The sequence below is a fragment of the Egibacteraceae bacterium genome, from assembly GCA_040905805.1.
Taxonomy (GTDB): Bacteria; Actinomycetota; Nitriliruptoria; order Euzebyales; family Egibacteraceae; genus DATLGH01.
The window spans coordinates 1-51,023 of the sequence record JBBDQS010000031.1; the positions used below are offsets into that span (position 1 = coordinate 1).

General features: G+C 72.0%; 44 protein-coding genes and 1 pseudogene. 32 read left to right on the forward strand and 13 right to left on the reverse strand.

What is annotated here, in order from left to right; all coding sequences use genetic code 11:
* The 4 genes from WD250_04195 to WD250_04210 all read right to left on the reverse strand — a co-directional run.
* A partial coding sequence (locus tag WD250_04195) for a DUF222 domain-containing protein (protein ID MEX2619400.1) occupies window positions 1-1,483 on the reverse strand: 1,483 nt, incomplete at its 3' end.
* A 202-nt stretch (window positions 1,484-1,685) separates the two neighbouring features.
* On the reverse strand, window positions 1,686-2,570 hold the full coding sequence (locus tag WD250_04200; GenBank protein MEX2619401.1) for a Druantia anti-phage system protein DruA: 885 nt from the start codon (window positions 2,568-2,570) through the stop codon (window positions 1,686-1,688).
* Complete coding sequence (locus WD250_04205) at window positions 2,567-4,180, reverse strand: IS66 family transposase (GenBank protein ID MEX2619402.1); 1,614 nt, start codon at window positions 4,178-4,180, stop codon at window positions 2,567-2,569. The genes WD250_04200 and WD250_04205 overlap by 4 nt, the downstream gene beginning before the upstream one ends.
* Before the next feature lie 273 nt (window positions 4,181-4,453).
* Complete coding sequence (locus WD250_04210) at window positions 4,454-5,587, reverse strand: CaiB/BaiF CoA-transferase family protein (protein ID MEX2619403.1); 1,134 nt, start codon at window positions 5,585-5,587, stop codon at window positions 4,454-4,456.
* 243 nt (window positions 5,588-5,830) lie between these two features.
* On the opposite strand from WD250_04210, the gene WD250_04215 reads away from it, so the two are divergent.
* From WD250_04215 to WD250_04290, 16 genes are read left to right on the forward strand one after another with little or no spacing between them, the layout of a single operon-like run.
* Window positions 5,831-6,598, forward strand: coding sequence for an ABC transporter permease (locus WD250_04215; protein ID MEX2619404.1), 768 nt, complete (start codon window positions 5,831-5,833; stop codon window positions 6,596-6,598).
* Between the two features lie 5 nt (window positions 6,599-6,603).
* Window positions 6,604-7,434 (forward strand): ABC transporter permease, encoded by an 831-nt coding sequence (locus WD250_04220; protein MEX2619405.1) that lies wholly within the window; start codon window positions 6,604-6,606, stop codon window positions 7,432-7,434.
* 5 nt (window positions 7,435-7,439) lie between these two features.
* Window positions 7,440-8,657 carry an MCE family protein gene (locus WD250_04225; protein MEX2619406.1) on the forward strand — a complete coding sequence of 406 codons (1,218 nt, stop codon included), beginning with the start codon at window positions 7,440-7,442 and terminating at the stop codon, window positions 8,655-8,657.
* On the forward strand, window positions 8,654-9,793 hold the full coding sequence (locus WD250_04230) for an MCE family protein (protein MEX2619407.1): 1,140 nt from the start codon (window positions 8,654-8,656) through the stop codon (window positions 9,791-9,793). Before WD250_04225 ends, WD250_04230 begins: the two co-directional genes overlap by 4 nt.
* Window positions 9,790-10,995 (forward strand): MCE family protein, encoded by a 1,206-nt coding sequence (locus tag WD250_04235; GenBank protein MEX2619408.1) that lies wholly within the window; start codon window positions 9,790-9,792, stop codon window positions 10,993-10,995. Before WD250_04230 ends, WD250_04235 begins: the two co-directional genes overlap by 4 nt.
* Window positions 10,992-12,344: an MCE family protein gene (locus WD250_04240; protein ID MEX2619409.1), complete on the forward strand. Its 1,353-nt coding sequence runs from the start codon at window positions 10,992-10,994 to the stop codon at window positions 12,342-12,344. The genes WD250_04235 and WD250_04240 overlap by 4 nt, the downstream gene beginning before the upstream one ends.
* Window positions 12,341-13,354: an MlaD family protein gene (locus WD250_04245; protein ID MEX2619410.1), complete on the forward strand. Its 1,014-nt coding sequence runs from the start codon at window positions 12,341-12,343 to the stop codon at window positions 13,352-13,354. The genes WD250_04240 and WD250_04245 overlap by 4 nt, the downstream gene beginning before the upstream one ends.
* Window positions 13,351-14,556 carry an MlaD family protein gene (locus WD250_04250; protein MEX2619411.1) on the forward strand — a complete coding sequence of 402 codons (1,206 nt, stop codon included), beginning with the start codon at window positions 13,351-13,353 and terminating at the stop codon, window positions 14,554-14,556. The genes WD250_04245 and WD250_04250 overlap by 4 nt, the downstream gene beginning before the upstream one ends.
* A complete protein-coding gene (locus tag WD250_04255; GenBank protein ID MEX2619412.1) occupies window positions 14,556-15,116 on the forward strand; it encodes a hypothetical protein in 561 nt (186 codons plus the stop codon). Before WD250_04250 ends, WD250_04255 begins: the two co-directional genes overlap by 1 nt.
* A complete protein-coding gene (locus tag WD250_04260; protein MEX2619413.1) occupies window positions 15,113-15,982 on the forward strand; it encodes an ABC transporter ATP-binding protein in 870 nt (289 codons plus the stop codon). Before WD250_04255 ends, WD250_04260 begins: the two co-directional genes overlap by 4 nt.
* Window positions 15,983-16,028: 46 nt before the next feature.
* Complete coding sequence (locus WD250_04265) at window positions 16,029-16,835, forward strand: maleylpyruvate isomerase N-terminal domain-containing protein (protein MEX2619414.1); 807 nt, start codon at window positions 16,029-16,031, stop codon at window positions 16,833-16,835.
* 29 nt (window positions 16,836-16,864) lie between these two features.
* Window positions 16,865-17,650, forward strand: a complete 786-nt coding sequence (locus WD250_04270) for a RodZ domain-containing protein (GenBank protein ID MEX2619415.1) — start codon at window positions 16,865-16,867, stop codon at window positions 17,648-17,650.
* Between the two features lie 37 nt (window positions 17,651-17,687).
* Complete coding sequence (gene pgsA / locus WD250_04275) at window positions 17,688-18,335, forward strand: CDP-diacylglycerol--glycerol-3-phosphate 3-phosphatidyltransferase (GenBank protein ID MEX2619416.1); 648 nt, start codon at window positions 17,688-17,690, stop codon at window positions 18,333-18,335.
* Window positions 18,325-19,623: a competence/damage-inducible protein A gene (locus tag WD250_04280; GenBank protein MEX2619417.1), complete on the forward strand. Its 1,299-nt coding sequence runs from the start codon at window positions 18,325-18,327 to the stop codon at window positions 19,621-19,623. The genes pgsA and WD250_04280 overlap by 11 nt, the downstream gene beginning before the upstream one ends.
* Window positions 19,613-20,173, forward strand: a complete 561-nt coding sequence (gene thpR / locus WD250_04285; GenBank protein ID MEX2619418.1) for an RNA 2',3'-cyclic phosphodiesterase — start codon at window positions 19,613-19,615, stop codon at window positions 20,171-20,173. Before WD250_04280 ends, thpR begins: the two co-directional genes overlap by 11 nt.
* Before the next feature lie 12 nt (window positions 20,174-20,185).
* Entirely contained in the window at window positions 20,186-21,946 is a 1,761-nt protein-coding gene (locus WD250_04290) for a PQQ-dependent sugar dehydrogenase (protein MEX2619419.1), read from the forward strand.
* Between the two features lie 55 nt (window positions 21,947-22,001).
* Here WD250_04290 and WD250_04295 read toward each other — a convergent pair whose 3' ends face one another.
* Complete coding sequence (locus WD250_04295; GenBank protein MEX2619420.1) at window positions 22,002-23,210, reverse strand: S-layer homology domain-containing protein; 1,209 nt, start codon at window positions 23,208-23,210, stop codon at window positions 22,002-22,004.
* A 286-nt stretch (window positions 23,211-23,496) separates the two neighbouring features.
* On the opposite strand from WD250_04295, the gene WD250_04300 reads away from it, so the two are divergent.
* Window positions 23,497-26,916, forward strand: coding sequence for an LAGLIDADG family homing endonuclease (locus tag WD250_04300; protein ID MEX2619421.1), 3,420 nt, complete (start codon window positions 23,497-23,499; stop codon window positions 26,914-26,916).
* Window positions 26,913-27,476 (forward strand): RecX family transcriptional regulator, encoded by a 564-nt coding sequence (locus WD250_04305; GenBank protein MEX2619422.1) that lies wholly within the window; start codon window positions 26,913-26,915, stop codon window positions 27,474-27,476. The genes WD250_04300 and WD250_04305 overlap by 4 nt, the downstream gene beginning before the upstream one ends.
* A gap of 238 nt (window positions 27,477-27,714) precedes the next feature.
* Here WD250_04305 and WD250_04310 read toward each other — a convergent pair whose 3' ends face one another.
* On the reverse strand, window positions 27,715-28,494 hold the full coding sequence (locus WD250_04310; GenBank protein MEX2619423.1) for a hypothetical protein: 780 nt from the start codon (window positions 28,492-28,494) through the stop codon (window positions 27,715-27,717).
* 267 nt (window positions 28,495-28,761) lie between these two features.
* Between WD250_04310 and WD250_04315 the strand changes: the two genes are divergently transcribed.
* Entirely contained in the window at window positions 28,762-29,058 is a 297-nt protein-coding gene (locus tag WD250_04315) for a hypothetical protein (protein MEX2619424.1), read from the forward strand.
* A 58-nt stretch (window positions 29,059-29,116) separates the two neighbouring features.
* On the opposite strand, the gene WD250_04320 is transcribed toward WD250_04315, so the two are convergent.
* Window positions 29,117-29,365, reverse strand: a complete 249-nt coding sequence (locus WD250_04320) for a hypothetical protein (GenBank protein MEX2619425.1) — start codon at window positions 29,363-29,365, stop codon at window positions 29,117-29,119.
* 141 nt (window positions 29,366-29,506) lie between these two features.
* Between WD250_04320 and miaB the strand changes: the two genes are divergently transcribed.
* From miaB to hflX, 6 genes and pseudogenes are all read left to right on the forward strand, one after another.
* The gene (miaB, locus tag WD250_04325) at window positions 29,507-30,949 is read left to right on the forward strand and encodes a tRNA (N6-isopentenyl adenosine(37)-C2)-methylthiotransferase MiaB (GenBank protein MEX2619426.1); all 1,443 of its coding nucleotides are present in this window, start codon (window positions 29,507-29,509) and stop codon (window positions 30,947-30,949) included.
* 4 nt (window positions 30,950-30,953) lie between these two features.
* Window positions 30,954-31,730 (forward strand): hypothetical protein, encoded by a 777-nt coding sequence (locus tag WD250_04330; protein ID MEX2619427.1) that lies wholly within the window; start codon window positions 30,954-30,956, stop codon window positions 31,728-31,730.
* Window positions 31,727-32,620 (forward strand): tRNA (adenosine(37)-N6)-dimethylallyltransferase MiaA, encoded by an 894-nt coding sequence (gene miaA, locus WD250_04335; GenBank protein ID MEX2619428.1) that lies wholly within the window; start codon window positions 31,727-31,729, stop codon window positions 32,618-32,620. The genes WD250_04330 and miaA overlap by 4 nt, the downstream gene beginning before the upstream one ends.
* The gene (gene dapF, locus WD250_04340; GenBank protein MEX2619429.1) at window positions 32,620-33,513 is read left to right on the forward strand and encodes a diaminopimelate epimerase; all 894 of its coding nucleotides are present in this window, start codon (window positions 32,620-32,622) and stop codon (window positions 33,511-33,513) included. Before miaA ends, dapF begins: the two co-directional genes overlap by 1 nt.
* Window positions 33,510-34,022 (forward strand): annotated as a pseudogene (locus tag WD250_04345) (hypothetical protein). The gene dapF and the pseudogene WD250_04345 overlap by 4 nt, the downstream one beginning before the upstream one ends.
* A 94-nt stretch (window positions 34,023-34,116) precedes the next feature.
* A complete protein-coding gene (gene hflX, locus WD250_04350; protein MEX2619430.1) occupies window positions 34,117-34,914 on the forward strand; it encodes a GTPase HflX in 798 nt (265 codons plus the stop codon).
* Here the strand turns inward: hflX and WD250_04355 are convergent.
* The gene (locus WD250_04355; GenBank protein MEX2619431.1) at window positions 34,908-35,144 is read right to left on the reverse strand and encodes a DUF6458 family protein; all 237 of its coding nucleotides are present in this window, start codon (window positions 35,142-35,144) and stop codon (window positions 34,908-34,910) included. The genes hflX and WD250_04355 overlap by 7 nt on opposite strands.
* Before the next feature lie 61 nt (window positions 35,145-35,205).
* Window positions 35,206-35,400, reverse strand: a complete 195-nt coding sequence (locus WD250_04360) for a hypothetical protein (protein MEX2619432.1) — start codon at window positions 35,398-35,400, stop codon at window positions 35,206-35,208.
* A 122-nt stretch (window positions 35,401-35,522) separates the two neighbouring features.
* Between WD250_04360 and WD250_04365 the strand changes: the two genes are divergently transcribed.
* Window positions 35,523-39,200 (forward strand): BTAD domain-containing putative transcriptional regulator, encoded by a 3,678-nt coding sequence (locus tag WD250_04365; GenBank protein ID MEX2619433.1) that lies wholly within the window; start codon window positions 35,523-35,525, stop codon window positions 39,198-39,200.
* Window positions 39,188-39,430 (forward strand): hypothetical protein, encoded by a 243-nt coding sequence (locus WD250_04370; GenBank protein MEX2619434.1) that lies wholly within the window; start codon window positions 39,188-39,190, stop codon window positions 39,428-39,430. The genes WD250_04365 and WD250_04370 overlap by 13 nt, the downstream gene beginning before the upstream one ends.
* 180 nt (window positions 39,431-39,610) lie before the next feature.
* Here the strand turns inward: WD250_04370 and lexA are convergent, their stop codons facing one another.
* Window positions 39,611-40,246, reverse strand: coding sequence for a transcriptional repressor LexA (gene lexA, locus WD250_04375; GenBank protein MEX2619435.1), 636 nt, complete (start codon window positions 40,244-40,246; stop codon window positions 39,611-39,613).
* 189 nt (window positions 40,247-40,435) lie between these two features.
* Here lexA and WD250_04380 point away from each other — a divergent pair, with 189 nt between their 5' ends.
* Window positions 40,436-40,879 (forward strand): hypothetical protein, encoded by a 444-nt coding sequence (locus WD250_04380; protein ID MEX2619436.1) that lies wholly within the window; start codon window positions 40,436-40,438, stop codon window positions 40,877-40,879.
* A gap of 13 nt (window positions 40,880-40,892) precedes the next feature.
* Here the strand turns inward: WD250_04380 and WD250_04385 are convergent, their stop codons facing one another.
* A complete protein-coding gene (locus tag WD250_04385) occupies window positions 40,893-41,486 on the reverse strand; it encodes a DJ-1/PfpI family protein (protein MEX2619437.1) in 594 nt (197 codons plus the stop codon).
* A 66-nt stretch (window positions 41,487-41,552) separates the two neighbouring features.
* Entirely contained in the window at window positions 41,553-42,020 is a 468-nt protein-coding gene (nrdR, locus tag WD250_04390; GenBank protein ID MEX2619438.1) for a transcriptional regulator NrdR, read from the reverse strand.
* A 408-nt stretch (window positions 42,021-42,428) separates the two neighbouring features.
* Between nrdR and WD250_04395 the strand changes: the two genes are divergently transcribed.
* From WD250_04395 to WD250_04405, 3 genes are all read left to right on the forward strand, one after another.
* On the forward strand, window positions 42,429-46,958 hold the full coding sequence (locus WD250_04395) for an LAGLIDADG family homing endonuclease (protein MEX2619439.1): 4,530 nt from the start codon (window positions 42,429-42,431) through the stop codon (window positions 46,956-46,958).
* Between the two features lie 84 nt (window positions 46,959-47,042).
* Window positions 47,043-47,888, forward strand: a complete 846-nt coding sequence (locus WD250_04400; protein MEX2619440.1) for an IS5 family transposase — start codon at window positions 47,043-47,045, stop codon at window positions 47,886-47,888.
* Window positions 47,889-48,080: 192 nt separating this feature from the next.
* Window positions 48,081-49,904, forward strand: coding sequence for a hypothetical protein (locus tag WD250_04405; protein MEX2619441.1), 1,824 nt, complete (start codon window positions 48,081-48,083; stop codon window positions 49,902-49,904).
* Here the strand turns inward: WD250_04405 and WD250_04410 are convergent.
* Window positions 49,870-50,208: a DUF6788 family protein gene (locus WD250_04410; GenBank protein MEX2619442.1), complete on the reverse strand. Its 339-nt coding sequence runs from the start codon at window positions 50,206-50,208 to the stop codon at window positions 49,870-49,872. The genes WD250_04405 and WD250_04410 overlap by 35 nt on opposite strands.
* Before the next feature lie 97 nt (window positions 50,209-50,305).
* On the opposite strand from WD250_04410, the gene WD250_04415 reads away from it, so the two are divergent.
* The coding region (locus tag WD250_04415; GenBank protein ID MEX2619443.1) for a DUF4277 domain-containing protein at window positions 50,306-51,023 on the forward strand (718 nt) is incomplete at its 3' end.

A 51,023-nucleotide genomic window follows, 5' to 3' on the forward strand; every position in this document is an offset into this window, starting at 1 on the left:
CGGCGGGATCGGCGGGATCGGCGGGATCGGCGGGATCGGCGGGATCGGCGGGATCGGCGGGATCAGCGGGATCAGCCAAGTCTTCGCTGGCAGCCGGGTCGGCGGGGTCAGCGGCGGTGGTGTCGGGCGCGCTGGTGCCAGCGGCGACGCCAGGATCATCAGCCTCGCCGGTGCCCACGGCCTTGCCGGTGCCCACAGCCTTGCCGGTGCCCACGGCCTCGCCGGCGCCAGCGCCGCTGGGGTGGTCCTTGCCGGTGTCAACGTCGCCGGCGTCAGCGTCGCTGGAGGGGCCCTGATCGGGGTCGGTGGGTGTGTGGGGGTGGGCTGGGTCGGTGTCGGTGATGCCGGGCAGGTCGATGCCGAGCAGGTCGGCGAGTTCGATCAGGGTGAGGTGGGCGGCGGGGTGGTCGGGGGGAAGACCGAGCAGGGCGGCCAGGTCCAGGGTGATGAGGATCTGGGGGCGGGCGCCTTGGACGGTGGGCAGCCCGGGCTGGGCGATCAAGGTGTGCAGCATGGCAGCGAACGCGTCGTGGCGGCGTTGGGCGAAGGTGCGCCGCTGCTCAGGTGGCGTGTCGGCGGGGTCGGGGGTGTCGAAGGCGTCAAGCAGCACGGTCAGCGCTTCGCGGGTGAGGGGGTCAAGGGTGCCCAGCAGTTCCCCACGGCTTTGGAACCCTTGGCGCAGCGTCAGCGCGCGGAGGGGATCCCCGCCGGGAGCGTCGGGGTCGTTGGCGGCGTCGGGGTCGTCGAGCTCGACGAGGTGGCGCACGGCGTGGCGGACGTCGCGGGGCGGGTTGGTCATGGCGAGGTCGGCCAGGGTGTCCGCGACGGCGGCGAACGCTTGGGTGCGCGCGGGCACGCAGCGGTCGGTGACCGCGGTGACGTGGGCCAGGGTGAGGTCCCCGGCGGCCAGGTGCGCGGCCATGCGCGGCAGGGTGTGCAGCCGGCGGGCGGTGGAGGCCTGGCGGGCGGCGGCGGAATGGTCGGTGCCGGTGCGGCGAGCCAGCCACGACGCTGCGGTCATTGCCCCGTCGGCTTGGTGGCCGTTTCGCCGGTCGAACGCGCTGAGCAGCCCCAGCTGGCAGGCGTCCAGCCGGGCCCGCAGGTGGGCCACAGCGACCAGCGCGTCACCGACCACGTCGATGTGCTCGTCGCCCAATCCGTCACCGAGACCGTCACGCTCGCCGCTGGTGGCGGTGTCCGCGACGGCGGGGCTGGCGGCAGCGCTTCGGGTGGGGGCGGTGGGGGCACCGACGGTGGTGGTGAGCGCGTCGATCGTCTCGGCCAGCGCGCCCATGATCGCGCCCAGCGGGGAGCCCGGGGTGGTCGCGCAGCGGGTGAGCCGGCTGCGCGCCTGCACGGTGCGTGGTGCGCTGCCCACCGCCCAGGCGTTCGTGCCGCCACCGTCGCCGCCGTGGTCGTCGTTGACACTCTCGGTGGCCTGGTCGCGGCCGGTGTGGTAGCCGACTGGCTGCTCGCTGGCCATCAGCCCTGCTGGTGTGCGTGCGTGGTGCACGCGCCGACGGCATCTGCGGGCGGTGACGACAGCTGACTGGGTGTCTTGTACGAACATGTGTTCGAGTCTACCGTGTTCAGCGCGTCTGCGCAACACCTCTTCACAGAATTCTTGGACGTAAACATTCGGGCAACCCGTGGGGTCCGCGCGCTGGGTTGGGGGGCCGTGGTGGTCAGGCGGGGGTGGTGAGGATGGACCGCCAGTTGCGGTGCAGGGGGTAGAGGTAGACGTCTTTCACCGCGAGGGCGTGGTGGTGGTGGCGGTCGAGTTTGCCGCGGCCTTGGGTTTGTCCGACGCGGGTCCAGTTCGCGGCTTTGTAGCTGGCGCCGGTGAACCGGCCGGCCTCCACGAACGTCTCCAGGAGCACGGGTTGGTAGCCGTAGGCTGCCTGCCAGTCGGCGGGCAGGCGGCGGGCGACGGCGCCGAGCAGGTGGCTGGCGAGGTTGGGCACTTGGACGTGGGGTGGGATGAGGAAGCGGGCGTTGCCCACGATCAGGTGCAGGCGGGCTTGGCGGGTGGGGGGGTCCCAGCCGATGTGGGTGTCGCGGGGCGCGCATTTCCACGCGGAGGCGGCGAACCCGAGCGCGGCGACGGTGCCGTGGTCGGTGTCGGCGAGGTAGCGCAGCTGCGCGCCGGCGAAGGGGGTGTAGCCCAGGTAGTGGTGGGTGGCGATGAGGGTGCGCCAGCGGGCGGCTGCGGCGGGGGTGTCGACCACGGCCAGGCGGATGGGTCCGAGCGCGTCGAGGGTGGCGGGCACCGGCTCGGCGAGCAGCTCGAGGGCCAGTTGGGGGTCGGGTTGCAGGTGGCGGGTGTGGCGCCCGTTGCCGTTGCGTTTGCGGGGTGGGGGCAGGGTGATGAGCCCGTCGTCGGCCATGCGCAGCAGCGCCACCCGCGCGGACATGTCCTTGGGTCGCCCGTCGATGCGGTGCCATTCCAGCGCCTGGCAGACCGCCGCGGCGATCGCTTGGCGGGTGGGCAGGGTCGCTGTGATGCCTCGGATGACGGCCAGGTCATCGGGGGTGAAGTCGCGTCCGCTGTAGCGCACGGTGTCGGTCACGGCGCGGGCCCGCCCGGCGCCCGCCAGGCGCCCAGGTCGGCGGGGCTGGCCGCCCAGGGCAGGAAGCGGGCCAGGTCCTCGCCGGTGGGCGCGCGCCCACCGGCGGCGGCGCAGGCGTCGAGGTAGGCGCCCAGGTAGACCAACGGGTCGCAGCCGGCCAGCTGGGCGGTCGCGGTGGCCGTCCACACCCGCCCGGCCAGCGCCGCGGCCCACACCGCCCCGCAGCCGTAGTAGTTCTTGCGGCCCACCACGGGGTTGCGCAACGCCCGCTCGGCGGTGTTGTTGTCCAGCGCGAGGTCGGGGAAGTCTTTGTGGCGGGCCAGCCCGTCCCACTCGTGGTCCAACGTGGCCAGCACCTCGACCGCCGCGGGATGCAAGGTCGCCTCGGCGGCCTGATCGGTGCGGGCGACATCGATCGCGGTGAGCGCGACAGCGAAGTCGGCGTCGGCGCGACGCTGCTCCATGCTGCCCGCCGCGCAGCTCGAGCGTGCCTGGTGGGCACGGTACAGCGCAGCGATGCGCTCCACCCATGCGTCGCGCCAGTCGGCCAACTGCTCGGGGTGGGCGTCACCCGCACGGATGAAGTAGCGGCGGATGTGCGCCCAACACCACAACGCATCCACACCCGTGATGCGGTCCAGTGACTGGTAGACGGTGAAGAAATCCGACGAGATCAGCAGCCGCCGGCCGTCTTCCAACGTCTTGGCATCCACATCGATGCCCAGATGGTCGCGCAACACCTTGGTCGAGCGGGACGGCTCGATAGTGAACACGGTCGTGTCGGCGGCAGCGAACACCCACAGCCACCAGCGATGGTTGGCTTTGCCCTCGACGTCTTCGAACACCTTCCAGGAGGTCTCGTCGATGTGGAGATGCCCCGCGGCGCCGTTGCGGGCACGGATCGCTTCGTCCAACGGGGCCAGCAGTGTCGAGGTCGCTTTCAACGCGCCGACCAGCGTGCCCTGAGCGACGGCCAAGCCCTCGCTTGCCAACGCCGCGGCGATGCGGCACAACGGCCGGCCCCACACGTACTTGTCGACCAGCAGCCGGGCGAGGAAGCCCGCGGTGAACATGCCCTTGGCGATCGGCTTGGCCGGCACCGGCGCGGTGACGATCCCCGGCACGCCACAGGCGCACACCCGCCGGTAGGACCGGCGGCGGTGCACGATCCGCACGACGCGCACCTGCCAGTCGATCTGCTCGCTGGTCTCCTCACCGAAGGCAGCATAGGCCGCCCCGCACTCGGCGCAGCAGCGCTGTGACTCGTCGAGCTCGTGGACGATCTCCTCGGTGTCCAGATGGGAGTTGTCGCGTCGACCGTGGCCCCGCGAGCCGGGCTGCTGACCACGCCGCCGCCGCGGGCCACCGTCCCCCTCGCCGGCGCCCCCAGCCTTCTGCCCGCTCGGCGTCCCCGTGTTCTGCTTCTGCTTCTGCTTCTCCGAGGAGTCGCCGTACAACAACCTGGTCAACGTCACGAGCTTCTCGCTCAACGCCGTGACCTGCCCCTCCAGGTCGGCCACCCGCGCCCGCAACACCGCGTTCTCGCCAGCCAGTCGCTGCGCCTCGCTACGCCAGTACTCAGCGTCCTCTGCACCCCGGGTCGCATCCATCACCCCAAGGAAAGCGGATACTCGTTTCCGTGTCCAGCATCCCCGACGGCCCCCCGACCGGCAGATCTGGCAACTCTCGCGACAGGCCTGACTACGGGTTCACCGAATGTTTACTCTTGGACTTTGCACGGGCTCGCCGGCGCGCAAGGCCCGTACGCGCCGCGGGTGCACCGCCGCGGGTGCACCGCCGCGGGTGCGCCGCCGCGGGTGCTCGCGCCGGCAGTCCTCCTGGTTTGCGGCAACGCGGGCCAAGCCTGCTGGCGCCCCACCCGGTCAGCCCACCACGCCGGCGGCCCGCAGCGCGGCGACCTCGGCGGGCGTGTAGCCGGCGTCGGCGAGGATCTCGTCGCTGTGGCTGCCCGGCGTGGCGGGCGGACGACGCAGGGCACCCGGTGTGCGCGAGAACCGGGGGGCGGGGGCGGGCTGGGTGAGCCCCTCGTGGGTGGTGAACGTGCCGCGGGCGGCGAGGTGCTCGTGGGCCGGCGCCTCGCCCAACGACAGGACCGGGACCACGCAGGCGTCGGACCCGTCGAAGATCGCGGCCCACGCGTCGCGGGTGCGGGCGGCGAAGACCGCCGCCAGGGCCGTCCGCTGCTCGGGCCAGAGCCCGCGGTCGTGCTGGGGCCAGGTCGCGGGGTCGAGCCCGAGGAGGTCGAGCAGCTCGGCGTAGAAGCGGGGCTCCAGCGCGGCCACCGCGACGAACCTGCCGTCGGCGCAGGCATAGGACCGGTAGAAGGGTGCGGCCCCGTCCAGCAGGTTGGCTTCGCGCCGGTCCTCCCACAGGCCCGCGGCGAGCAGGCCGTGCACCATGCCGCTCATGGCCGCGACGCCGTCGACCATCGCCGCGTCCACCACCTGGCCGCGGCCGGAGCGCTCGCGCTCGAGCAGGGCGCACACGGCCCCGAACGCGACCAGCATCCCGCCGCCGCCGAAGTCGGCGACCAGGTTCAGCGGGACCGGCGGGGGGTCGGCCGCCGGGCCCATCGGGTGCAGCGCGCCGGCGAGCGCGAGGTAGTCCAGGTCGTGACCGGCGCGCCCCGCCCACGGACCGTCCTGGCCCCACCCGGTGGCGCGGGTGTACACCAGACGCGGGTTGCGTGCGAGGCAGACGTCGGGCCCCATACCCAGCCGCTCCGCCACGCCGGGGCGGAACCCCTCGAGCAGCACGTCGGCGTCGTCGAGCAGGCGCAGGGCGACGGCGAGCCCCCGCGCGTCCTTGAGGTCCAGCAGCAGCGACCGGCGCCCACGGCCGAGCACATCGGTGGCGCCGCCCAGCCCCAGCGCACCGTCCGGGGACCGGTCGATGCGCACCACGTCGGCACCCAGATCGGCCAGCAGCATCCCCGCGAACGGCGCGGGGCCGATGCCCGCCAGCTCCAGCACCCGGACGTTGTCCAGCGGGCCCATGGTGGCTCCTTCCTCTGCCGTCGCCCGGGGCGGCGCGGGGACCGGCGGCCGCGGACGCAACCTTACGTTCCGTCATCTCGTTGTAAGGGGGGGTACCTGCGTCCACCGCCGCTGCGCAGGGTCGGCAGGGAGTTTCCGGCGAGGCTACAAAGGAGGGTGCCCTGCCACTGGCATGGCGTGACCGTTCGGTCGCGCGCGGGCCGACAAGCGCTAGGGTCGCCACCGTCGATCGGGGAATTCCGGGTGAACAAGGCGCGCAGGGCCCTGGGGGAGCTCGGGGGCATCACCGCCATGGCCCTCGACGGGACCCTGTCGCTGCCGAAGCGGCCCTGGCAGACCAGCGAGTTCGTCCGCCAGTGCTGGTTCATCACCAAGGTCTGCGCGATCCCGCTGGTGCTCATCTCGATCCCGTTCGGGATGATCATCGCGCTGCACGTGGGCTCGTTCTTCCGCCAGCTCGGCGCGGAGTCCCAGATCGGGTCGGCGCTGCTGCTGGCCACCGTCCGGGAGCAGGCGCCGATCGCCACGACGCTGCTGATCGCCGGGGCCGGCGGCAGCGCGATGTGCGCCGACATCGGCAGCCGGCGCATCCGTGAGGAGATCGACGCGATGCAGGTCATGGGCGTCGACCCAATCCAGCGCCTGATCGGGCCGCGGCTCGCGGCCGCGACGGTGTGCGCGGTCTTCTTCGTCTCCATCGTGGCGGTGGCCGGGATCATGGGCGGCTGGTACTTCGCGGTCCGGGTGCAGGGCGGGACGACCGGGTCCTACTTCGCCAGCCTGTCCGCCCTGGCGCAGATCCAGGACTACTACCTCATGATGGTCAAGGCGGTGGTGTTCGGGTTCACCGCGGGGGCGGTCGCGTGCTTCAAGGGCTACACCGTGGCCGGTGGCCCCAAGGGCGTGGGCGACGCGGTGCAGTCCAGCGTCGTCATCACCTTCGTGCTGCTGTTCTTCCAGAACTTCGTCATCACGGCCATGTACTTCAACCTCGTCCCCCAACAGGTGTAGGCCCCATGTCCGCTCCGCCGCAGCTGCTCCGTGCCGGCCGCAGGGCCGGGGAGCCGTTCGCCGCGCTCTGGGACCAGTTCCGCTTCTACGCCGAGGCGCTCGGCGGGCTGGTGCGCGCCTTCCGGTACGGCGGGGTGATCCTGCGCCTGACCACCGACGTCGCGGTGGGCGCCGGGGCCCTGATCATCGGCGGGGGCATGTTCTTCGTGATCGGGTCGTTGTCGTTCTTCACCGGCACGGCCGTGGGCCTCGAGGGTTACGTCGCCCTGGACCAGATCGGCGCCCAGGCCTACGCGGGCCTCATCGGCGCGTTCGCCAACGCCCGCGAGATCACCCCGCTGATCGCCGGTGTCGCGTTGTCGGCCCAGATCGGCGCGGGCTTCACCGCCGAGCTCGGCGCCATGCGCATCTCCGAGGAGATCGACGCCCTGGACGTCATGAGCGTGCCCTCCATGGTGTACCTGGTGTCCACGCGCATCTGGGCGGCGCTGATCCTGGCCATCCCGCTGTACCTGCTGGCGCTGTTCGCGAGCTTCGAGGCGTCGCGGCTGATGGTCACCCGGTACTACGACGTGTCGGTCGGCGCCTACGACCAGTACTTCAACCTCTTCCTGCCGCCGATCGACATCCTGTACTCGCTGACCAAGGCGGTGGTGTTCGTCGTCGTGGTCGTGCTCATCCACTGCTACTACGGGTTCTACGCATCCGGCGGACCGGTCGGCGTGGGCGTGGCGGTGGGACGGGCGATCCGGGCCTCGCTCGTCGTGGTGGTCCTGCTCAACCTGGTCATGTCGGTGATGTTCTACGGGGCGGGCGACACCGTGCGCATCTCATGAGGTCCATGTCGACCTTCGCCCAGGCCGTCGCCGGCGCGCTGTGCACGGTGCTGTTCCTGGCCGTGGTCTACCTCGGCACCCAGTATGCGCTGGGCGCGTACGACGACCACTACGAGGTGGACGTGGTCCTCGGTCAGCTCGGCCAGGGGATCATCACGGGCAGCGACGTGCGCATCCGTGACGTGCTCGTCGGTGAGGTCGGCGAGATCCGGCTCGACGAGCAGCACCGTGCGGTCGTGACCCTGTCGCTGGACCCGGCCCACCGCATCCCCGAGCGTGCCGTCTTCCAGACCAACGCCCGCACCCTGCTCGGCGAGAAGCAAATCGAGGTGGTGTTCGACGGTGCCGTGGAGGAGGGGCCGTTCCTCGCGGACGGCGCGATCGTGTCCGACGCCGACCGGGTCGTGGAGTTCCAGGACGTGCTGGCCGAGCTGGCGGACCTGTTCGCGGCGGTCGACCCCGATGACCTCGCGGTCGTCATCAACGAGGGTCTCGGCGCCTTCGACGGCCAGGGCCCGGCGATCGCCCGGGCCGTGGACCAGGGGGCCCGCGCCACGGCGACGCTCCGCCGCAGCCTGGACGACCAGCTCGCCGCGCAGCGCGACCTGTCGCTGGTGGCCGAGCGCCTCGGGACCGAGGGGGAGTCGTTCAACCGCATGGGGCGGGAGCTGATCCGGGGCCTGCCGACCGTGTCGGACAACCAGGCCGAGTTCGCCGGGGCGCTCGACGAGCTGGCGCACTTCTCGCGGGTGGTGGACGCGACCCTCACGGTCGACCGCGCGAACATCGATCGCCTGATCGTCGAGGGCGACAGCGTCACCCGCATGCTGTTCGCCTACGCCACGCAGGTGGGCGAGGTCATGACCGGCCTGGTCCAGTACACCGAGAACTACGTGCAGGGCTTCATGTCGGACGGCCACGACGGGCAGGCCGCCAGGTTCCAGGCGCTGATCGACCCTGACGACGTGATCGCCGCCGAGGCGTGCGAGGAGATGCCACCGGAGCTCGCCCAGGAGCTGCCGCTGTGCGACGGCATCGTCACCGACACCCTGCCCGACCTGCCGGCCGTGCCGCTGCCGTCCTCGCCCGACGTGCCGCTGGCAGGTGGCGAGGCTGCGCCGGGGCGAGCCGTCCCGCCGGGGGCCTTCCGCCCCGAGGTGCCCGAGCGCCACGGCCTCGACGCGATCGCCCGTCGGCTGCTGCCCCAGGAGGGTCAGCGGTGACCGATCGCCTGCCCGGTCTGAAGTTCGCGCTCTTCGCGGTGGCGTGCGTCGTCGCGGCGGCGTTCGTGATCCAGTGGACCGGCAACTACACCCGCATCCCGCTGCTCACCACCGCGGACGTCTACGAGGCCGAGCTGGACGACGCCTCCGGCTTGTCGGTCGGCGACGACGTCCGCGTCGCCGGGGTGCCCGTGGGTCGGGTCTCGAGCCTCGGCATCGAGCGCGGCAAGGGTGTCGTGACCTTCGAGCTCGACCCGGCGGTGGGCCTCACCGACACCTGGGAGGTCGGGGCCCGTTGGCGCAACGTCATCGGCCAGCGCTACCTGTACCTGTACGACGTCGAGGGCGGCCGACCGCTTGAGCCCGGCAGTCGCATCCCCGCAGAGCGGTCCCGCCGGTCGGCGGACCTCGGACGGCTCTTCAACGACCTGACGCCCCTGCTGCGGGCCATCTCCCCCGAGCAGCAGAACCAGCTGGTCGGGGCGATGAACGAGGCGCTGGACGGCAACACCGCGCGCATCCAGCAGCTGGTCCGCGAGCTCGGGTCGCTGGGCGACACGCTGGCCGACTCCGAGCCGGAGATCCGCTCGGTGCTCGACCAGGGCAGCGCCCTGCTGGAGACCTACACCCAGCGCCAGGAGGAGCTCTCCGGGTTCATCGCCGAGCTCGCCGACGTCGGCGGCACCGTGGCCGCCCGCAACGACGAGCTGCTCGCGGCGATCGCCGACATCGCCGAGGTGCAGGCCCAGTTCGGCGACCTGCTGGACGCCAACGACGCGGAGCTGCGCCAGACCGTCGGCAACCTGGATTTCATCACCGACCGCATCCGCCGCCAGCGCGAGGACGGGCACTTCGAGAACGCGATCGCCACCGCCCGGGCGGGGCTGGCCACCTACATGCTGATCAGCCGCCGGGGCCAGTGGTTCGACGTGCGGGCGGTGGCCGTGCAGGTCATGGACGGTCACGGCCAGGTGCTGTACTGCCAGACCGAGCGCGGCACGGGCTGCGCAGAACCCAACAGCCTGCAGTCCGCCGGTCGCCAGACGGGCATGGCCTCGGCTTCCGCCGTCCGCCGCCCCGCCCTTCACGCCGTCACCACGGGCGCGCTGCGGGGCGTCCCGGGGGAGGCGGGATGATGCGGTTCACCGAACGCAACCCCCTGGTGCTCGGCCTGGTCGCGGCCGCGCTGCTCGCCGGCGTGACGGTGGCGGCGCTGACGCTGCAGCGCACCGACCTGACCGGCGGCTACACGGTGGCGGCCGAGTTCGTCGACGCCAACGGCCTGCGGGCGGGGGACAGCGTGCTCGTCGCGGGCGTGCGCGCGGGCGAGGTGCAGGACCTGCAGATCGACGGTGACCGGGTGGTGGCCAGCTTCTCGATCGCCGGGACGGAGCTGCCGAGCACGACCCGGGCGGAGATCGTGCTGCGCACGCTCGTGGGGCGCCGGGTCGTGGAGCTGTCCACCGGCGACGACTTCTCGGAGCTGCTCGAGGACGGCGACGTGATCCCGCTGGCGCGCACCAGCGTGGCGACCGACATCCCCGAGTTCGGCGACGTGTCGGAGGAGCTGCTGCGCGAGGTCGACTCGGCGGCGCTGAACACTTTGGTCCGGTCGCTCACCGACGTCACGCGCGACCAGCGTGAGGAGCTCGCCCTGCTGGTCGAGGGCGGCACCCGGCTCACCCGGGTCGTCTCCGACCAGGAGGAGCAGATCCGTCGCCTGCTGCGGGGCCTGCGCGCGGTCAGCGAGACCCTGGCAGCCAGCGACGCGGATCTGGTCGCGGTGATCGACGACGTCGGACGGGTGCTCGACAGCTTGGCCACGCGTCGTGAGGACGTGCGCCGGCTGCTGCGCGAGACCAACGAGACCAGCGCGTCTGCCGCGGACCTGGTCGCGGACACCCGCGGCCAGCTCGACCGCATCCTGCACGAGCTCCACGCCGACCTCGAGGTCGTCAGCCGCCACCAGGTGGTGCTGGCCGAGGCGCTGGCCTACGCCCCCCAGGCCGTCGGTGGGTTCGCGGAGATCACCCGCTCCGGTGCGGACCTGGTGCCCTACGGCAAGGTCTTCGTCACCGGCGCCGGCCCGGTGGGGGTCGACGTGGTGTTCGGCTGCGGTGGGCTTCTGGACCAGGCCCTCGACCCGCTGCTCGGTCCCGACCCGCGGACCTGCGAGGAGCAGACCAACCGCGCCTTCCCCCGACGCGATCCCGGCGAGCAGCCGACCCTGCTGGACCAGCTGCCCGACGCCGGCGCACCGGCGGGCCAGCCGTCCCCGGGCCGCGCGGGCCTGGACGCCGTCGCCCGGCGTCTGCTGCCCGAGGGGGTGCGCCCGTGACCCGCCCCCTCGCCCGCACCGTCGCCCTCCTGGTGGCCGGCGCTTTGCTGGCCACGGCCTGCGGCGCGCAGGGCCCCGGCGCGCAGGAGATCACGGCGATCTTCGCCAACACCAACAACCTGTTCGTCGGCTCGGAGGTGCGGGTTCTCGGCCTGAAGGTCGGCCAGGTCGCCGCCATCGTCCCCGCCGGGGAGGGCGTCCGGGTGGAGATGCGCGTGGACGCCGACCGGCCGGTGCCCGCCGACGCGACCGCGCACCTGACCCCGGTGTCGCTGGTCGGCGAGCGTTTCGTGCAGCTCGCGCCGGCCTACACCGGCGGGACGGAGCTGGCCGACGGTGCCGTCATCGGTCGCGATCGCACCACCGTGCCCGCCGACGTCGACGACGTGCTCGCCTCCTTCGAGCAGTTCCTCGAAGGCCTGGACCCCGACGCGATCGCGGAGCTGGTCGACGCGCTCGCCGAGACGATCGCCGGGCAGGGCGACGGCCTGAACCAGCTGATCGCCGGCGGTGCGGACACGGTGCGGGTCCTGTCCGACGCGACCGAGGACCTGACCGCCGTGGTGGCGGCCCTGGGCGACCTGAACACCACCCTGGCCACCCGCGACCAGCAGATCGGGCCGTTCCTCACCGACTTCCGCACCGTCCTGCAGACGCTGACCGCGGAGAAGCCCGAGATCATCGAGGGCCTCGGCAACCTCCAGCGCCTCACCCTGGAGCTGCGTCCGCTGCTCGACGAGCACACCGACCCGCTGGTGCGCGACCTGGAGGTGCTGACCACCACGCTGGCCACCGTCGACCGCAACCTCGACAACGTCGGCGCCCTGGCCCTGCAGTCGGGCCGGTTGTTCGCGGGGATCGGCCACGCCGTGGAGTTCCCGCAGGCGCGCCTTGCCCTGCAGAACCAGACCGAGGAGCTCACGACCCTCATCGAGCAACGGCTGACCGAGCGGCTCGCGGGGGTGTGCGTGCGCCTCGGGTTCGACCAGTGCGCCGACCCCGCCTTCTTCGAGCCCCACGTCGCCGCGATGCAGTGCGACCCGGCCGCTCCGGCCTGCGGGTCGGACCGTGCCGCCTTCGGTGCGGCGCTGCGCTCGGCGATGGACGCCATGCCCGACGAGGCCCTGGAACAGCTGGAGGCCGAGGCTCGCGCGCGCCAGGACGCGCAGCCGGGCGAGGCAGCGGCCCCGCCCGCCGGGCCCGGACCAGCCGACGATCCGCCCGCGCCGGGCTCGGGTGCGCCGGCGCCGGAGGGCAGCCGGCTGCCCGCGCCCGACCCCCGCCTCGAGGAACTCCCCGACGACGAGGGGTCGGGGCTGCTGCGGCGCCTGTTCGGCGGCGCGTCATGACCCGTCGAGGTCGCGTGCTGCTCGCCGCGTTGGCCGCCGTGGCACTGCTCCTGGCGGGGTGCGCGTCCGACGAGGGCACGGTCGTGCTCGCGACCTTCGACGACGTCGTGGACCTGACGACGCGCGGCGCGGTCAAGGTGGCCGACGTCACGGTGGGCAGCGTGCGCAGCATCGAGCTGGCGCCGGACAACCGGGCGCTGGTCACCCTGGCCGTCGACCCGGACGTCGCCTTGCCGTCGAGGGTCACCGCACGGTTGCGCAAGACCAACGTCCTCGGCGAGCGCTTCGTGGAGCTGGTGCCCGACCCGGACAGCGGTGGCAGCTTCACGTCCGGCACGATGGTTCAGGAGTCCGTGGTCGTCCCCGAGCTGGAGGAGCTGGTGTTCGCGGGCACCGACCTGATCGCCGCGGTGGCCGCCGACCGCCTCGCCGTGGCGATCGAGGCGGGGGCCGAGGGCCTCGGCGGTCGGGGCGGCACCCTCAACGTGCTGCTCGACGACCTGAGCGAGATCGTCACCGCCTACTCGACCAACAGCGACGACACGGTGCGCCTCATCGAGGGGTTCGAGGGCTTCCTCGCCGACGTCGGGCCCCAGGCGGACCTGCACGGGCAGGCCCTCGCGGAGCTGCTGCGGTTCAACCAGGTGCTGGCGGCCGAGGACGAGCGGCTCCTCGATACGTTGTCGGATGTTCGGGCGCTGGCGCTCAGCGGCACCGACATCATGGTCACCCACCGCCAGCGCCTCGACGCGTTCTTCACCCGCATCACCCGCCTCAGCGACGAGATCGTGTCACGCGACGAGGACCTGAGCCGGCTGTTCTTCGAGCTCCAGCGCCACAACATGAGCACCATCGCCGGCGTCAACTCCGAGCACGCCCAGATCATCCTCGACTTCATCGTCTGCGGCATCAACGACGAGCCCGGTGACCCCGTCCGCTCCTGCGAGGACCAGGCCCCCGGCGGCATGCAGCCCCCCGAGCCCCGCCCACCCCAGGACCTGTCGCCGTGAGGGCCCGCACGCTTGCCAACGCCGTGGCCGTGGCCGCCGCCGCGATCGTGCTGCTCACCTACGCCGCGGCGCAGCTGCTTGCCGGCGCCGTGCTCGACGACCGCTACGACCTGTACGTGGAGCTGCCCCGGGGCGGGGGCCTGCTGCCCGACAAGGAGGTGACGTACAACGGCCACGGCGTGGGCCAGGTCGCCGACATGGAGCTGGTGGGCGAGGTCGTGCGGCTGCGCCTGCTGATCGAGGCGCAGGTCAGGGTGCCCCGCGACGTCGACGTCGTCGTGCAGCGCTCCAGCGCCATCGGCGAGCAGGTCCTCGACCTGCGACCACGGGCCGCGATCACCGAGGCCACGGCGTTCCACGAGCCCGGCGACACCCTGGCGATCGCCGACCTGCGCCTGCCACCGGAGGTCCAGCAGCTGCTCGCCCTGGCCGGCCGCGTCCTCGAGCCCATCGACAAAGCGGATGCCGGGACGGTCGTCGCCGAGCTGGCTGACGTGGTGCGCGGTCGTGGTGATGACCTGCGGGGGGTCCTGCGCGACTCGGCCACCCTGTCCGAGCAGCTCGCCGACGCGGGGACGGAGTTCGACCGGTTCTTCGCGTCCAGCCGCGTGGTCAACCGCACGCTCGCCGAGCACCGCGAGACGCTCGCCGGTCTGGTCGTCGACGTCGGCGACGCCGCCACCATCCTGTCGGACATGCGCACCGAGTTCGAGGGGGTGCTCGCCGACGCGCCGCCGACGCTGGCGCTCGCCGGGGACCTGGTCGACCGCAGCCAGCCCAACCTGTCGTGCTCGCTGCGCGACCTCGCGAACCTGAACGCCTACGTCGCCCGACCCGAGGTGCTGCACGACACCGCCGAGGCGCTGCGGCTGAACCGCCTCTTCTTCGACGGCTTCGCCACCCTGACCCAGCTCGATCCGTTCGGTGGGCACTGGCAGCGGCTGCGGTTGGAGTTGCGCGACGAGGGCCACGGGCATCCCTACGAGCCCAAGCGGCCGACCCCGCCGATCCTGCCGGGCGGGGCCTGCACCTCGCCGTTCGGGGCGGGCGCCCCCGCGGCAACCGAGCCCGGGCACGTCCCGCTGGTCACCGACTCGGCCGTCGTCCCGCCCGAGGACGCCCGCGAGGAGCCGGTCCGCCGACCGGCCCGCACGGGCGCGACCGCGGCCGGCTCGCAGGCGACCGCACCAGGAGACCAGTGATGGCCAAGCCGACCCGATTGCTGCGCGACCCGCGCCTGGCCTGGGGGGTTGCGCTGCTGGCGGTGCTCGCTGCGGTGTCCTTCGCGGTGCAGTGGCGGTCGCTGGCCACCGAGGCGGACGTCCGGGAGCAGGCGCGTGAGGCCGGCGAGGTCATGGCGGCGCGCATCACGACCTTCGAGGGCGCGACGGTCGACCGCTTCGTCGAGCAGCTCCGGGACCTGGCGACCGGTGCGTACGCCGACCAGGTGACCACCCTGTTCAACCCCGACTTCCGTGCGGCGCTGGCCGAGCACGAGGTCGAGTCCGTCGGGGAGGTCGAGCGCAGCTTCGTCCAGCAGATCGACGGGGACGAGGCGGAGGTGTTCGTGCTCGTCCGCCAGACCAGCGTCAACGCCGTCACCGACGAGCCCGTCACCGACGAGCTGCGGATGGAGCTGACCCTCACCCGCGAGGATGGGCGCTGGCTGATCGCCGACGTCGCGGTCCTCGGACCCGACCCGTCACCGCTGGCGGCCCCGCCGCCCGAGACGCCGGGGGATCAGGGAGGGGAGCCGCAGTGAGCCCGAGAGACGCCGTGGGCGTGGACAAGCGCGACATCAAGATCGAGACCTTCTACGGGGCCGGCGTGTGGGACGTCGAGCCGGCCGTCCGGATCCGTGGGCTGACCAAGCGCTTCGGCGCCAACACGGTGCTGGAGGACCTCACCTTCAACATCCCCAAGGGGGCGTGCACCGTGCTGCTCGGCCCGTCGGGGACGGGCAAGTCGGTGTTCCTGAAGAACCTGCTCGGCCTGCTGACGCCCACCAGCGGGGAGATCTGGGTGGGCGACAAGAACCTGCCGACCCTGCGCCACCGGCAGCTGCTCGAGGTGCGCAAGCGGTTCGGCGTCCTCTTCCAGGACGGGGCGCTCTTCGGGTCGATGAGCCTGTACGACAACACGGCCTTCCCGCTGCGCGAGCACACCCGCAAGAAGGAGCGCGAGATCCGCGAGATCGTCATGCGCCACCTCGGCCGGGTGGGCTTGACCGACGCGGCGGATCGCTTCCCGGGGGAGGTGTCGGGTGGGATGAAGAAGCGCGCCGGGTTGGCCCGCGCCCTGGTGCTCGACCCGGAGATCGTCATGTTCGACGAGCCGGACTCGGGGCTTGATCCCGTGCGCGTCTCGTTCCTGAACGAGCTCATCACCCAGCTGAAGGAGGAGCTCGATTCGACGTTCGTGGTCGTGACCCACAACATCCCGACCGCGCGCAACATCGCCGACTACATCGGCATGCTGTTCCGGCGTAACCTCGTGATGTTCGGGCAGACCGAGGAGCTGTTCAGCTCCGACAAGGCTGTGGTCAACCAGTTCCTCCACGGGCGCACGATGGGGCCCATCGGCATGAGCGAGGAGGCGGACGCGCCCGGATGGGTCGACGAGTCCTGACATGCCCGGGTAGGGTCACAATCTTTCGGGGGGGTAGGTACGTCGCATGCGCAAGGCGTCGGTGGTGGCCGCACTGCGGAGTCAGCGCGCCGCAACCCTGACTCGGCTGGCCGCACTGCCCGACCACAGCTGGGATGCGACGTGCCTGCCCGGGTGGCGGGTGCGTGACGTCGCCGCCCACCTCGTCGCCATGGACGAGGCGTCGGTGACGGGACGCCTGATTCCTGCGGTGCGGGGTGCGCGGGACCGCCAGGAGTTCGAGCGCTGGAACGACGTCGGGCTGGCCTCGTGGTCGGAGCGCTCGCCCTTCGAGCTGCTGGACGCGCTGGAGCGGTGGGGGGAGCGACTGGCACGGTTGGCGGGGCGGCTGCCCTCCGCGGCGCTGCGGGTCCCGGTCAGCGGATGGTACGGCCGCCAGCCACTGCTGTTCCTGCTGTACCGCCGCGTGCTGGACGAGTGGGTGCACGAGTGCGATGTGGCATGGATGGCGGGAAGCCGCGCGGAGCCGGCCGCAGCGGGGTCGGAGGTGTCGGACGTGCTCGCCGCGGCCGTGCTGTCGACGCTGCCGCACCTCGGGCTGCCCCGGACCCCCCGCACCAGCGGGGTCGCGCGCCTGGTGGTCCATGTCGGGGAGGACCACTGGCAAACATGGGGCGTGGACTTCGCCCGGCGACAGTACGGTGCACGCGTCACCGCGCGGCCGGACGTGGTGGTGCGCACCGATGCGTGCACGCTCGCGCTGCTCATGGAGGATCGCTGGTCCTGGAGCCGGGTGCCGCGGGACCGACTCAGCATGGACGGCGACGAGCTCGTCGCGTCGGACCTGCTCGATGCGATCGCCCCGGCCCCGTGAGGAGGCAGGGCCCTCCCTATACTGGTTGAATGGCAATCGGAATCGGCGAGGAACTTCGTGCTGCCCGGCGGCAGTACGGGCGCTCCCTGGCGGACGCCGCGGCCGAGACGCGGGTGCGCGAGACCTACCTCGCGGCGCTGGAGGAGGAGGAGTTCGCATCCCTGGGCGGCAGCGTGTACGTCAAGGGCTTCCTGCGCAGCTACGCCAAGTTCCTGGGGCTCGACCCCGAGCCGCTCCTCGTGGCGTACCGCGCCGAGTACGAACGCGACGAGGAGATCCCGTCGTCCGCGTCCCGCCCCCTTGCTCCGATGGGTCCCCGGGAACGCCGCGGCGGACCCGCCGTGATCGTCGTGGCCGCGGGTGCGCTGCTGCTCGTGCTGGCAGCGATCGGCCTGGTGGTGGGCGGGGACGACGGCGGCGAGGAGCAGACCCGTGAGCGCGGCCCTGCGCCGGTCGAGGAGGACGGGGACGACCCCGGCACGGCGGCCTCTCCGCCGGGGACTGCCACGCCGACCCCCACGCCGACTGAACTCCCGCAGATCGACGGCATCGAGGTCGCGGTGGCAGTCACCGGCGCGATCTCCTGGATGCGGGTCGAGGTCGACGGCGAGACCATCGTCGAGGGTGAGCAGCAGGGCGGCTTCAGCAGGACCTTCACCGGCGAACAGGTCGTCGAGGTCCGCATCGGGGATGCGAGCGCGGTCTCCCTCGAGGCCAACGGCGCGGACCAGGGTCCGCTCGGGGCCGCGAACGAGGTGGTCCAGGTGACCTGCAGCGCCGGCGAGGACGAGTGCGACGTGGACGTGGCCGCATGACGCTGCGGCCCAGTCGGCGCGGGAAGGCGTAGGCCACATGGCCGCCCCGCAGCCCTGTGACGACCGTGGGGACCCTCGGCGCATCGGGGCCGTCGGCGACGTGCCCGGGGCGCCGCTGCCGGCGGGGCTGCCGGCGGATGCGGACGGCCGCTCGATGTGGCGCAACCCCGCGAACGCGCTGACGCTGCTGCGCGTGTTCCTGGTCCCGGTGATCGCGTGGCTGGTGACCCTCGACGGCGATGTCGCCCGGTGGTGGGCGTTCGGCATCTTCGTCTTCGCCGCGCTCACCGACTCGATCGACGGGTGGGTGGCCCGGCGGATGCTCGGCGCCACCCGGTGGGGCCAGGTCGCGGACCCCGCCGCGGACAAGGCGCTCATCATCGGCAGCCTGGCGGTGTTGGCGTACATCGGCGAGCTGCCCTGGTGGGCCGTCGTGGTGATCGTCCTGCGCGAGGTGGCGGTGACGGTGCAGCGCACCCTCCTGCTGCGCCGGGACGTCGTGATGTCCGCCAGCATCTGGGGCAAGGTCAAGACCGTGTCGCAGGTCATCGCGGTGACGCTGTACCTGGCGCCGCCTGCCTCCGGTGTGCTCGCGCTCGGCGCGCTCTGGGTCGCGGTGGTGCTGACCGTGGCCAGCGGCGTGGAGTACGCCGTGCGCGGCGAGAGGCGCGCACGTGCGGGATGAGTCCTCGGGCCTGCGGGCCGAGGTGGTGGCGGTGGGCACCGAGCTGCTGCTCGGCGAGAACGTCGACACCAACAGCGCCTGGATCTCCTCGCGATTCGCCGAGATCGGCGTGGACGTGTTCCGCCACGTCACCGTCGGCGACAACGTCGTGCGCCTGCTCGCGGCGCTGCGGGACGCGGCCTCGCGGGCCGACGCCGTCGTCGTCACCGGCGGTCTGGGAGCGACACAGGACGACCTGACCCGCTTCGCGGTGGCCCGGCTCGCCGGGGTGGACCTCGAGCGTCGCGCGGACCTGGTCGAGCACGTCGAGGCGCACTTCGCCCGGACGGGCCGGCCGATGCCGCCGCGCAACCGCATACAGGCGGACCTGCCCGCCGGTGCGCGGGTGCTGGCGCCCGTCGGGACGGCGGCGGGATTCGCGGTGGAGGTGGACGGCACGGTGATCTACTGCCTGCCGGGCGTGCCGACCGAGATGGCCACCATGGTCGACCGCGACGTCGTGCCCGACCTGGCGGGGCGCGCCGGCCTGGCGACCACCGTCAGCCGGCTGGTGCGCACCGCGGGCGTGTCCGAGTCGGGTGTGGCGGAGCGCTGCGCCGGGGTGGTCGAGCGCCTGGACGCCGTGGGCAACCCGACCGTGGCGTTCTTGGCGTCCCGCGGCGAGACCCGGGTCCGCGTCACCGCCAAGGCCGGCTCGCGCGAGGCGGCCCTGGCCCTGGTCGACCCCGTCGTCGACGAGGTCGTCGGCCTGCTCGGCGCTGCGGTCGTGGGCCTGGACGGGGAGGGCGTCGAGCACGCCGTCGGCCGCCAGCTGCGTCGGCTCGGCTGGACACTGGCCGTGGGGGAGTCGGTCACCGGCGGTGGCGTCGGGGCGCGGCTGGTCACCGTTGCCGGTGCCAGCGACTGGTTTCGCGGGGGGGTCGTGGCGTACACCGAATCGGTGAAGACGTCGCTGGGCGGCGTGCCCGCGCAGGTGCTGGCCCGCGAGGGGGCCGTGAGCGAGGCGGTCGCCGGGGCGCTGGCCACCGGGGTCCGCGACCGGATGGGGGCCGAGGTCGGGCTGGCCGTGCTCGGCGTGGCGGGGCCGGCCTTGCAGGCGGGGCGCGCGGTGGGCACCGTGTGCCTCGGCGTCGCCCTGCCCGAGGGGCCGCCACGCGTTCGCACGGTGGTGCTCCCGAGCCGCAGCAGGACGCAGATCCAGGAGTGGGCCACGAGCGTGGTGCTTGACCACCTGCGGCGGGCGCTCGGCGCAGGCGCCGCAGATCCCGCAGATCCCCATGACGGATGACGCGAAGGCGCGCCAGTTTGCCGCGGTCGAGGTCCCCGAGGAGGTTCGCGACGCGATCGAGGCCGCCACCGAGCCGCTGCGTCGCTCCGCTGTGCAGGTTCGGTGGGTCGCCCCGGACGCCTACCACCTGACCCTGGCCTTCGTCGGCTGGGTCGACGACGCCGGTGCCCGGGCGCTGGAGGACGCCTGCGCCGCGGCGGCGTCGACGGTGCAGCCGTTCAGCATGGGTCTGACGGGGGCCGCCGGCACGTTCGGCGGCGGCGTGCTGTGGGCGGGCCTGGCCGACTGTCCGCCACTGGAACGGCTGGCCAGCGCCCTGCGGGCGGGGCTGGGCGAGCGCGGCATGCGCGTCGAGCAGCGACCCTTCCACGCCCACGTGACCCTCGCCCGCGCCGCGCGCGACGCCCGCATCCCCCGCCGCCTCGTCGACGCCTACGCCGGGCCGCGAGCGACGTGGCCCGTCGAACGGCTCGTGACGATGCGCTCCCGCCTGCGCCGGTCTGGTGCGCGCTACCGTGTCGAGGGCGCCTGGCCGCTCGGCCCGGTGTAGGGGGTGGAGGCCATGGGGGTCGTCGTCAAGCGCAGGGCGGGGTGGCTCGGGGCGACGGCCGCCCTCACGGTTGCGGTGCTGCTCCTGGCCATGCCCGGGGGTGGTGCCCAGGAGGTGACGCCGATCCCCGTCGGGCCGACGGTCGGGCTGGAGCTCGTGGCCGCCGGGCTCAGCGCGCCGGTGCAGGTCCTGTCACCGCCTGACGGCAGCGGTCGGCTCTTCATCGTGGACCAGGTCGGGCGGATCCGCGTCGTGTCAGCGAACGGCGTGCTGCGGGAGGCACCCTTCCTCGATCTGCGCGATCGCATGGTGGCGTTGCGTCCGGACTTCGACGAACGTGGCGCCCTCGGGCTGGCGTTCCACCCCGACTACGCCGCCAACGGCCGGCTGTTCGTCTACTACAGCGCGCCGCTGCGGCCGGAGGGCCCGGCGGGCTGGGACCACACCAGCCACATCTCGGAGTTCACCGTCTCCGACGACCCCGACATCGCGGACGGCGGGTCGGAGCGGGTCGTGCTCCAGGTCGATCAGCCGCAGGCCAACCACAACGGCGGACAGGTCATGTTCGGGCCGACCGACGGCCACCTGTACATCTCGCTGGGCGACGGCGGCGGCGGCAGCGACAGCGGCACCGGCCACACGCCCGCGATCGGCAACGCCCAGGACACCACGAACGTGCTCGGGGCCATCCTGCGCATCGACATCGACGGTGCCGAGCCCTACGCGATCCCCGAAGACAACCCGTTCGTGGGCCGCGAGGGACGCGACGAGATCTTCGCCTACGGCCTGCGCAACCCCTACCGCTTCACGTTCGACCCGGGCGGCGACGGCGCGCTCCTCGCCGGTGACGCGGGACAGGCGCTGTGGGAAGAGGTCAGCGTCGTCGTCAACGGCGGCAACTACGGGTGGAACATCACGGAGGGCACCCACTGCTTCGACCCCGACGCGCCGACCCAGAGCCCCGAGGACTGCCCCGCCACCGGGCCCGGCGGGGACGCGCTGATCGACCCAGTGATCGAGTACGCCAACAGCCGCCAACCCGGCGGCGTCGGGGCGGTGATCGTCGGTGGCCACGTCTACCGGGGCAGCGACGTGCCGCACCTGCAGGGTCAGTACGTCTTCGGGGACTGGAGTGCCTCCTCCGCCGAGCCCGACGGCACCCTGCTGGTCGCTGAGCCCGCAGGTGCCGGGCTCTGGCCGATCCGGGAGATCGCGGTCGAGGACGCCGCCGGGGGACGCCTCGGGCACTACGTGCTGGGATTCGGGCAGGACACCGACGGTGAGGTCTACGTACTGTCGAGCGACCGTGCCGCCCCCTCCGGGGACACCGGCAGGGTGTACCGGCTGACCGCCGCCGACTCGGGCGGCGCGCAGGCGTGCCCGCCCGGTGAGGTCGACACGGCCCCGTTCACCGACCGCGCCGCCATCCCCGCGGCGCACCTGGCCAACATCGACTGCGCGTCGTTCCACGACATCGTCGAGGGCTTCGCCGACGGCAGCTCCGGCCCGACCCTGCCGGTGCGCCGCGACCAGATGGCGTCGTTTCTGATCCGCGCCGCCGAGTTCGCCACCGACCAGCAGCTGGCCAGCCAGACCCAGGCGTTCACCGACGTCCCCCGGGCCACCACCCACTTCGCCAACGTCAACGCCGCCGCCGAGCTCGGCCTGGCCCAGGGCTTCGGCGACGGCACCTACCGGCCCGGCAACGACGTGCACCGCGACCAGATGACCACCTTCGTCATCCGCCTGCTGGCACACCTCGTGGGGGAGTAGCGCCACACCCCCTGGGGGCACGCCGCTTGGGGTGGCGCCGCACGGGTGCCGCCGGTCACTCGCAGAACAGCACGTTGCCGCCGATCATCATGACCGGGTCGCTCGGGTCGTCCCCGTTGACGAAGACGACCTGGTCGCCGCCCTCGGCCGGCTCCACCGTCCAGAAGGAGCCGAAGGGGTTGGTGCCGGAGGCGGCGAAGGTCGCCCGGTCGCCGTACAGCGCCTCCACGTCGCTGCTGGGGTCGTGCAGCCCCAGGCCGAGGGGGGTCTGCAGCGCCAGCGGGTCGGAGCCGTCGGCCGCCGGCGTGGAGCTGTAGGCCTCCAGCGCGGGCGCGGCGCGGTGCAGGAACGTCACGCGCAGGCTGTCTGCCCAGGTCAGGGTCCGGGCCTCCTCCGGACCGGCCAGCTCGCAGTACGTCTGCCAGCCGCTGTCGTCGTCGGGCTCGCCGAGCTGGTCCGTGAGCCGCTCCACCGCTGCGCCCATGGGGGTCTCGAAGAACAGGCCGGCACCCAGGCCGTCGCCGCGCAGCGCCAGGGCCGTCAGGTCGGCGCCTTGCAGGAAGGACAGGGTGCGGACCAGGAACGAGGCCATCTGGTCGCGACGCGTGGGGGCGGCGGGGTCGAAGGTCGTGGCAGTGCGTCCGTGCGCCAGCCCCAGCGCGGCGGCGCCGTTGATGTTGGGTCGGTGCGCGTTGCCCGTGGCCACGTCGGTGAACCGGTCCTCCTCGGACTGGTGCTCGCTCAACGCCACCCCCTGGGCGTGGGCGGTGGCCCGCAGCACGAACGAGGCGATCTGGTCGCGGCGCACGAGGGCGCCCGGGCTGTACGTCGTCGCGCTGGTGCCCATCACGACCCCTGCAGCCGCCAGGCGGTTGATGTCGTCGGCGTGGGTGTTGCCGCCGATGTCGGCGAAGCCCTGGTCCTCGGCCGATGGCAGTGCGGCGCCGGCGGCGTCCACGACGCGAGCGACGAAGGCGGCCATCTGGTCGCGGCGCACCCGGTGGGTCGGCCGGTACGTGCCGTCGGCGAACCCGTCGGTGATCCCGCTGTTGGCCGCGCAGTCCACGTTGGCCCGGTGCACCAGCGGAATGTCGGTCCGGTCGGTGAATGGTGCCGGGGGGTTGTCGTCCGGGCAGGCTGCGCCGTCCTGCGCGGCTGCGCTGGGGGCCGGCAGCGACGTGACCCCCGCCAGCGCCAGCGCCAGTGCGATCGTCGCCGCCATCACCGGCCGCAACGGCTCGGTGCGCCAGGTGCCGTCACGCATGTCGATCCCGCCCTTCCCAGCCCGCCGGTCGTACCCGAACAGCCGTCCCGCGCGGGACGGCCGCGCGTACCGTACACCGCTCCCGGCGGCGGGCGGCAACGGCGAGGGCCGCGTCCGCCGGGGTCGGTGCGCGCCGATTCCCCGCCGTCGCAGATCCCTGACAACCGAACAGAGGTTCGGTACGATGCGCGCGCTTGTCCACATCCTCGCCGTACAGACGCGGGCGTTGTCACACCCCGCAGCTAGGTTGACGCTCATGATGGACAGACGGAGTGAAGGGAATCCCATGCAGCGCGACAAGGCCCTGGAGATGGCGCTCGGCCAGATCGAGAAGCAGTACGGCAAGGGCGCGGTCATGCGCATGGACGAGCAGGCGAAGGTCAAGATCGCCTGCATCCCGACGGGGGCGCTGAGCCTCGACCTCGCGCTCGGCATCGGCGGCCTGCCGCGCGGCCGGGTGGTGGAGGTGTACGGACCCGAGGGGAGCGGCAAGTGCCTGGTGGCGGACACCCACGTGTGGACCGACCGGGGGCTCGAGACGATCGCCGAGCTCTTCGAGCGCTGCGGCCAGAAGGCGAGCTGCACCTCGCGGGTGACCGACGTCCGCCACCTTGGGGTTCGGGCCGTGAACGAGCACGGGGAGCTCGAGCAGATCGCCGCCCTCACCCACAACAACCGCCATCCGGTCCTGCGTGTCCGCCTCAAGTCCGGCCGGACGCTCTCGGTGACCCACAACCATCCGCTGCGCGTCGTCAACGACCAGGGCTACATCGTCTGGCGCAAGGCGGGGCAGATCGCGGAGGGCGACACCGTGGTCTCCGCCACCTTCGGAGCCGTGGAGGCAGCAGAAGGCGACGGCCTCACCGAGGACGAAGCCGCACTCGTGGGCTATCTCGTGGCTGAGGGCTCGCTGTCGTCCAGGCATGCGGTGCGCTTCACCAACTGGGACCACGAGGTCGGCGACGACTTCACCCGTCTCATGGGAGGTCTCTTCGACGTCGAGGTGCGGTGCTATGACCGCAAGGAGTATGCGGCGCACAGCAAGGCCATCCGCAGTGAGCTCGCGGAGCGGTACGGCCTCGACTACGTGAACGCCGGTGGTAAGACGGTGCCCGCCTGCATCCGCACCGGCGGTGCGAAGATCCAGCGGGCGTTCCTGTCGGCGCTGTTCGAGGGGGACGGATGGATCGACACCTCGTCCACCGTGGGGATCGCTTCTGCGTCGGAGCAGTTGGCCCGCGAGGTGCAGCTCATGCTGTACGGGTTCGGGATTCCCGCGACGGTGTCGTCGTCGTTCAACACGACCTATGAGCGGGACTACTGGACCGTCACGGTCAACCCCGCATCGGCACACCGCTTCCTGGACGAGATCGGTTTCCGTTCAGCGCGGCGGCAGGCGCAGGTCGCGGCCAACTTCCGCCGCTCGGCGCTGGACCCGCAGTTCGAGAACATCCCCCACGTCGGCAACCTGGTGCGGACGCTGCGCGACGACCTCGGCGGTGACCGCGAGCTCGACCGGATCGCAGGCGACCTCTTCCGCAGTGACATGGATCTGCGTTGCTCACGCCGGCGAATCGCCCAGATAGTGGCGTGGGCGGAGCAGCGGGCGCTCGGCGGCGCCAGTGCAGCGATCGTGGGCTACTTGCGCCATCTCGCTGAGGCCCGGTACACCTACGAGCAGGTGACCGCGATCGAGGACGGGGGCCTGCAGCCTACGTTCGACATCGTGTTGCCAGGCACGCACAGCTTCGTCGCCAACGGCGTGCTGTCCCACAACACCACTGTCGCGCTGCACGCCATCGCCGAGGCGCAGAAGGCCGGGGGGATCGCCGCGTTCATCGACGCCGAGCACGCCCTCGACCCGTCCTACGCCTCGGCGCTCGGGGTCGACATCGAGGCGCTGCTCGTCTCCCAGCCCGACAACGGCGAGCAGGCACTCGAGATCGCCGACATGCTGATCCGCTCCAACGCCATCGACATCCTCGTGGTGGACTCCGTCGCCGCGCTGACCCCACGCGCCGAGATCGAGGGCGAGATGGGCGACAGCCACGTCGGCCTGCAGGCGCGCCTCATGAGCCAGGCCCTGCGCAAGCTCGCCGGCACCCTCAACCGCTCCCGGACCTGCGCGGTCTTCGTCAACCAGATCCGCGAGAAGATCGGCGTTATGTTCGGCTGCCTTTCCTATGGCACCCGCGTGACCCTCGCTGACGGCACGCAGGAAAAAATCGGCAAGATCGTCAACCAGCGTATGCCGGTCGAGGTGCTGTCGTTCGACCCCCATCTCGGCGAGATAGTGCCGAAACGAGTCGTCAACTGGTTCGACAACGGCCCCACCGAGGAGTTCTTGAACGTCGTGGTGGCTCGGGGTGGCAAGAACGGTCGTGCGCAGTTCTCCTGCACCCCGAATCACCAAGTTCGCACCCCTGGCGGTTGGCGGGAAGCGCAGGATCTGTCGGTCGGTGACCGCGTCATGCAAGCTGCACCGCACTTCCTCTCCGAGTTCCAATGGGAGGTCATGCTCGGTGGGCTAATGGGCGACTCGGCGTTGTCACCAACCCGGAGCGGGCACGGTGCTCGCTTGCGCTGGGGTCACGGAGCGAAGCAGGTCGCGTACGGCGACTGGAAGGCATCGCTGTTCGCCAACGTGAGGGTGAGCCGGAGCACCAATGCCAAGGGGGCGGTGTTCCACGACGTCCAACCGCTGCCCGAGCTCGCGGAGCTGCGCAACGCGGTCTACATCGGCGGCAAGAAGGTGCTGAGCCACGACTACCTGAAGCGCCTGACACCCCTGTCCCTGGCGATCTGGTACATGGATGACGGCGGCTTCACGCTGCGCACGACGGGGAAGCAAGAACGGACCCAGGGTGGCAGTGGACGGGCCGACATCTGCGTGGAGGCGATGGAGGAGACCTCTCGCGACCGGTTGGCGGCCTACCTCGCTGACGCATGGGGGATCACATCCCGCCTCACCGTCAGAGCCGGGAAGGCGGTCTTGCAGTTCCGCCAGAGCGAGACGGCGAAGCTTCACGCCCTCATCGCGCCCTATGTGCACCCCTCGATGGAATACAAGCTGCTGCCGAGGTATCGCGGCCAGTTTCAGGTCGAGCCGGTCTTCGGAGAGAAGCGCTACGAGCTGATGGCGATGCCGATCACCTCGATCGAGCGCAAGCCGCGACCGCAGCCGGAACGAACCACCCGCCGGTACGACCTCGAGGTGGAAGGCACACACAACTACTTCGCCGACGGGGTCATGGTGCACAACAGCCCGGAGACGCAGCCAGGTGGGCGCGCGCTGAAGTTCTACTCGTCGGTGCGCCTCGACGTGCGCCGGATCGAGTCGTTGAAGGACGGCACGGACTTCGTCGGCAACCGGGTGCGCGTGAAGGTCGTGAAGAACAAGTGCGCTCCGCCGTTCCGCCAGGCCGAGTTCGACATCATGTTCGGGCACGGGATCTCCAAGGAGGGATCGGTGCTCGATGTGGGGGTCGAGCACGGCATCGTGAAGAAGGCGGGTGCCTGGTACACCTACGACGGTGAGCAGCTCGGGCAGGGCCGGGAGAACGCCCGGTCCTTCTTGAAGGAGCACGACGAGGTCTGCGCGGAGATCTACAAGAAGGTCACCGAGGCGCTCGGGCTGGTGCCCACCGACGTGACCGGTACCGACGGCGACCTCGACGAGCTCCCTCCGGGCGCCGCTGAGCAGTGAGCGAAGCCGCCACCCCGCCGCTGGACGCCGCCGGCGAGACCGCCGACGAGGCCGCCGGCGATACCGTCGACAAGGCCGCCGGCGATACCGTCGACAAGGCCTTCGCGTTCGTGCTGCGCAGCACCGCCAACCGCCCCCAGACCGAGGCGGAGCTGGCGGCCAAGCTGCGCGGCCGCGAGTACGACGGCGCCGTCATCGCCGCGACGCTGGAGCGCGCCCGAGCGGTCGGGGCGGTCGACGACGCGGCGTTCGCGGCGGCCTGGGTGGAGGACCGGGGCCGCCGGCGCGGGTACGGCGCGCGGCGGTTGCGCCAGGAGCTGCGGCGCCGTCTCGTCAGTGACGACGTCGCGGAGGCGGCACTGGCGCCCCTGGAGGCTCGCGACGAGCTGGCGGTGGCGACCGACCTCGCCAGGGATCGCGCGCAACGGCTGCCCGCGACGCTCCAGCCCGAGGCGGTCGCGCGCCGGTTGGTCGGCTTCCTCGCCCGCCGCGGCTACCCCGAGGGGCTGGCCCGCCGCGCCGCCCTGACCGCCAGCGGCCTGGACCGCGACTGGGACTGAACGCGGGGTCCTTCGAACGACCGTTGGGGTCACCCGAGCGGCTCGCGGCGCCCTTGCCCTTGCAGCCCGGTCACCGAGACCGCGACAGCTGCCGCCCGGGGAGGTGGCCTGGCCACGCGACCACGTCCGGGGTGGTGGGCTGGCCCGGCGACGCGGCCCACCGTCAGGGCGTGCGCTGGCCGCTGGGCCCCACCCACGGATTGTTCACAGGAGCCTTGAAGCGCCGCCTGGAGCGGTGCTAGCGGGCGACGTCGTAGCGGTGGCGGGCGTGCACGACGTGCCCCGAGCCGAGCAGCAGCAGCATGCCCGCGGCGGTGGCGAACAGCCATGTGGAGGCGTCCGGGCTGGTCATCGTGCTCGCACCCCCGGCGCCCAGGGGCGTGGCGGTGGCCGACTCGAAGACCCGTTCGTCGGACCCGCCGCTCGCCAGGTCCCCGAACGAGGGGGGCATCGACGGCAGGAACGGTCGTGGCGGGGGCGTGGAGGTCGTGTCGGCGAGGGCGACCGTGCGGGCCGCGAAGGGCGGTGCTGGGATGCCCGGGCCCTGGGGCGGCCCGTGGGACGGCCGTGCCGGCAGGTTCGTGTCCACCTGGGTCGGCCGGGCCGGCTCGGGTGGCGGTGCCGGCTCGGGCGGAGCCGTCCCGAGTGGATCGTCCAGATCAGGGACGATCTGCTCGGTGGCCCCTTCGATGACCTCGGGAACGTCCTCCACGACGCCCCCGACGACGCCCGGCACGCTCTGCAGGACGTCGTCGACCACCTTCTCGACCGGGTCCCCCAGGGACCCGAGCGTCTCGGTGACGCCGAACAACAGGCCGGCTTCCTCACACGCGTCGCGCTGCGGGACATCGTCAGCCACCGCCTGGGGCGTGCAGGCGAGTTCGTCGGGCACAAGGTCGTCCACCAGGTCGGACGCGAGGGCGCCCTCGGCGGGGCTCACGAACAGGGGCGCGCCCAGCAGCGCGAAGGCGGTGCCCGCGGCCAACAGGGTGTGGCGGCTGGCGCGACGGCTCAGCATCAGCGGTGCCACGGTCCCTCCGGCAGGCGTCGACGGCAGCGGTCGGTCGCGTTGGGTCGGCCCCTTCTGTCTCACAGGCCGCCTCCATTCCAACGAGCGGGACCCGGTCCGGGTGACGCCCGCCGCCACCGTCGATGCGCTATCGTCCACCGACAGAGGAAGCGCCACACCCCTAGCGGACTAGTCCATGGAGTCTACCTCCCCAGGGGGACGGGGGGAAGCCCCAACACCCCAGGCCCCAACACCCCAGGAGAGGACGGGAGCACCATGAGCCTCCTGCAGGCATGGCTGGTGATCGGCGTGCCGGGGCTCGTACTGGGGTTGGGCCTGTTCATGGTGCGCTCACCGGCGCGGGCCATGGCGGGCTACGTCGTCTTGGTCGCCACGTTCGCCGGGATGGCGCTGGTGGACCGGACGTCGGCGGCGGTCCTCGGGGGCCTGCTCGCCCTGCTGTACGCCGCCGGCCGGGGCGGGGACCTGGAGCGCGAGGAGCGCGACGACGATGGGGACGGGCTGCCCGCGGTGGTCGGCTACAAGCAACGGCGAGCCGCCCAGGAGTCCTGATCGGCGGGTCATCTGCCTCGTCGTGCGCGACCTACCGCCCGCCGGCCCGGCGGGAACCTCATCCGCCCGGCGCGCCGCAGGCCTGGTCACCGCCGCCGAGCACGCCACGCAGGTCGGCGATCGCGGCGGCTTGCGCGAGCGACGCGAACACCCGGGCACGCCCGAGGTGCCATTCACGGATGGCGCCATCGGTGGTGTAGGCGGTGGACAGCTCGTCGATGGCGTACTGCTCGTACTGCGCGTGGCGGGCAGTGGGCCCGAGGTTCAGGACCTCGTGCAGTGACCGCTCGTCATGGGTGTCACCCATCACGCCCCCCTTTCCCCAACGACTCTGCGGGTACGCACACCCGCGCCGGACAACCCATCCAACGTGCGGCCGATCGTACAGGCGCGAGCAGGAAGGCCGCCCTCGTGATGACCGGCTGGTGCGGCGGTAAGGTTCACGAACATGAGCCCCCGCACCTACTTCATCCGCACCTTCGGGTGCCAGATGAACGAGCACGACTCCGAGCGCGCGGCGGGGGTCCTCGAGACGATGGGCTACCGGCCTGCGGCGTCGCCTGAGGAGGCGGGGCTCGTGCTGTTCAACACCTGTGCCATCCGCGAGAACGCCGACAATAAGCTGTACGGCCAGCTCACCTCGCTGAAGCCGCTGAAGGACGCGCACCCCGACAAGACCATCGTCGTCGGCGGGTGCCTGGCGCAGAAGGACCAGGCGCTGATGGCCGAGCGGGTGCCGTGGGTCGACGTCGTCTACGGCACCCACAACATGGGGCGCCTGCCCGAGCTGCTCGCACAGGCGGACTCCGCGGCGCTGCCGGTGGTCGAGATCCTCGAGCACACCGAGATGTTCCCGTCGGCGCTGCCGGCACGCCGGGAGGTCGCGCACCACGCCTGGGTGTCGATCTCCATCGGGTGCAACAACACCTGCACCTTCTGCATCGTGCCGAGCTTGCGCGGGCCGGAGAAGTCGCGCAAGCTCGGCGAGGTCGTCGCCGAGGTGCGCGCGCTCGTCGAGGACGGGGTGCGGGAGGTGACCCTGCTCGGCCAGAACGTCAACTCCTACGGTCGCGACCTGGTGCGCGCCGGGCAGGGTGGGGGTGGCCCGGGGCGCAACCGCACGCTCTTCGCCGAGCTGCTGCACGCGCTCGGCCACGTCGGCGGGCTGGCGCGCATCCGCTTCACCAGCCCGCATCCGAAGGACTTCACCTCGGACGTCTTCGCCGCCATGCGCGACGTCGGCCCCGTCTGCGAGCAGCTGCACCTGCCGTTGCAGTCGGGCTCGGACCGGGTGCTGAAGCGCATGCAGCGGGCATACTCGGCGCGGCGGTTCCTGGAGCTCGTCACGGAGGCCCGCGCGACCATCCCGGGGGTGGCGATCTCCACCGACATCATCGTGGGCTTCCCCGGCGAGACGGACGAGGACTTCGCGGCCACCCTCGACGTCGTCGGGCAGGCAGCCTTCGACTCTGCCTACACGTTCGAGTACTCGACGCGTCCGGGGACCGCGGCCGTGGAGCTCAACGGCCACGTGGACCCCGCCGAGGTCGGGCGGCGCTACCGCCGTCTGGCCGCGGCCACCCGGGAGCTGTCCGCGGCGGGCAACGCCCGCCAGCTCGGGACGGTCCAGGAGTTGCTCATCGAAGGGCCGTCCAAGACCGATCCGCAGCGCATGAGCGGGCGCACCCGCACGAACCGGCTCGTGCACGTGCCGCGCGTCGCCGCGGCACAGCCCGGGGCACTCGTCGCGGCGCGCCTCACCCAAGCCGCCTCCTACTACCTGCTCGGCGAGGTCGTCGCCGCGGTCGCGCCCGCGCCCGCGGCGCGCGGGGGCGGACGGGGTGGCGGTGCGCGCACGGCCCTGCCCCTGGTGGCGGCGCGCGGAGCGTGAGCCGGTGATCGTCGGCGCGGCGATCATCCCCAGCGCGCCCCTGCTCATCCCCGGGGTCAGCGCGAGCCTGCCCGCCGGGCTGGACAAGGTCTGCGACGCCGTCGACGCGGCCCTGGAGTCGCTGCCGCCCCATGACACCGTCGTCCTGCTCGCGGCCGCGCAGCGTGGTGAGGGCGGCTCCGGACAGGGCCTGTACGAGGTCACCCAGGCGTCGCTGGCCGGCGTCGGACGCCCGGACGTCGCGTGCCGCCTCACGGTCGACCACGTCGGCGCCGAGCGCATCAGCCGCATGACCCAGTACCCGATCCACCGGGGCGACACCCTGCCCCTGGGGCTGGCCGCACTGGCGATCCTGGTCGGTGGCACCGGCCCCTTCGTGCCGATGACCGTGCCCCCCGCCGCAGGCTTCGACGCGCTGTCGGCCACCGGCACCGCCATCGCCGAGGCGTTCGCCCCCTGGGGCGACGCCGAGCCCGGCGAGCAGGCCCGCACGGTGGTGATCGCCGCTGGAGACCTGTCGGCGGGCCTGCAGGAGCGCTCACCGCTGCATCTGGTCGAGGGCGCGCGGGACTGGGACGCCCGCGTGGTCGACGTGGTCGACTCCGGGCGCCTCGACGGCCTCGGTCGTCTGGGTCCCGCTGAGGCCGCCCGGGTCGGCGCGCTCGGATGGGCGCCCATGGGCGTGCTGCACGGCGCGACGGCGCGCGCCAAGATCGGCCTGGTGCGCCGGCACTACGCCGCCCCGCGCGGTGTCGGCTACCTCGTGGCCCACGGCGCGTGACCGCCCGGGGGGTGCGGGCCCTCGTCGGACCGACCGCCGCGGGCAAGAGCGCGGTGGCGCTGCAGGCCGCGACGCGCCTTGACGTCGAGATCGTGGCGGTCGACGCGTTCACGGTCTACCGGGGCATGGACGTGGGCACCGCGAAGCCGTCGACGCGCGACCGGGCGCGGGTCCCCCACCACATGATCGATGTCCTCGACCCCAGCCAGGAGTGCACCGTCGAGTGGTTCCAGGGCGCCGCGCGCGCCGCGATCACCGATGTCGCGGAGCGTGGCAGGACCCCCCTGCTGGTCGGCGGGTCCGGCCTGTACTTCCGTGCCGTGGTGGACCCGTTGGCGTTCCCGCCCACGGACCCCGACGTGCGTGCGGGCATCGCCGCCCGGTACGCCGCCGACCCCCGCGTGGCGCACGTGCACCTGGCGGCCGTCGACCCGGCCGCCGCGAACCGCATCGACCCGGACAACCTGCGGCGCACGGTGCGGGCGCTCGAGGTGCACCAGCTGACCGGTCGCCCGTTCAGCGCGTGGCGGCAGGCGTGGGACGACCACACCTCGGTGTACCCCGATCTGCGGGTGGTGGGGCTGGACGTCGACCGTGACGACCTGACCGCGCGGATCGCCTCCCGGGTGGAGACGATGCTCGCCGGTGACGGTTTGGTGGAGGAGTGCCGGCGGCTGGCCACCCAGCCGCTGTCGGCGACGGCCCGCCAGGCGATCGGCTACGCCGAGGTGCTCGACCATCTGGCCGGCCACCACACGCTGGAGGAGGCGGCCGCGCGCATCCGCACGCGGACCCGCCGGTACGCTGTCCGACAGATCCGGTGGTTCAAGGGCGACCCCCGAGTACGATGGGCCGATCCGGCAGAGGCAGGCGAGGTACTGATCGGCTGATGCGCTTCATCAAGGCACATGGCGCGGGGAACGACTTCGTCCTGCTCCCCGACTTCGACGACGCCCTGATCCTCTCCCCGGCGCTGGTCCGCGGCCTGTGCGCCCGCCACACCGGGGTCGGCGGCGACGGCGTCATCCGCCTCACCCCCGGCCGGGCGGGCACCGACGTGTTCATGGACTACTGGAACGCCGACGGCTCGGTGTCGGAGATGTGCGGCAACGGGGTCCGCTGCGTCGCGAAGTACGTCGCCGACCGGGGGATGGTCGACGGCGATGTCATCCGCGTTGACACCCGCGACGGCGTGAAGGCCGTCGAGGTGGCGGCGCGCCATCCCGACGGCCGCGTCGCCCGGGTGCGCGTCGACATGGGCAACCCGATGACCACGGGTCCGAAGAAGGTGGACGTCAGTCCCGCCCGCCTGGTGGACTGCCCCTGGTCGCCGCCGCTCGGCGTGCCCGGCACCGGGGAGCTCGCCGTCACGGCCGAGCAGCGCTTCACCGAGGTCACGACCCTCTCCATGGGCAACCCCCACGCCGTGCTCGTCGTCGACGACGTGGAGCAGGCGCCCGTGGCGGCCTGGGGGCCCGTGATCGAGCACGACGACGCCTTCCCGCGGGGCACCAACGTGGAGTTCATCTGTGTGCCGGCCCGTGACCGGGTCATCGGGCGCATCTGGGAGCGCGGCGTCGGGGAGACCCAGGCGTCGGGCACCGGCGCCTCGGCGATGGCCGCCGCCGCGCACGTGCTGGGGCTGGCCGATCGCCAGGTCACCGTGGCCCTACCGGGGGGAGAGCTCGTCGTCGACTGGACCGACGAGACGCTGTACCTGACCGGCCCGGCCGTCGAGGTCGCCGAGGGGCAACTGCACCCGGAGCGTCTGGACAGCCGATGACCGGCCCGGACAACCAGGAGCTGCGGTTGTCACGGGCGGCACGCCGGCGCGCCGATGCCAGCCGTGTCGAGGAGGGGGCGCCCCAGGAGGGCGTGGCGATCTTCCGGCCCGTCGAGCGGGCGGTGCTGGTCGCGCTGCACCCGCCCCGGTCGACGGGCCGCGACGTCGATGCGTCCCTCGACGAGCTGGAGCTGCTCGTCGACACGGCCGGCTCCACGACAGTGGGGCGGGTGGTGCAGAAGCGCGAGCACCCTGACGTGGCGACGTTCATCGGGCGGGGCAAGGTCCAGGAGCTGCGCGAGGTCGGCAACTCCCTGGACGCCGACGCCGCCATCTTCGACGACGAGCTGAGCCCGGCCCAGCAGCGCACGCTGGAGGAGCGCCTGGGCTTCAAGGTGCTCGACCGCACCATCGTGATCCTGGACATCTTCGCCCAGCACGCCTCAAGCCGGGAGGGCAAGGCGCAGGTGGAGCTCGCGCAGCTGTCCTACCTGCTGCCCCGCCTGCGCGGCTGGGGTCAGGCGCTGTCGCGGCAGGCCGGCGGCCGGGGGGCAGGGCGGGGCCGGCATCGGCACGCGCGGTCCCGGCGAGACCCAGCTCGAGGTGGACCGCCGCAAGATCATGCGGCGCATCACCAAGCTGCGGCGCGACCTCACCGGCTTCGCGGCCACCCGTCGGCTGAAGACCCGGGACCGCGAGCGCCACGCGGTCCCCGTGGTGGCGCTGGTCGGCTACACCAACGCCGGCAAGTCCACCCTGCTGAACCGGCTCACCGGCGCTGACGTGCTCGTGGCCGACCGGTTGTTCGCCACGCTCGACACCACGGCACGGCGCATGCCGCTGCCCGACGGCCGGCACGCCGTGGCCACCGACACCGTGGGCTTCGTGAAGAAGCTGCCGACCCAGCTGATCGAGGCGTTCAAATCCACGCTCGAGGACACGTTGCGCGCCGACCTGCTCCTGCACGTCGTCGACGCGAGCCACCCTGACGCCGACGCGCAGATCCACGCGGTGGACCACGTGCTCGACGAGATCGGCGCCGGGGACATGCCCCGCATCCTCGTGCTCAACAAGGCCGACGCCGCGGACCGTGACGAGCTCGCGGGCTTCGCCCGGGCGTACCCGGGTTCCATCGTGGTGTCAGCGGTCACCGGCGAGGGCATCGACCTGCTGGCCGCCGGGGTCGCTGGCCGGATCCCCCCGGCGCGGCGCGTGGTCGAGGCGCTGGTGCCCTACGAGCAGTCGGGGCTGGTGGCGCAGGCGCATCGCGAGGGCGAGGTGTTCAAGGAGGAGCACCGCCCCGAGGGGACGTGGCTGGTCGCCAACGTGGACCGCGCCGCAGGGGAGGCGCTCGCACCCTTCGCCGAGGCGTCGGGATGGGACGCCGACGCGGCTCAGTAGGCGTCCGGGGGCCGACGCTCGACCGGACGCTCGACCGGACGCTCCACGACCCGGTCTCTCGTCTGGGTCGCCCGGAAGTAGGTCACGAGCCCGAACACCAGGCCGATCAGCCCACCGATGATCAGGATGATCCCGATCACGTCGATGTTGATGCCGGCGATGTCGAACTCCACCGCGTAGGTGAGGATCGCGCCGAGCACGATCATGGCGATGCCGCCACCGATGGTCATGGTCTTGCCTTCCTGTTGGACAGCATGCGGTTGCGGAGAGTGTTCCGCCCTGCCAGCAGGGCTAATCCTGTCCGAATGCCGTCCCGGGTGGCCGCGGATGAGGGACCGCCCGCTCGGCGGCGAGGGCGGCGAGCAGCTCGGTGCCGTTGCGGAAGACCGTCTCCCCGCCGCTGCGCACGTGCTCGACGATGCCGCACAGGCCCGGTGCCGCGCCGATATCGTCAGACGTGTAGAGCCGGATGATGAAGGTGTCCATCGCGCCTCCTCGGCCCGCACCGCGGGGGGACCTGCCCGCTCTCAAGGCGCGACAACGCCCGTCACAGGTGTGACCACCGGGCCGGTGTATCATTCGACTCCGACACGACGGACAAGAGGACGGTGCAGCCGACGAGCAGCCCGCAGGAGAGGCGACTGGCTGAACGGACACCGCCGTCGGCCGGCACGGTGGTTCGCCGCCGACTGCATGGATGGCTCGACGAGACCCTCGCGCGGCGCCTGACGCTGGTGGTGGCCGGGACGGGGTACGGCAAGACCACGCTGCTGCGCAACTGGGACCCGCCGGCCCCGACGGCGTGGTACGCCATCGGACCGCGCGGTCGGTCGCTGCCCGTCCTGGTGGCGGGTCTCGCGGACGCGCTCGCGCCCCATCTGCCGCCCCTGTCCGTGGACGTGGCGGCGGTCGGGGGGGCACAGGGACCCGACGACGACGACGGCCGGGCCGTCGCCGCCGCAGGTGTGGTGTGCGACGCGCTGGCCCGCGAGCTCGACGGCGACGTGGTGCTGGTGCTCGACGACTTCGGCGAGCTCGACGGTCCTGGTGGCCGGTTCGTCGAGGCGCTGTGCTGGCAGGCCCCCTCGCGGCTGCACCTGGTGCTGGCCAGCAGCCGGGAGCTGCCCTACCGCTTCGACGGCCTGCGCGCGCAGGGGCAGGTGCTGGAGCTCACCGGTGCCGACCTGGCCTTCACCTCCGAGGAGTCCGCGGTGGTGGTCCGCGGGATCGTGCCCGATGCGGACGGGTCGCTGGCGGAGGTGCTGCACACCGCCACGGGCGGATGGCCGGCTGCGGTGCGCCTGGCGGCGGAGGCCGTGCGATCCCAGCCGCCGGCCGCCCGGACCGCGACGATCGCCGGTCTGCACAAGCCGGGCAGCCCGCTGTGCGCCTACCTCGCCGAGGAGATCCTGGCGCACGAGCCCCCGGCCACCCACGAGCTCCTGCGCACGGTCGGCGTCCTGCCCCGCTTCGTCGCCGAGCTGTGTGTGTCGTTGGGCCTGGAGGACGCTGAGGCGACGCTCATGTCCCTGGCTCGTCGAGGTGTGTTCGTCATGCCCGATGCGGCCCATCCGGGCTGGTTCCGCCTGACCGGCCTTGTCCGGGAGTTCGTCCGCCAGCGGCTCCCGTTACCGCCCGAGCGCCGTGGCGACGTGCTGGCGGCCACCGCCGCCTGGTGCGAGCGTGCGGGCCACCTTGACGAGGCGCTGTCGGCCCGCCTGGTGGCGGGGGACCCGACGGAGATCGCCGGCTTGCTGCGCCGGCACGGGACGGCGCTGCTGGCCGGTGGGGCGCTGGACGACCTGGTGTCGGCGGTGGGGATGCTGGCGGCGTCGCAGCGGGACACCGTCATCGAGCAGCTGGCCGGGGAGGCGTGCCGCCTGTGCGGGGACTGGGACGATGCGCTGGAGCACTTCCGCCGCGCCGGCGGGTCGGCCGCGACACTCGCGCCGGGCCTGGCCTGGCGCATGGGGCTGATCCACTACCTGCGCGGGGAGCTCACGGAGGCCCTCGCGATCTTCACCCGGGCGGACGGCTCGCAGGGCGATCCCGCCGACCGGGCGCTGGTGGCTGCCTGGGCCGCGTCGGCGCACTGGCTGCGGGGGGCTGCCGAGCCGTGCGCCGAGCTCGCCGGCCAGGCGCTGGAGGCCGCGCGGGTCGCCGAGGACCCCCAGGCGCTCGCGGCGACGCACACCGTCCTGGCGATGCTGGCCGCCCTGCGTTCGGACCGGGCCGCCAGCGACGCCCACTACAGCCGGGCCCTCGTCAACGCCGAACGGGCCGGCGACGTGCTCCAGATCATCCGGATTCGCAGCAACCGGGCGTCGCGCTACCTGGAGGAAGGGATGTACGTCCAGGCGCTGCGCGACGTCGACGCGGCGCTGACCCTGTCGGACGCTGCCGGCTACGCCGTCTACCAGGCGCTGGCGCTCACCAACCGCGGCGACATCTACCGGCGCCTGGGACGCCTCGAGGACGCGCTGGTGGACCTGGAGGCCGCCAAGGTGGTCTTCCAGCGGCTCGGGTCGCGCTTGATCGCCTACCCCCTCGTCCAGCTGGGTGACGTCCACTGGGAGCGGGGTGACGCCTCGCTCGCGCAGGCCGACTACGAGGAGGCGATCGCCAACGCGGAGGTGGACGGGGACGCGCAGGGCCTGGTGGCGGCGCTGGCGGGGCTCGCCGTCGTCCTCGCGGCGAGTGATCTGGAGCAGGCCCGGGCGGTGGCCGGCCGCGCGGTCGCGCAAGGCGAGCAGATGGGCCTCGTGCGCGCGCTGCTCGCGGTCGGGACGGTGGCTGCGGCCGCGGGGAACCCCGCCGCGGCCGAGGACGCTGGCAAGCAGGCGGCAACGGCCGCCCGGCATCGGCGGGACCGGGCGGGGCTGGCGGAGGCGCTGAGCCTCCTCGGCCAGGTGTCGGCCTCCCCGGCCAGGGCCCGCAGCCGGCTGGAGGAGGCGGCGGCGATCTGGCGCTCGCTCGGCAGTCCGTTGGGGGCGGCGCGGGCGGAGCTCAACCTGGCCCGCCGCCTCGCCGGCGGGGAGGAGCCCGCTGCCCGTGAGCTGGTCGGGCGGGTGGCGGCTACCGCCCGTGTCCACGGCGCGCGCGTGCTGGCGTCCGAGGCCGGCCTGCTGGAGACGTCCCTGAACCGGCGGGCGGAGGCCAAAGTGGCCATCAGGGCCCTGGGCGGATTCCGGGTCGTCCGGGCGGGGACGCCGATCAGCGCGTCGCAGTGGCCGTCCCACGAAGCCCGGGAGCTGCTGAAGATCCTGGTGGCGCGCCGCGGGCGTCCCGCCTTCCACGCCACCATCGCCGCGGCGCTGTGGCCCGACGCCCCGTCGCCCGAGCGCGTCCCCGCGCTCGTCGAGTCCCTGCGGGCGACCCTCGACCCCGATGGCGACGTCGCGCCTGACCGGTACATCGCCACCGAGGAGGACGCCGTCTGGCTGGAGATCGGGGCGCCGGACATCGACGTGGAGGCGTTCCTTCGCGACGCCCACGCCGGCCTGGCTGCGCTCCCCTCCGACGAGGGGTTGGTGCTGCTGACCCGGGCCGAGGCCGCCTACGCGGGGGAGGCCCTGGAGGAGAACCGCACCGAGGACTGGGCCGCGGGGCTGCGCGAGGAGGCCCGCACGGTCTACATCGCCGTGGCCCGTGCGTTGGCCGATGCCGCGGTCGGGGCAGGCGCCCACGAGCGCGCCACCCGCTACCTGCAGCGGCTGTTGGAGCGCGACGCGTACGACGAGGCGGCGCACCTCGCCCTGGTCGGCTGCCTGAGCGCCGCCGGGCGCCCCGGGGAGGCACGGAGACGGTACGCGACCTACCGCGCCCGGATGGAGGAGCTCGGACTGGAGCCGGCCGCCTTTCCGGACCGGGTGGTCCCCAAGCGGAGGGCGCCGGCCGAGACGCCCGAGCCCGAGCGTGGGTCCTGCGTCGCGAGGGGGATGTGTGGGAGGTCGCCTACCGCGGTCAGCGCGCGCGCCTGCGGCACTCGCGGGGCCTGGAGCACCTCACGGTGCTGCTCGCCCGTCCCGGCCAGGAGGTCCACGCCCTCGAGCTCGCCGGGGCCCGCGCGCGCCGGGATGCCGGACGCAACCACCATGTCGTGGAGCCGGGGGCGCACGGCGGTGATGCGGGCCTGCCGGTGCTCGACGGCCAGGCGAAAGCGGCGTATCGCCGCCGCCTGGAGGACCTTCAGGTCGATCTCGTCGAGGCCGAGCGGTTCGCCGATGACGAGCGGTTCGCCGATGACGAGCGGGCCGCCCGCGCCCGCGAGGAGATGGACCTGCTGACCGCGGAGCTGGCCGCCGCGGTCGGTCTCGGCGGTCGCGACCGGACGGTGGGCTCGACCGCCGAGCGCGCCCGCCAAGCCACGTCGAAGGCGGTCAAGGTGGCGCTCAGGCGCATCGCCGAGCAGCTGCCCGCACTCGGCGAGCACCTGGCGTCCACCGTGCACACCGGGACCTACTGCTCCTACACCCCGGATCCCCGAGCGCCCCTGCGCTGGGACCTCCGGGCGTGAATTGCCGGAGCCGCCCCGTGCGCCGACCGGGTGCGACGGCCGAGAGAGGGCCGGTCACCCGGCCCTCTCGTCGGTCTCCCGCCGCCCGCCTCGAGTGCCCCGCTGCGTGCCCCCGCCGCTCGCTTTGAGCCCTCATTGACTACGGCGCGACATCGACGGTCACAAGTGTGACTGCCGGGCCTACAGGCTGCGCAGGACCGCGACGACCTTGCCGAGGATCGATGCGGCCTGGTCCGTGGTCACCGGGATGGGGTCGTAGCCCTCGTTGGCGGGGTCCAGGAAGACCTCACCGGCGCGGGTGCGCCGGTAGAACTTCGCGGTCGCCTCGCCGTCGATCAGCGCCGCGCACATCTCCCCCTGCTCGACCGTGGGCTGCTGGCGCACGACGATGAGGTCGCCGGGCAGCACGCCGGCCTGCACCATCGACTCACCGCGCACGCGCAGGATGAACAGCGTGCCCTCGCCGACGAGGTCGCGGGGCAGCGGGTAGAGGTCCTCGACGCGCTCCTCGGCGAGGATGGGGACGCCGGCGGCGATCTCGCCGAGCACCGGCACGTGGCGCACCGCGGCGTGGGGGGGCGCGGACTGCTCGGTGCCGGCGTCGTAGCGCACCTCGATCGCCCGCGGCCGGGTGGGGTCGCGGCGCAGGTACCCCTCACGCTCCAGGACCCCGAGCTGGTAGTGGACGCTGGACGCCGACCGCAGCCCGACGGCCTCGCCGATCTCGCGGACGCTCGGCGGGTACCCCCGCGTCTCGACCGCGTCCCGGATGACGTCCAGCACGCGCTGCTGGCGGGGCGTCAGTGGCGTGGGCATGGTTGCTCCTTGTCGTCCGGCGCGGTCCGCGCGGTCCGCGGTCCACGAACGGCTGTTCGGAAGAACCCTTGACAACCGAACGCCTGTTCGCGATAGTCTATCCGAACGAGCGTTCTGGTCAAGGACCCGCCACGGCACCCCGCCACGGCACGCATCCCGGGTCCACGAGCAGTCGGAGAGGACACCGAGATGGTCGCCGTCGCCTGGCAGCACGCACCGGCAGGGCTTGACCGGCCCCGGCCGGTGCCGGCCGGGGCGCCCCGCGCCCCCAGGGTGCAGTGCCACGACGAGCCGGGTGCGGGACGCCGCGCCCCCCGGACCAACGGCACCCACCGCGCCCTCCGGCGACGCCGGGTGGCCGCGGGGTTCGCCGTGGCGGTCGTGGTCGGGGTGGTGGGCATGGCCTCCGGGGGGGCGCCGACCGCGCTGCGCACCGACCCGGCGGCCGGCACCGCGCCGCCGGTCACCGTGGTGGTCCAGCCCGGTGACACGCTGTGGACGGTCGTGGCCGACCACGTGCCGCCGGGCGCCGATCCGATGGCCTATGCCGTCGAGGTCGCGGCCTACAACAGCCTCGACCCGCTGGCCGTGCCCGCGGGCACCGTCGTGCGGCTGCCCCCGGTCCGGCCGTGACCGCGCGGTGGTCTCAGACGGGTGGTTGCGGGTCGTACTGGATGTGGCGGCGCAGCTGGCGGGCCCGCTCGGGGGAGTGCAGCCGCGCCACCAGGTGCAGGGCCATGTCGATGCCCGCGGACACGCCGGCGGCCGTCACCACCTCGCCGTCGTCGACGAAGCGCTCGTCGGGGCGCACCTGAATGCTGGTGCCCAGGGCGGCGAGCTGCTCCAGCGCCGCCCAGTGGCTGGTGGCGGGTCGCCCGTCGAGGAGTCCCGCGTCGGCGTACACCAGGGAGCCGGTGCACACGCTGGTCATGAGGGCCCCGCGTCCGGCCACACCACGCACGAAGGCCCGGACGGACTCGTCGCCCATCTGGGCGTCGGTCCCCATCCCGCCCGGGTAGACGAGCACGTCGATCGGGGGGGCCGTGTCCCACGTGTGGTCGGCGAGCACGCGCAGCCCGTTCGCGCAGTGGATCGGGCCGTCGGTCGGCGCGAGCGTGCAGACCGCGTACCCGTCGTCGGGGCACAGCCGCGCCCACGTGGCCAGGACCTCCCACGGGCCCGCCCAGTCGAGCTCCTCGACGCCGTCGAACAGCACGAACCCGATGCGCCTCGTGGTCATCGGGGGTGCTACCGCAGCCGCTTGATGCCGGTCATGGTCGGACCCTACCGGAGGGCCGGCCGCGGGTCATGGGGCCTCGTCGGGCGGACCGCTCAGCGCGGCGAGCTCGCGGGCGAAATCCTCCGTGGAGGTGAACCCCTTGTAGACGCTGGCGAAGCGGACGTAGGCCACCGGGTCGAGCTCGCGCAACGCGGCCATCACCTCGGCACCGACCGTCTCGCTGGCGACCTCCCGTGCGCCCGTGGCGCGCACCCGGGCCTCCACGCGGGCGACGGACCGGCGCACGGCCGCGGCGTCGACGGGCAGGTTCTTGGTCGCCTTGCCCATGCCCGCGGCGACCTTCTCGCGGCTGAAGGGCTCCACGAGCCCGTCGCGCTTGCGGACCGACAGGGGCGGCTGCTCGGCGCGCTCGAAGGTGGAGAAGCGCTGCGCGCACGCCCGGCACTGCCGTCGACGGCGCACGGCCGCACCGTCCTCGGCGGCGCGCGAGTCGACCACGCGGTCGTCGTCGGTGCCGCAGTACGGGCAGCGCATGATCGGGCCTTCCGAAACTTTTTCTCATCGATTTCCGGGTGCTCTATCCACCGTTTGTGCACAGTCTGTGGATGGCGCACCACCGGGTCGGCGGCGGTGGCGCACCGCTTCCGGCGTCCCGCCCCCTCGCCCGTCCCCAGACCTGGGAAAACGGGGCCGCCGTTGTCCACAGAATGCCGCTTGCGACCAGGCACGACAGGCGTTGTAGGGGGGTGCTAGCGTGCCGCCCAGGGTCTCCGCGGTATCCCCGGCTACCACAAGATATAGTAGGTGTTCCCCGCAGTCAAGCCTGCATCTTGCGATTCGGTGGGAATAAGGTCCTTGACCTCCCGCGGCCGACGTGCCAATCTCGACGTCGTACTTACACCGATGCGATTCCGGGTCCTGCCCCGGCGAACAGGGAGCTCCATGGTCATCACACGCAACGCCCTCCAGGCAGTGCCCTCCGGCTCGGGCACCGGCCTGCGGATCGACCGGTTCTTCACCACGGAGGGCACCCACCCCTACGACGAGCTCGAGTGGGAGCTGCGCGACGCGGTCATCACCGACTGGAAGACCGGTGCGGTCGCCTTCGAGCAGCGCGACGTGGAGTTCCCGGCGTCCTGGTCGATGAACGCCACGACGATCGTGGCCCAGAAGTACTTCCGCGGCCACCTCGGCACCCCTGAGCGCGAGCGCAGCGTGCGCCACATGATCGACCGCGTGGCCGACCGCATCACCGCGTGGGGCCGCAAGGACGGCTACTTCGCCGACGACGACTCGGCGCGGGTGTTCAACGAGGAGCTGAAGTCGATCCTCGTCAACCAGCGCGCCGCGTTCAACTCCCCGGTGTGGTTCAACGTCGGCGTGCCCGACACCCCCCAGCAGGCTTCCGCGTGCTTCATCTTGTCCGTCGAGGACAAGATGAGCTCGATCCTGAACTGGTATACCGAGGAGGGGATGATCTTCAAGGGCGGCTCGGGTGCGGGTGTGAACCTGTCGAAGATCCGCTCGTCGCGGGAGCACCTCGCCGGCGGCGGCGAGGCCAGCGGCCCGGTCAGCTTCATGCGCGGGGCCGATGCGTCCGCTGGCACGATTAAAAGTGGCGGAAAAACGAGAAGAGCCGCCAAGATGGTGATTCTCGACGTCGACCACCCCGACATCGAAGAGTTCATCTGGTGCAAGTCGCGTGAGGAGGCCAAGGCGCGCGCACTGCGCGAGGCCGGCTTCGACATGGACCTCGACGGCAAGGACTCCGGGTCGGTCCAGTACCAGAACGCCAACAACTCGGTGCGCGTCACCGACGAGTTCATGGCCGCGGTCGAGGCCGACGCCGACTTCGCGCTGAAGGCCGTGACGACCGGCGAGGCGCTCAAGACCGTCAAGGCCCGCGAGCTCATGCGCCAGATCGCCCAGGCCGCCTGGGAGTGCGCCGACCCGGGCGTGCAGTACGACACGACCATCAACGACTGGCACACCACCCCCAACGCCGGCCGCATCAACGGGTCCAACCCGTGCTGCTTCACCGGCGACACCTTGGTCGAGACGGTTGACGGTCCGGTGCGCTTCGATGTGCTGCAGAAGATGGCCGAGGCGGGCGAGGCGCTGCCGGCGGTCCGCTCGTTCGACCTGGCGGCCGGCACCCACGTGCACCGGCAGGTCAACCACGTCTGGGTCGCCGGGCACACCGCGCGCCTCGTCGAGGTGGTGACCGAGGGCGGCCTCGCGCTGCGGTGCACCCCTGACCACCGATTCCTCACCGAGGCAGGCAGCTATGTCGAGGCCCAGGACCTCGAGGTCGGCCAGCGACTCCGGGGAGTGGGCGCAGACAGCGATCGAACCGACCGCGTCGCGCAGGTGGCCGATCGCATCCTCGACGCCCCGGTCGCGGTCTTCGACCTCGAAGTGGACGACACGCACAACTTCGCCGTAAGCACCGATGCGCAGTCGGTCAGGCACGGTGTGGTGGTGAGCAACTCCGAGTACATGCATCTCGACAACTCCGCCTGCAACCTGGCATCCCTGAACCTGCGCAAGTTCGAGGCCGACGGGGTGTTCGACACCGAGGCCTTCCAGCGGGCGGTCGAGATCGTCTTCACCGCCCAGGAGATCATCGTCGGCAACTCGAGCTACCCCACTGAGAAGATCGGTGAGAACGCCCGCAAGTACCGTCAGCTCGGCCTGGGGTACGCGAACCTCGGCAGCCTGCTCATGAGCCAGGGCCTGGCCTACGACTCGGACGAGGGCCGCGCGTGGGCGTCGACCATCACGGCGCTCATGACCGGGCACGCCTACCGCACCTCCGCCGAGCTGGCGAAGGTGCAGGGGCCCTTCGAGGGCTACGCGGCCGACCGCGACGGCATGCTGCGGGTGATCGCCAAGCACAAGGACGCCGCCGAAGCGATCGACGAACGGCTGGCCCCGGCCAACATCCTCGCTGCGGCGAAGCAGTCCTGGCACGATGCGCTGGCAATCGGCACAGAGAATGGCATAAGAAATGCACAGGCGAGTGTTATTGCTCCTACCGGTACTATTGGCTTCTTGATGGATTGTGATACGACCGGAATTGAACCAGATCTCGGTCTGGTGAAGACGAAAAAACTTGTCGGCGGCGGGTCGATGCGCATCGTAAACCAGACCGTGCCGGTGGCGCTGAAGCGCCTCGGCTACCAGCCCGAGCAGGTCGAGGCGATCGTCGCCTACATCGATGAGCACGCCACCATCGAGGGTGCGCCCGCCTTCCGCGACGAGCACCTGCCGGTCTTCGACTGCGCGATGGGTGAGCGGTCGATCGCCCCGGGCGGCCACATCCGCATGATGGCGGCGGCGCAGCCGTGGCTCAGTGGGGCGATCTCGAAGTGCGTCACGGGCGAGACCCTGCTGCCCACCGAGGACGGACTCATCCGCATCGAGAGCCTGCACCAGGGCGAGGAGGCCGACAGCTTCCGACCGGAGGTGCGCGAGGTCGCGTCGCTCGGCGGCGGCCAGAAGACCGACGCCTTCTACTTCGGTGGCCGGCGCACCGTGCGTCGAATGACGCTGCGCTCGGGGCACACCGTGACCGGCACGGAGAACCACCGTGTGATGGTGGCCACCGCGGTCGGCCCCGTCTGGCGCTACCTCGACGAGGTCCAGCCGGGGGAGTACGTCGCCATGCAGTACGGCGCCGAGCGGTGGTCCCAGCTGCCGGCGCGCTTCGACGACTTCACGCCGGCCCCGGCCTACGGCAGCCAGAAGCCCATCGCGGTCCCCGATCAGATGACCGAGGAGCTCGCGTTCCTCTTGGGTGCGTACGCGGCAGAGGGTCACACGACAGGATCGAACTGGACGATCTACATCACCAACACCGTCCCGAGCGTGCTGGAGCGCGTGAAGGCCGCGTGGGAGAGCGAGCTCGGCCTGCCGGCGAAGATCGTGCCCGGCCACGGGCACCGCTGCCCGAGCGTGATGGTGTCGTCCAAGCGTGCCGTGGAGTTCCTCGACCACCTCGGGTGCGGGCGGCGTGCCTCGGCAAAGCGCATCCCCGACGCGATCCTGCGGTCACCGCGGCCCACGGTGCTGGCCTTCCTCCAGGGCCTGTTCCTGGATGCGTACGCGTCGGTGACGCACGTGCCGAAGCTCGCGATCTGCCTGGACGCCCCCAAGCTGCTCGACGACCTCCAGGCCGTGCTCACCAACCTCGGCGTCGTCCACGGCCGCATCAGCAAGTACAACGTGGAGTACGGCAAGACCTACGACGAGGTGTACGCGGTCGGCGGGCACGCCGGACGGCTGTCCCAGCTCGTCCCGTTCATGGAGCCTGACAAGGCGGCCCGTGCCGCAAAGCTGCCGCTGGAGATGTCGTCCCACGCCACTGCAGACGTCGTGCCGGGCGTCAGCGGGCGCGAGCTGTACGAGCTGATCCCGAAGGGCCGCCCGGGACGCAACGCGAAGGGCACGGGGCGGCAGCGCTGGAGGTTCCTGTGCGACGAGCGCACCCGGCACGTGAGCCGCCACACCCTGGAGCGCTTGGCCGTGGAGCCCGGTGTCACGCTGCCGGCATGGCTGCGGTCCGTCCTGGATGACGGGCTGTACTTCAGCCCGATCGAGTCCATCAAGGACGCGGGGCAGCGCGACGTCTACGACATCTCTGTGCCCGCCACCCACGCGTTCGTCGGCAACGGCATCGTCAATCACAACACGGTGAACACGCCGGAGTCTTCCACGGTGGAAGACATCGAGGGCATCTACACCGAGGGCTGGAAGCTCGGCCTCAAGGCCCTGGCGATCTACCGGGACAACTGCAAGGTCGGCCAGCCGATGTCGATCGACAAGAAGAAGTCCGAGCCGGCATCCACGACCGAGGAGGCCGAGCAGCACGGGATGGTGCGCCGGCGGCTGCCCAAGCAGCGGCCGAGCCAGACGATCTCGTTCCAGGTCGGCGACGCCGAGGGCTACCTGACGGCGGGGGAGTACCCCGGTGACGGGCTCGGCGAGATCTTCGTCAAGCTCGGCAAGCAGGGCTCGACGCTGTCGGGGGTGATGGACGCGTTCGCGATCAGCGTGAGCCTCGGGCTGCAGTACGGGGTGCCGCTGGAGGCCTACGTCACCAAGTTCACCAACATGCGCTTCGAGCCGGCGGGCATGACCGACGACCCGGAGGTGAAGTTCACCAGCTCGATCGTGGACTACATCTTCCGGCGCCTGGCGATCGAGTACCTGCCGACCGACAAGCGCCACGAGCTGAACATCCACACCCTGGAGGAGCGCAACGCCGCCCTCGACGTCGGCTACCCGCCGCCGGCCAGTGCCCCGACCGTGGACGTCGAGGGCCAGACCCGCCTGCCGGTGGACCGGCCGCTGCCCGTGGATGACCTCTACGGCGACGCGCCCCTGTGCTTCACCTGCGGCATCAAGATGCAGCGCGCCGGCTCCTGCCACGTCTGCCAGTCCTGCGGCACGACCAGCGGTTGCTCGTGATGTTGCATCTCTTAGAGCGTGTTTGAGAGGGGTGTTGTAGCGGTTCCATCGTTCTGAATCACATTGCTGTAAGTATGCGGTGGCATGGCTACTTCCCCCCGTCCTGGCCGCCCCCGGTACCCCTCCGATGTGACCGACCAGCAGTGGACGCTGATCGAGCCGCTGCTGCCCCAACCCAACACTGATGGGCGTCCCGAGAAGCACGCGCGCCGCGAGCTCGTCAACGCGATCTTCTACGTGCTGCGCACCGGCTGCGCGTGGCGGCAGCTGCCCCACGACTTCCCGCCGTGGCAAACGGTGTACTGGTACTTCGCCCGCTGGCGCGACGACGGTACCGTGGACCGCATGCACGACGCGTTGCGCGACCGGTTGCGCGACGCGGTGGGCCGCGACCCGATGGCCTCGGCGGGCATCGTGGACGCCCAGTCGGTCAAGGGTGCGGACACCGTGGGGCGCGACAGTCGCGGCTATGACGCGGGGAAACGCTGCAACGGCAGGAAAAGACACGTGGTCACCGACACCCTCGGGCTGTTGCTGGTCGTGATGGTCACCGCCGCCAGCGTGCAGGATCGCGACGGCGGCAAGCGGGTGCTCGATCGGCTGCGCTTCGCGATGCCGTCGGTGGCCACGGTGTTCGCCGACGGTGGCTACGCCGGCCGGCTGGTGGCCTACGCCCGGCGGGTGCTGCGCATCGCGGTGGAGGTCGTGCGCAAGCCCGCCGACCAGGTCGGCTTCTCGGTGTTGCCGCGCCGCTGGGTGGTCGAGCGCACACTCGGATGGATCGTGCTGTGCCGCCGGCTGCGCTGCGACTACGAACGCCGCACCGACACCGCCGAGGCGATGACCAAGTGGGCCATGATCGGCATCATGACCCGCCGACTCGAACCCGGCCCCGGCCGTCGCCCGTGGCAGCCCGCCACCACCAAGTAACTCCCATCTCAAACACGTTCTTACACGTACAGCAATTGCGGAGTTGCACGCTTCGGGCCGCCCGCGGAGACCGGTTGACATCAGACCACGATCCCCCTCGCCACCCCACCGACGGCGGATTCGCACACGCAGGACTCGGGCGGGGCATCGACAGGAGCCCCGCCCGTTCTATTCCACACCCGACGGGGCATCGTGGCCCCCGCTGACCCCGCGCCCGCAATGCCGGTCGAGATGGCGCGCGCCGACTTCGGTAAGGTCTTCAACGAACTCTGCCACCTAGTCGCGCTGTCACGGACAAGTAAGATCCCCCAGGTCGTGGAGTCCCTCGTCCAACGGGCGCTCGTCTACGGCACCCCGCCCGACGCCTACGACGCTCAGACCATCTCCCGCTGGGTTGCCAAGCAGTACGGCGCCGCCATCCCCGCCAGCGAAGTGGAATTCGCGCTAGACGGGCTCGTGCGCGCAGGTGCCGCGTCGCGACCTGCCGGCCACTTCCTCCTGACTGAGTCCCGCAAGGCCGGCGTCCAGCGCGTCGTGGAAAAGGCCCGCGAACTCGAGACGCGCGTCCGCGCCGAATGGTTGAGTGAACTGCATGACCGGGAGATCGCCTCGAGAGTCGAACACGAACGGCTGTGGGCGTGCCTGCGGGCGTACATGCTCCGGGTCCTGCGACGGCACGGCGCCCTCGCAGCGCACGTCCTCAACCCGTCGGTGCCGACTGAGAGCGGCGTCGCCGGTGACCTGAACACCTTCCTCGCCGAGGCCGGTTCGGAGTCAGGCATCCACAGCAGCGAAGCGGGCGGCGTCCGGCAGGCCGTCAACCTGTTCTTCGAGGAACCGTCCGGCGACCGCACCGCCTACATCGCTCAGCACCTCGATGCGGCGTTCACTTTCTTTGCCCTCTCCGAGCCCGACTCGACCGCCGCCTACCTGCGCGGCCAGATGCAGCCGCTGGACGTGCTGGTCGACACCAACTTCGTGCTCGACCTGCTCTTCGGCGGTGAGGACGACCACATCGCGGTGGAGCTCGTCTCGTTCGTGCGAGACAACAAGCTGCCAATCCGACTGCTGTACCACGAAAGGACGCGTAGGGAGCTGTCGGCCACCCTCAGCGCCATCGGCGCCAATCTGCGACGCAGGCATTGGTCGCAGTCCTTGTCGAGGGCGCACCTGAGGGAGCACCGAGGCGGCGGGGTGCTTCGCAAGTACCACGAGCTTAACGCGAAATGCCCCACGGACCCGGACGTATTCATGGGTCGCTACGAGAACCACCTGACCGAGGAGCTACGGACCTTCGGCATCGAGGCGTGCGTCCCCTCCGACAGGGAGCCGGAAGCTGATGAGCGGCGTCACCTTCTCGTGGCTGAGTACCAAGCGTTCGTCAAGGAGCACCGTCCCGACAAGGAGAAGCGGTACGAGACTGCCGACCACGACATCGCCGTATGGCTGGCCGTGCAGGAGCGGCGACGGAAGGGGGCGACCTCAACGCTGGAAAGCGGGGCGCTATTTCTCAGCAACGATCAGTTCTTCCGGTTCTTCGACGATAAGGTGCTTCGCGGGCTGCATTCCGTGACCGTGGTCCTACCCCGGACGCTGCTGCAGGTGCTGCGTCCGTTCGCCACCCCAAGCGGCGACTACGACCGGCGGTTCGTCAAGGCCTTCGCAGCTGCGGAGTTCCGGACCGCCCACAGTGACTATGAGAAAACAACGGCGGAGTTGATGTCGCATTTGGCCGCCTTCGGTGACCTGCCGGAGGAAACCGCCGTGAAGGTGCTGGGCGACGAGCTGCTCCGCACACGCCTCGAGAAGGTGCGGGGGACCGACGACGCCGGGAAGCTGGTTAGAGACAAGGTCATCGACCTCAACGCCTCGCTTGTCGCCGAGCGGGACGCCTCACGCGAGCTGCTATCCGCTGAAGAGTCGGAGGCCACAGACTTACGGCGGCACGTAAAGCTTGCTTTCCGCACTTCTCGGCGGCGTTTTAGCGCCAGCGGGAGCGGGGGTCGTTGTCGATGATCTGTATGGACAGGGCTTCGAGTTCGGCGGTGAGGTTCTTGAGGGTGCGGGCGTTGTCGAACCAGGGCTGGTAGTCGGGTAGCTGCTCGGCGGTGAGCACGCGGGTGACGGTCTTGTTGTTGACCTTGCGGGTCCAGGAGTTGTAGGGGCCGTGCAGGGCGGGCGGGTCGGCGTGGCAGCGGCAGTTGGTCTTGCCGCAGCGGGCCATGCGGGTGGCGATGCTGCCGGGCAGCACGAAGCCGAGCTGGCTGAGTCGTTCGGCGATGCGACGTTGCGTTCGGCGTTGCGCGGCGGTGGGGGGCACCAGGGGTCCTTCGGTGTCGGTTACACGGTCCTGCCCGTGGTCCGTAGTATAACTACTTAGGACACGGTGGCGCAAGGCTGGCGGCGAGGAGGACGCGGTGGCCGACAACGACGGGTTCACACTGACGAGCGAGGTGCTGGGGCCGCTGCCGGTGGTCAACGCCTACCTGGAGCGCATGGGCGTGGAAGGGCTGCTGGACCGGTTCGTGCCCCACGACGACCGTCGGCTCAAGCTCGCGCCCGCGGCCGCGCTGGGGGTGGTGGTGCGCAACCTCGTGCTGGGCCGCGAGCCGGTGTACGCGCTGGGGCGGTGGGCGGCACCGTTCGACCCGACGCTGCTGGGCTTGGAGCCCGGCGAGGTCGAGCTGTGCAACGACGACCGGGTGGGGCGCATGCTGTCCCGGCTGTTCGACGCTGACCGGGCGTCGCTTTCGACCCGGCTGGTGCTGGATGCGATCGCCGCGTTCGACATCGACACCTCCCAGCTGCACACCGACACCACGTCGATCCGGTTCACCGGCCTGTATGCCGACGCCGACGGGCGTGCCCGCGGCGGCAAGGCGACCCCTGCGGTTGTGCACGGTCATTCGAAGGACCACAGGCCCGACTTGCGCCAGCTGGTGTGGTCGTTGACCGTGACCGCCGACGGGGCGGTGCCGGTCTGCTACCGGGTGGCCGACGGCAACGCCACCGACGACAGGTTGCACGTGCCGGTGTGGGACGAGCTCGTGGCCATGCTCGGCCGCGCCGACTTCCTCTACGTCGCCGACTCGAAACTGGCCACCCGGCCCAACATGAACCACATCGCCGGCGGCC

Excerpts from the sequence above, each read along its gene's own strand:
- WD250_04315 (MEX2619424.1), top strand. The coding sequence starts at position 28,762 with ATGAGCCTCCTGCAGGCATGGCTGGTGATCGGCGTGCCGGGGCTCGTA.
- lexA (MEX2619435.1), bottom strand. The coding sequence starts at position 40,246 with ATGCCCACGCCACTGACGCCCCGCCAGCAGCGCGTGCTGGACGTCATC.
- WD250_04205 (MEX2619402.1), bottom strand. The coding sequence starts at position 4,180 with ATGGATGCGACCCGGGGTGCAGAGGACGCTGAGTACTGGCGTAGCGAG.
- WD250_04265 (MEX2619414.1), top strand. The coding sequence starts at position 16,029 with ATGCGCAAGGCGTCGGTGGTGGCCGCACTGCGGAGTCAGCGCGCCGCA.
- WD250_04245 (MEX2619410.1), top strand. The coding sequence starts at position 12,341 with ATGACCCGTCGAGGTCGCGTGCTGCTCGCCGCGTTGGCCGCCGTGGCA.
- WD250_04370 (MEX2619434.1), top strand. The coding sequence starts at position 39,188 with ATGGACCTGCTGACCGCGGAGCTGGCCGCCGCGGTCGGTCTCGGCGGT.
- miaB (MEX2619426.1), top strand. The coding sequence starts at position 29,507 with ATGAGCCCCCGCACCTACTTCATCCGCACCTTCGGGTGCCAGATGAAC.
- WD250_04235 (MEX2619408.1), top strand. The coding sequence starts at position 9,790 with ATGATGCGGTTCACCGAACGCAACCCCCTGGTGCTCGGCCTGGTCGCG.
- WD250_04290 (MEX2619419.1), top strand. The coding sequence starts at position 20,186 with ATGGGGGTCGTCGTCAAGCGCAGGGCGGGGTGGCTCGGGGCGACGGCC.
- dapF (MEX2619429.1), top strand. The coding sequence starts at position 32,620 with ATGCGCTTCATCAAGGCACATGGCGCGGGGAACGACTTCGTCCTGCTC.
- WD250_04255 (MEX2619412.1), top strand. The coding sequence starts at position 14,556 with ATGGCCAAGCCGACCCGATTGCTGCGCGACCCGCGCCTGGCCTGGGGG.
- WD250_04270 (MEX2619415.1), top strand. The coding sequence starts at position 16,865 with ATGGCAATCGGAATCGGCGAGGAACTTCGTGCTGCCCGGCGGCAGTAC.
- WD250_04295 (MEX2619420.1), bottom strand. The coding sequence starts at position 23,210 with ATGCGTGACGGCACCTGGCGCACCGAGCCGTTGCGGCCGGTGATGGCG.
- WD250_04220 (MEX2619405.1), top strand. The coding sequence starts at position 6,604 with ATGTCCGCTCCGCCGCAGCTGCTCCGTGCCGGCCGCAGGGCCGGGGAG.
- WD250_04300 (MEX2619421.1), top strand. The coding sequence starts at position 23,497 with ATGCAGCGCGACAAGGCCCTGGAGATGGCGCTCGGCCAGATCGAGAAG.
- WD250_04380 (MEX2619436.1), top strand. The coding sequence starts at position 40,436 with ATGGTCGCCGTCGCCTGGCAGCACGCACCGGCAGGGCTTGACCGGCCC.
- WD250_04310 (MEX2619423.1), bottom strand. The coding sequence starts at position 28,494 with ATGCTGAGCCGTCGCGCCAGCCGCCACACCCTGTTGGCCGCGGGCACC.
- WD250_04385 (MEX2619437.1), bottom strand. The coding sequence starts at position 41,486 with ATGACCACGAGGCGCATCGGGTTCGTGCTGTTCGACGGCGTCGAGGAG.
- thpR (MEX2619418.1), top strand. The coding sequence starts at position 19,613 with ATGACGGATGACGCGAAGGCGCGCCAGTTTGCCGCGGTCGAGGTCCCC.
- WD250_04355 (MEX2619431.1), bottom strand. The coding sequence starts at position 35,144 with ATGACCATCGGTGGCGGCATCGCCATGATCGTGCTCGGCGCGATCCTC.
- WD250_04360 (MEX2619432.1), bottom strand. The coding sequence starts at position 35,400 with ATGGACACCTTCATCATCCGGCTCTACACGTCTGACGATATCGGCGCG.
- WD250_04225 (MEX2619406.1), top strand. The coding sequence starts at position 7,440 with ATGTCGACCTTCGCCCAGGCCGTCGCCGGCGCGCTGTGCACGGTGCTG.
- WD250_04395 (MEX2619439.1), top strand. The coding sequence starts at position 42,429 with ATGGTCATCACACGCAACGCCCTCCAGGCAGTGCCCTCCGGCTCGGGC.
- WD250_04400 (MEX2619440.1), top strand. The coding sequence starts at position 47,043 with ATGGCTACTTCCCCCCGTCCTGGCCGCCCCCGGTACCCCTCCGATGTG.
- pgsA (MEX2619416.1), top strand. The coding sequence starts at position 17,688 with ATGGCCGCCCCGCAGCCCTGTGACGACCGTGGGGACCCTCGGCGCATC.
- WD250_04320 (MEX2619425.1), bottom strand. The coding sequence starts at position 29,365 with ATGGGTGACACCCATGACGAGCGGTCACTGCACGAGGTCCTGAACCTC.
- WD250_04210 (MEX2619403.1), bottom strand. The coding sequence starts at position 5,587 with ATGGGCCCGCTGGACAACGTCCGGGTGCTGGAGCTGGCGGGCATCGGC.
- nrdR (MEX2619438.1), bottom strand. The coding sequence starts at position 42,020 with ATGCGCTGCCCGTACTGCGGCACCGACGACGACCGCGTGGTCGACTCG.